Annotated in this window: 62 protein-coding genes (1 of these 62 running past the window's edge); all 62 read right to left on the bottom strand. The window is 35.9% G+C overall.

From position 1 onward, the window contains the following. On the bottom strand, positions 1-563 hold the 5' end (the start) of the coding sequence (rimO, locus tag JT739_RS04075) for a 30S ribosomal protein S12 methylthiotransferase RimO (RefSeq protein WP_237659817.1). It extends 760 nt beyond the left edge of the window; 563 of the gene's 1,323 nt are visible here — the first part of the coding sequence; its start codon is at positions 561-563; the stop codon falls past the left edge of the window. An 84-nt stretch (positions 564-647) separates the two neighbouring features. Next, positions 648-1,526 (bottom strand): RodZ domain-containing protein, encoded by an 879-nt coding sequence (locus JT739_RS04070; RefSeq protein WP_237659816.1) that lies wholly within the window; start codon positions 1,524-1,526, stop codon positions 648-650. 59 nt (positions 1,527-1,585) lie between these two features. Beyond that, positions 1,586-3,751, bottom strand: coding sequence for a DNA translocase FtsK (locus JT739_RS12795; RefSeq protein ID WP_304650963.1), 2,166 nt, complete (start codon positions 3,749-3,751; stop codon positions 1,586-1,588). Positions 3,752-3,827: 76 nt separating this feature from the next. Further along, on the bottom strand, positions 3,828-4,043 hold the full coding sequence (locus JT739_RS04055) for a YlzJ-like family protein (protein ID WP_237659815.1): 216 nt from the start codon (positions 4,041-4,043) through the stop codon (positions 3,828-3,830). A gap of 10 nt (positions 4,044-4,053) precedes the next feature. Then, a complete protein-coding gene (locus JT739_RS04050; RefSeq protein ID WP_370642573.1) occupies positions 4,054-4,704 on the bottom strand; it encodes a ClpP family protease in 651 nt (216 codons plus the stop codon). Between the two features lie 117 nt (positions 4,705-4,821). Beyond that, entirely contained in the window at positions 4,822-6,492 is a 1,671-nt protein-coding gene (locus JT739_RS04045; protein ID WP_255688326.1) for a ribonuclease J, read from the bottom strand. Between the two features lie 21 nt (positions 6,493-6,513). Beyond that, the gene (locus JT739_RS04040) at positions 6,514-6,801 is read right to left on the bottom strand and encodes a YlmC/YmxH family sporulation protein (protein WP_237659813.1); all 288 of its coding nucleotides are present in this window, start codon (positions 6,799-6,801) and stop codon (positions 6,514-6,516) included. A 53-nt stretch (positions 6,802-6,854) separates the two neighbouring features. Continuing rightward, on the bottom strand, positions 6,855-7,307 hold the full coding sequence (gene dut / locus JT739_RS04035) for a dUTP diphosphatase (RefSeq protein ID WP_237659812.1): 453 nt from the start codon (positions 7,305-7,307) through the stop codon (positions 6,855-6,857). Next, positions 7,300-8,505 carry an alanine racemase gene (alr, locus tag JT739_RS04030; RefSeq protein WP_237659811.1) on the bottom strand — a complete coding sequence of 402 codons (1,206 nt, stop codon included), beginning with the start codon at positions 8,503-8,505 and terminating at the stop codon, positions 7,300-7,302. Before alr ends, dut begins: the two co-directional genes overlap by 8 nt. Before the next feature lie 68 nt (positions 8,506-8,573). Then, a complete protein-coding gene (locus JT739_RS04025; protein WP_237659810.1) occupies positions 8,574-9,284 on the bottom strand; it encodes a polysaccharide deacetylase family protein in 711 nt (236 codons plus the stop codon). An 87-nt stretch (positions 9,285-9,371) separates the two neighbouring features. Beyond that, positions 9,372-11,474, bottom strand: a complete 2,103-nt coding sequence (locus tag JT739_RS04020; protein WP_237659809.1) for a polyribonucleotide nucleotidyltransferase — start codon at positions 11,472-11,474, stop codon at positions 9,372-9,374. A 114-nt stretch (positions 11,475-11,588) separates the two neighbouring features. Further along, entirely contained in the window at positions 11,589-11,852 is a 264-nt protein-coding gene (gene rpsO / locus JT739_RS04015; RefSeq protein ID WP_255688335.1) for a 30S ribosomal protein S15, read from the bottom strand. Positions 11,853-11,982: 130 nt separating this feature from the next. Beyond that, positions 11,983-12,909 carry a bifunctional riboflavin kinase/FAD synthetase gene (locus tag JT739_RS04010; RefSeq protein WP_237659807.1) on the bottom strand — a complete coding sequence of 309 codons (927 nt, stop codon included), beginning with the start codon at positions 12,907-12,909 and terminating at the stop codon, positions 11,983-11,985. 16 nt (positions 12,910-12,925) lie between these two features. Next, positions 12,926-13,813, bottom strand: a complete 888-nt coding sequence (truB, locus tag JT739_RS04005; protein WP_237659806.1) for a tRNA pseudouridine(55) synthase TruB — start codon at positions 13,811-13,813, stop codon at positions 12,926-12,928. After that, complete coding sequence (locus JT739_RS04000) at positions 13,797-14,771, bottom strand: bifunctional oligoribonuclease/PAP phosphatase NrnA (RefSeq protein ID WP_237659805.1); 975 nt, start codon at positions 14,769-14,771, stop codon at positions 13,797-13,799. The genes truB and JT739_RS04000 overlap by 17 nt, the downstream gene beginning before the upstream one ends. A 1-nt stretch (position 14,772) precedes the next feature. Beyond that, on the bottom strand, positions 14,773-15,138 hold the full coding sequence (gene rbfA, locus JT739_RS03995) for a 30S ribosome-binding factor RbfA (protein WP_237659804.1): 366 nt from the start codon (positions 15,136-15,138) through the stop codon (positions 14,773-14,775). Positions 15,139-15,160: 22 nt separating this feature from the next. Continuing rightward, positions 15,161-17,158 (bottom strand): translation initiation factor IF-2, encoded by a 1,998-nt coding sequence (gene infB, locus JT739_RS03990; protein ID WP_237659803.1) that lies wholly within the window; start codon positions 17,156-17,158, stop codon positions 15,161-15,163. After that, positions 17,136-17,480 (bottom strand): ribosomal L7Ae/L30e/S12e/Gadd45 family protein, encoded by a 345-nt coding sequence (locus JT739_RS03985; RefSeq protein WP_237659802.1) that lies wholly within the window; start codon positions 17,478-17,480, stop codon positions 17,136-17,138. Before JT739_RS03985 ends, infB begins: the two co-directional genes overlap by 23 nt. Beyond that, complete coding sequence (rnpM, locus tag JT739_RS03980) at positions 17,477-17,743, bottom strand: RNase P modulator RnpM (protein ID WP_370642572.1); 267 nt, start codon at positions 17,741-17,743, stop codon at positions 17,477-17,479. Before rnpM ends, JT739_RS03985 begins: the two co-directional genes overlap by 4 nt. Further along, positions 17,733-18,809: a transcription termination factor NusA gene (nusA, locus tag JT739_RS03975; protein WP_237659800.1), complete on the bottom strand. Its 1,077-nt coding sequence runs from the start codon at positions 18,807-18,809 to the stop codon at positions 17,733-17,735. The genes rnpM and nusA overlap by 11 nt, the downstream gene beginning before the upstream one ends. Further along, positions 18,806-19,279, bottom strand: coding sequence for a ribosome maturation factor RimP (gene rimP, locus JT739_RS03970; RefSeq protein ID WP_237659799.1), 474 nt, complete (start codon positions 19,277-19,279; stop codon positions 18,806-18,808). The genes nusA and rimP overlap by 4 nt, the downstream gene beginning before the upstream one ends. Before the next feature lie 140 nt (positions 19,280-19,419). Next, positions 19,420-23,676, bottom strand: a complete 4,257-nt coding sequence (locus tag JT739_RS03965; protein ID WP_237659798.1) for a PolC-type DNA polymerase III — start codon at positions 23,674-23,676, stop codon at positions 19,420-19,422. Between the two features lie 23 nt (positions 23,677-23,699). Further along, positions 23,700-24,362: a glycosyltransferase gene (locus JT739_RS03960; RefSeq protein WP_237659797.1), complete on the bottom strand. Its 663-nt coding sequence runs from the start codon at positions 24,360-24,362 to the stop codon at positions 23,700-23,702. Positions 24,363-24,446: 84 nt separating this feature from the next. After that, the gene (gene proS, locus JT739_RS03955; RefSeq protein ID WP_237659796.1) at positions 24,447-25,883 is read right to left on the bottom strand and encodes a proline--tRNA ligase; all 1,437 of its coding nucleotides are present in this window, start codon (positions 25,881-25,883) and stop codon (positions 24,447-24,449) included. Positions 25,884-25,913: 30 nt separating this feature from the next. Beyond that, complete coding sequence (gene ispG, locus JT739_RS03950) at positions 25,914-26,990, bottom strand: flavodoxin-dependent (E)-4-hydroxy-3-methylbut-2-enyl-diphosphate synthase (RefSeq protein ID WP_237659795.1); 1,077 nt, start codon at positions 26,988-26,990, stop codon at positions 25,914-25,916. Between the two features lie 41 nt (positions 26,991-27,031). Continuing rightward, complete coding sequence (rseP, locus tag JT739_RS03945; protein ID WP_237659794.1) at positions 27,032-28,033, bottom strand: RIP metalloprotease RseP; 1,002 nt, start codon at positions 28,031-28,033, stop codon at positions 27,032-27,034. A 20-nt stretch (positions 28,034-28,053) separates the two neighbouring features. Beyond that, positions 28,054-29,133, bottom strand: a complete 1,080-nt coding sequence (gene ytvI, locus JT739_RS03940) for a sporulation integral membrane protein YtvI (protein ID WP_237659793.1) — start codon at positions 29,131-29,133, stop codon at positions 28,054-28,056. Next, entirely contained in the window at positions 29,130-29,942 is an 813-nt protein-coding gene (locus tag JT739_RS03935; RefSeq protein ID WP_237659792.1) for a phosphatidate cytidylyltransferase, read from the bottom strand. The genes ytvI and JT739_RS03935 overlap by 4 nt, the downstream gene beginning before the upstream one ends. Positions 29,943-29,954: 12 nt before the next feature. Further along, a complete protein-coding gene (locus JT739_RS03930; protein ID WP_237659791.1) occupies positions 29,955-30,701 on the bottom strand; it encodes an isoprenyl transferase in 747 nt (248 codons plus the stop codon). A 315-nt stretch (positions 30,702-31,016) separates the two neighbouring features. Next, positions 31,017-31,538 carry a ribosome recycling factor gene (frr, locus tag JT739_RS03925; RefSeq protein ID WP_370642571.1) on the bottom strand — a complete coding sequence of 174 codons (522 nt, stop codon included), beginning with the start codon at positions 31,536-31,538 and terminating at the stop codon, positions 31,017-31,019. Between the two features lie 41 nt (positions 31,539-31,579). Then, a complete protein-coding gene (gene pyrH / locus JT739_RS03920) occupies positions 31,580-32,293 on the bottom strand; it encodes a UMP kinase (protein ID WP_237659789.1) in 714 nt (237 codons plus the stop codon). 106 nt (positions 32,294-32,399) lie between these two features. Then, positions 32,400-32,993 carry a translation elongation factor Ts gene (gene tsf / locus JT739_RS03915; protein ID WP_237659788.1) on the bottom strand — a complete coding sequence of 198 codons (594 nt, stop codon included), beginning with the start codon at positions 32,991-32,993 and terminating at the stop codon, positions 32,400-32,402. 64 nt (positions 32,994-33,057) lie between these two features. Next, a complete protein-coding gene (gene rpsB / locus JT739_RS03910; RefSeq protein ID WP_237659787.1) occupies positions 33,058-33,759 on the bottom strand; it encodes a 30S ribosomal protein S2 in 702 nt (233 codons plus the stop codon). A 150-nt stretch (positions 33,760-33,909) separates the two neighbouring features. Next, positions 33,910-34,899, bottom strand: a complete 990-nt coding sequence (locus tag JT739_RS03905; RefSeq protein ID WP_255688323.1) for an AI-2E family transporter — start codon at positions 34,897-34,899, stop codon at positions 33,910-33,912. Between the two features lie 58 nt (positions 34,900-34,957). Then, entirely contained in the window at positions 34,958-35,143 is a 186-nt protein-coding gene (locus JT739_RS03900; protein WP_370642570.1) for a hypothetical protein, read from the bottom strand. 73 nt (positions 35,144-35,216) lie between these two features. After that, entirely contained in the window at positions 35,217-36,323 is a 1,107-nt protein-coding gene (mnmA, locus tag JT739_RS03895; protein WP_370642569.1) for a tRNA 2-thiouridine(34) synthase MnmA, read from the bottom strand. Then, positions 36,316-36,696 (bottom strand): Fe-S cluster assembly scaffold protein NifU, encoded by a 381-nt coding sequence (gene nifU / locus JT739_RS03890; RefSeq protein ID WP_237659784.1) that lies wholly within the window; start codon positions 36,694-36,696, stop codon positions 36,316-36,318. The genes mnmA and nifU overlap by 8 nt, the downstream gene beginning before the upstream one ends. Next, positions 36,689-37,864, bottom strand: a complete 1,176-nt coding sequence (gene nifS / locus JT739_RS03885) for a cysteine desulfurase NifS (protein WP_255688332.1) — start codon at positions 37,862-37,864, stop codon at positions 36,689-36,691. The genes nifU and nifS overlap by 8 nt, the downstream gene beginning before the upstream one ends. Positions 37,865-37,912: 48 nt before the next feature. Beyond that, positions 37,913-38,362, bottom strand: coding sequence for an Rrf2 family transcriptional regulator (locus JT739_RS03880; RefSeq protein WP_237659782.1), 450 nt, complete (start codon positions 38,360-38,362; stop codon positions 37,913-37,915). 106 nt (positions 38,363-38,468) lie between these two features. Then, positions 38,469-38,783, bottom strand: coding sequence for a hypothetical protein (locus JT739_RS03875; RefSeq protein WP_237659781.1), 315 nt, complete (start codon positions 38,781-38,783; stop codon positions 38,469-38,471). An 8-nt stretch (positions 38,784-38,791) separates the two neighbouring features. After that, on the bottom strand, positions 38,792-40,279 hold the full coding sequence (locus JT739_RS03870) for a FapA family protein (protein WP_237659780.1): 1,488 nt from the start codon (positions 40,277-40,279) through the stop codon (positions 38,792-38,794). A gap of 15 nt (positions 40,280-40,294) precedes the next feature. Next, entirely contained in the window at positions 40,295-41,032 is a 738-nt protein-coding gene (locus JT739_RS03865) for a FliA/WhiG family RNA polymerase sigma factor (protein WP_237659779.1), read from the bottom strand. Between the two features lie 11 nt (positions 41,033-41,043). Continuing rightward, positions 41,044-41,535, bottom strand: a complete 492-nt coding sequence (locus JT739_RS03860; RefSeq protein WP_237659778.1) for a chemotaxis protein CheD — start codon at positions 41,533-41,535, stop codon at positions 41,044-41,046. After that, positions 41,498-42,136 (bottom strand): chemotaxis protein CheC, encoded by a 639-nt coding sequence (locus JT739_RS03855; RefSeq protein WP_237659777.1) that lies wholly within the window; start codon positions 42,134-42,136, stop codon positions 41,498-41,500. Before JT739_RS03855 ends, JT739_RS03860 begins: the two co-directional genes overlap by 38 nt. A 13-nt stretch (positions 42,137-42,149) precedes the next feature. Beyond that, on the bottom strand, positions 42,150-42,605 hold the full coding sequence (locus JT739_RS03850) for a chemotaxis protein CheW (protein ID WP_237659776.1): 456 nt from the start codon (positions 42,603-42,605) through the stop codon (positions 42,150-42,152). Positions 42,606-42,619: 14 nt separating this feature from the next. Then, entirely contained in the window at positions 42,620-44,620 is a 2,001-nt protein-coding gene (locus tag JT739_RS03845) for a chemotaxis protein CheA (protein WP_237659775.1), read from the bottom strand. Positions 44,621-44,637: 17 nt separating this feature from the next. Continuing rightward, positions 44,638-45,285 carry a flagellar brake protein gene (locus tag JT739_RS03840; RefSeq protein ID WP_237659774.1) on the bottom strand — a complete coding sequence of 216 codons (648 nt, stop codon included), beginning with the start codon at positions 45,283-45,285 and terminating at the stop codon, positions 44,638-44,640. Further along, positions 45,286-46,173 carry a MinD/ParA family protein gene (locus tag JT739_RS03835; RefSeq protein WP_237659773.1) on the bottom strand — a complete coding sequence of 296 codons (888 nt, stop codon included), beginning with the start codon at positions 46,171-46,173 and terminating at the stop codon, positions 45,286-45,288. Beyond that, positions 46,166-47,314, bottom strand: coding sequence for a flagellar biosynthesis protein FlhF (gene flhF, locus JT739_RS03830; RefSeq protein WP_237659772.1), 1,149 nt, complete (start codon positions 47,312-47,314; stop codon positions 46,166-46,168). The genes JT739_RS03835 and flhF overlap by 8 nt, the downstream gene beginning before the upstream one ends. Then, positions 47,304-49,343, bottom strand: a complete 2,040-nt coding sequence (flhA, locus tag JT739_RS03825) for a flagellar biosynthesis protein FlhA (RefSeq protein ID WP_237659771.1) — start codon at positions 49,341-49,343, stop codon at positions 47,304-47,306. Before flhA ends, flhF begins: the two co-directional genes overlap by 11 nt. Position 49,344: 1 nt before the next feature. Beyond that, positions 49,345-50,421, bottom strand: a complete 1,077-nt coding sequence (gene flhB, locus JT739_RS03820; protein ID WP_237659770.1) for a flagellar biosynthesis protein FlhB — start codon at positions 50,419-50,421, stop codon at positions 49,345-49,347. Beyond that, positions 50,418-51,194, bottom strand: a complete 777-nt coding sequence (gene fliR, locus JT739_RS03815) for a flagellar biosynthetic protein FliR (RefSeq protein WP_255688317.1) — start codon at positions 51,192-51,194, stop codon at positions 50,418-50,420. Before fliR ends, flhB begins: the two co-directional genes overlap by 4 nt. Before the next feature lie 11 nt (positions 51,195-51,205). Further along, the gene (gene fliQ / locus JT739_RS03810) at positions 51,206-51,475 is read right to left on the bottom strand and encodes a flagellar biosynthesis protein FliQ (RefSeq protein ID WP_237659768.1); all 270 of its coding nucleotides are present in this window, start codon (positions 51,473-51,475) and stop codon (positions 51,206-51,208) included. A 23-nt stretch (positions 51,476-51,498) separates the two neighbouring features. Further along, positions 51,499-52,278, bottom strand: a complete 780-nt coding sequence (fliP, locus tag JT739_RS03805; RefSeq protein WP_237659767.1) for a flagellar type III secretion system pore protein FliP — start codon at positions 52,276-52,278, stop codon at positions 51,499-51,501. Continuing rightward, positions 52,275-52,805, bottom strand: coding sequence for a flagellar biosynthetic protein FliO (locus JT739_RS03800; RefSeq protein ID WP_237659766.1), 531 nt, complete (start codon positions 52,803-52,805; stop codon positions 52,275-52,277). The genes fliP and JT739_RS03800 overlap by 4 nt, the downstream gene beginning before the upstream one ends. A gap of 13 nt (positions 52,806-52,818) precedes the next feature. Further along, entirely contained in the window at positions 52,819-53,181 is a 363-nt protein-coding gene (locus JT739_RS03795; RefSeq protein ID WP_237659765.1) for a response regulator, read from the bottom strand. A 16-nt stretch (positions 53,182-53,197) separates the two neighbouring features. Further along, entirely contained in the window at positions 53,198-54,322 is a 1,125-nt protein-coding gene (gene fliY, locus JT739_RS03790) for a flagellar motor switch phosphatase FliY (RefSeq protein WP_237659764.1), read from the bottom strand. A gap of 4 nt (positions 54,323-54,326) precedes the next feature. Further along, a complete protein-coding gene (gene fliM, locus JT739_RS03785) occupies positions 54,327-55,307 on the bottom strand; it encodes a flagellar motor switch protein FliM (protein ID WP_237659763.1) in 981 nt (326 codons plus the stop codon). Between the two features lie 19 nt (positions 55,308-55,326). Continuing rightward, positions 55,327-55,776 carry a flagellar basal body-associated protein FliL gene (fliL, locus tag JT739_RS03780; protein WP_237659762.1) on the bottom strand — a complete coding sequence of 150 codons (450 nt, stop codon included), beginning with the start codon at positions 55,774-55,776 and terminating at the stop codon, positions 55,327-55,329. A 13-nt stretch (positions 55,777-55,789) separates the two neighbouring features. Next, positions 55,790-56,545, bottom strand: a complete 756-nt coding sequence (locus JT739_RS03775) for an OmpA family protein (RefSeq protein WP_237659838.1) — start codon at positions 56,543-56,545, stop codon at positions 55,790-55,792. Then, positions 56,505-57,338: a MotA/TolQ/ExbB proton channel family protein gene (locus JT739_RS12880; RefSeq protein WP_237659761.1), complete on the bottom strand. Its 834-nt coding sequence runs from the start codon at positions 57,336-57,338 to the stop codon at positions 56,505-56,507. Before JT739_RS12880 ends, JT739_RS03775 begins: the two co-directional genes overlap by 41 nt. A 16-nt stretch (positions 57,339-57,354) precedes the next feature. After that, entirely contained in the window at positions 57,355-57,555 is a 201-nt protein-coding gene (locus JT739_RS03765) for a flagellar FlbD family protein (RefSeq protein ID WP_237659760.1), read from the bottom strand. Positions 57,556-57,671 lie beyond the last annotated feature (116 nt).

Genomic DNA, 57,671 nt, shown 5'->3' with positions numbered 1-57,671 from the left:
TCAGTAACGAGAAGCTCAACTTCCCGTTTTATTTCTGAAATTTTTCTACTTTTATAAGTTCCTTTTATTTGCGGAATTGCACAGTATGAGCAGCAATTATCGCATCCTTCTGCAATTTTTACAAAAGAAATATAAGGATAGACCCTTACCCGGTTTTCAATATCATAATCTACAAAACTCTCATTATCGGTAAGATTTACTCGGTTGGAATCAAGCTGTTTTATTACTTCATGTATCTTGTTAAAATCACCAGTGCCGATAACTGCGTCAAGTTCAGGTATTTCTTCAAGCAGTTCTTCTTTGTAACGTTGAGAAAGGCATCCTGTGGCAATTAGCAGTTTTAATCTGCCAGTTTTTTTAAGTTGTGCCATCTCTAAAATGGTATCTATGGACTCTTGCTTGGCATCATTTATAAACCCACATGTGTTGATTATGATTATATCTGCCTCTTCTTTATTGTTGGTAATTGTATAATTGTGCTTTTTGAGGATCCCAAGCATAAATTCCGAATCTACGAGATTTTTATCACACCCTAAAGATATAAAACCAATTGTTGCTGACAATTTGCTCCTCCGATAGCTAAATATTTTGTACCTTTTTTAGTATACCTATTTTATTTGAGTATGTAAATAAGTTGGTCACAAATTTTAAAAACTAGAGGCTCTTCGTTTAAAAATAAAATCTCTAGCTATTCCACCAGGCTTGCCTAAGTCCTCGCCATTTACTACTAAATTTATAACAGCCGGATTGCCTATTCTTATATTAATACTATCGTTTGCCTTCCAGGTTTTTGAGTCGCCCGAATTTAATATCCCTTCGAATTCCCATTCGCCGTCCTTAAGGACCTGAATCCAGCATCGGTCCGTAACATTGCTCATGGTAACTTCAATGTATTCAGCATCGATTGCATAAATGGTATTTTGACTGGTATCTTCAACTAACTCTACCATTACTTCTTTATTTTTTTGTGTTATAAGATCTGGTTCATTTTTCGGTTCTTCTACTTTTTTTTCTGCCTCATTCTGAATCTGAGTTTGTATTGTCGGAACTTTAGGCGGTGGCGCTTGATTTTCCGAAATGTTTTTTCCTACAAAAACTTTTAGTGATATTCCCAGCACTATGACAAAAGATGTAGCTATAATAGTAACACCAATTTTTCTGTAGTTTTGCCTTACAAAACTACTTACATTATTTAAAATAACATCTAATTGAGATATTGTCTCTTCTGTAGGCTTTACTGGGCTTTCTTCTTCTTTTGTATCACCTCTCAACTTTTTGTATAATTCTATAATAGAAGAAGGTTCCAAGCCAACGCACTTAGCATAGTTTTTCAAAAAGCCTTTTACGTAAACATCGCCCCCGGGTATTGAAGAAAAATCACCGTTTTCCATAGCAGCTAAATATTTCGTGCGGATTTTAGTCTCCTTATGTATTTGCTCAATAGAAATATGTTGTTGTTCTCTGGAATTCTTTAGATACTGGCCAAACTGAGCAAAATTCTTTATGTCCTCAATGTCAAAGCTCAATATTCCCACCCCCTGTCCTTATATTTCCAAATTAACTTCAAAATATTACCGTAAGTCTTTCATTCACCCAAATTTTTAAAGTATTTTTCATAGTGTTCTTTAGTAATCAGTACTTCTCTAGGTTTAGTACCTTCATAACTGCCAACGATACCCCGTTGCTCCATTTCATCTATAAGCCTTGCCGCTCTAGCATATCCTATTCTCAGCCGCCGCTGAAGCATAGAAATGGAAGCTTGGCCGCTGTCCAATACTATTTTTACTGCTTCATCAAACAATTCATCCGTCTCTTCATTGGCATTGTCCACTACAACTTCTTCAAAGTCCGAAAGGTTCTTTTCGTATACAGGTTGGCTTTGTTTTTTACAGTAATCCACAAGCTTTTCCACTTCTTCTTCAGATATATATGCTCCTTGAATTCGAATAGGTTTCGAAGCTCCTACGGGGAAGAAAAGCATATCCCCTTTGCCCAGTAGTTTTTCAGCACCAGACATATCCAAAATGGTTCTAGAATCTACTTGAGATGAAACAGCAAAAGAAATTCTAGAGGGAATATTGGCTTTTATAAGACCTGTTATGACATCTACTGAAGGCCTTTGTGTGGCCACTACTAAGTGTATGCCTGCAGCTCGTGCCATCTGGGCAAGTCTGCATATGCTGTCCTCAATTTCCCTGGGAGAAACCATCATTAAATCCGCCAATTCATCTATTATAACTAATATTTTGGGCATGGGGTTATCTGAATTTACTTCATTATACCTGGTTATATCCCGAACGCCTTCCTCTGCAAATGTTTGATACCTTCTCTCCATTTCAGCAACCATCCAATTTAAAGCTGCAGCAGCTTTTTTGGCATCGGTGACTACAGGTGTTATCAGATGGGGAATACCATCATATACAGCAAGTTCCACAACTTTTGGGTCTATCATCATTAACTTTACTTCATTCGGCTGTGCTTTGTACAAAATACTTGAAATAATAGTATTTATACAAACACTTTTTCCCGATCCTGTGGCACCAGCAATTAAAAGATGTGGCATTTCTGAAAGATCAGCAACCATCGGTTTTCCACTAATATCCTTACCCAAAGCTACAGTCAACTTAGATGATGATTTGCTAAACTCTGCTGATTCCAATACTTCCCTCAGGACCACCAAAGACTTGGTTTTGTTAGGCACTTCAATACCTACTGCAGATTTGCCGGGAATTGGAGCTTCAATTCTTATATCAGTCGTGGCCAAACTAAGGGCAATATCATCTGCTAAGTTAACAATTCTGCTTACCTTAATTCCAGGTGATGGCTGTATTTCAAACCTGGTAATGGTTGGACCGCAATTTACCTGAATAACTTTTGCCTGTAAACCAAAACTTTTCAAAGTATTTTCAAGAACACGGGCGCTATTTAATAACTCTTTTTCACTAAAACTGTTTTCTTTAACCGGATTTTTTCGAAGTAAAGATATAGGCGGAAACTTATATTCTTTTTCATCAACTTGATTATTGATAATAATTACATCATCGTCTTTTGCTTCTTTAACGTGCTCTGTCTTTTGTATCTCTTCTTTTTCTGACGAACTTACAGCGCTTTTTGTTATTATTTCATTATCTGAAGAGGAACTGTCTATAGAGATGTTGTTTACAACTTTGATCTTCTCGTTCGCTTTTGGTGAATTTATTGTAATATTTTTGTCCTTAGCAGGTAATTTAATTTTTTTTAGTATGGTTGTTATTGATTTGCCAGTAGATAGGATTAAGCCAATAATGAAAAAAGTACTTATCATTATAGTAGAACCAGTAGTGCCGAAAATACTGATTAAAAGCGACAAACCGACTTCACCAAAAATTCCACCGCCATGTCCTTGGGCACCTAAGTCGGCACTTTTTCTTAATCTATCTATAAAGCTCATATCAAGTAAAGTAGAATGCGTATGTAAATGAAATAAAAATACAATTACTGTGAAAGTAATTATGACACCTGCCATTCTCGCAGAAAAAGTTGGCTTTCTTTTGTAATAGAGACAGTATATGCCGAGCACAATTATTACTATCGGTATTAATACCGCCGCTTGTCCCGAAAAACCTTTTAAATTTCGGCTTATAAATTTCCCTATTACTCCTACTGCATTTGTATAAATAGAAAATATTCCAATGATACCAAAGCTAATAGCGAGAAGACCTCTAATTTCCCAGCTGATATCGTTTTTTATGCTGTCATTTGATTTTCCCATTTCCTACACCTCAATAAATTTATTCTCCATATATTGTTAAAATCCTTTAATAACCAATAAAAAAAGGCCTTAAGGCCTAATTTGCAGAAAAATTTATTATTTTACCCGGTGAAAAATTTGGGTTCAAAAAATCTTGAGGATTGGTGCTTAGAAGCTTAACTATCTTCCCTTGGTTTATACCTATAGGTTCGATAATTAGTTTTACTCCTTCAATTTCTACTTCCTTAAATTCATATTTCCTATCTATTCCTTCCATTACCAATTCTATTGGCATTGATGTGTATAGTACCAATAAAATCACCTTATCTGTTGTTTATCAATTCTTCTAGTTTCTTTACGGCTTGTCCTATTCCACCAACTTCATCAATTAAGCCACATGCCACTGCATCTTTCCCAACCAACACAGTTCCTATATCTCTTGCAAGGTTGCCGGTGCTAAACATTAATTCTCTAAAAGTTCTTTCGTCAATGTTGGAATGTTTTATGACAAAATTAATAACTCTATCTTGCATTTTATCCAGATATTCATACGTCTGTGGCACACCTATTACAAGACCTGTAAGTCTAATAGGGTGAATAGTCATTGTTGCTGTTTCAGCAATAAACGAATAGTCGCTAGCTACAGCTATGGGAACCCCTATACTGTGACCTCCTCCCAATATTAGGGATACAGTAGGCTTTGTCATGCTAACAATCATTTCAGCAATGGCAAGACCAGCTTCCACATCACCTCCTACAGTATTTAATATGATTAGTAATCCTTTAATATTGGGGTTTTGCTCTATAGCTACTAATTGTGGAATAATATGTTCGTATTTGGTAGTTTTATTTTGCGGCGGTAATACTAAATGGCCTTCGATTTGCCCAACTATAGTAATTGAATGAAAATTACTTTCTGCTTTGGGCAAATCTAGCTGGCCCAATTGCTGTAGCGTAGATGTAGTCATATCCATTTGTGTTTGAATATTCTGCCCTTCGTTTTGTGTCATTAGATCATCCTTCCATAGGGTTTATTTTTATTCTTTGATGTTTTTTGATAAATATTCAAGAAAAAAAGTATGACAATAATGTCATACTTCCATAATGATTGGTAATATCATAGGCCTTCTATGGGTCAGTTCAAATAGATACTTACCTAAATGCTCTCTCACCTGGGATTTTATAGCTGACCATTCTCTTATATCCTCTTGTTGGCATTTACTTAGTGCCTGTTTTACTTTTTCGCGGGCCCGTTCCATCAGCTCTTCAGATTCCCTTACATACACAAAACCTCTTGAGATTATATCAGGTCCTGCTACAACTTCAGTAGTTTCCTTATCTATTGTTACCACAACAATTAGAATGCCATCTTGCGAAAGTTGTTTACGGTCACGGAGAACTATATTACCTACATCACCTACACCCAAGCCGTCAACAAGCACTTTTCCTGCAGTAACCTTTCCGGTCATTCTGCCGGAATTTTTAGTAAACTCCAAGATTCTTCCGTTTTCCGCAATGAAGATGTTTTCTTCCGGAATACCTACTTCCATTGCTAGCTGTGAGTGGTGTATAAGATGTCTGTACTCTCCATGGACTGGAATAAAAAATTTCGGCCTTACGAGATTGAGCATGAGCTTTAATTCCTCTTGGCTGGCATGACCAGAAACGTGAACACCAGAAATGGCCTCGTAGATGACATTGGCTCCTCGTTTAAACAAATGATCTATAGTTCTTGCTACAAATTTTTCATTGCCAGGGATGGGGCTTGCAGAAATCAACACCGTGTCTCCCGGCATAATCTCCACTTTTTTATGTTCAGACATAGCCATTCGAGTCAAGGCAGACATAGGCTCGCCCTGACTGCCAGTAGTAATTATCACTACTTTTTCCTTGGGCAAGCGGTTTATCTCATCTGGATCCACTAGCAAAGATTTTGGTATGGTTAAATAACCTAGTTCGAGAGCAATATTGACAACATTAACCATGCTCCTCCCTATTACCGTAACCTTTCTGCCATTTCTATTGGCAGCATCAAATATTTGCTGGATGCGGTGTATATTTGATGCAAAAGTAGCTACTATAATACGACCCGTAATGGATTTAAAAATATCTTCAATAGTTTTTCCAACTACCTTTTCAGACATTGTATAACCTTCACGCTCTGCATTAGTGCTATCAGATAATAGCACAAGAACACCTTTCGACCCTAATTCTGCAAATTTGTGAAGGTCAGCTTTTTCACCGTTAACAGGAGTCTGATCCAATTTAAAGTCTCCTGTATGACATACTATGCCAACAGGTGTATGAATTGCAAAGCCTACTGAATCAGGTATGCTGTGGTTTACTCTAATAAAATCAACGGTAAAGCTCCCGATATTAACAGTAGCAGGTGGTTTTATTACATTCATGGGTATGTTCTTTTTTAGCTTGGCTTCTCTTAACTTAACTTCTACTAGACCTAAAGTTAATTTAGTACCATATAGTGGAGCATTTATCTGCTGAAGTACATATGGAAGTGCTCCGATATGATCTTCGTGGCCATGAGTTAAAAGGATCCCTTTTATATTTTCCTTATTTTCTATAAGGTATGTTATATCCGGAATCACCACATCTATTCCCAACATATCTTCCTCAGGAAACATCAAACCTGAGTCAATAAGCAGTATTTCTTTTCCGTACTGAATAACCGTCATATTTTTGCCTATTTCACCCATTCCACCCAATGGAATGATGAGCAATTTATTTTGTCCGTTTTTCGACAATAAAAAAACACCTCCGACATCTCAAGTAAAATTTTTGCCCCTTATAAAGTCATTATGTTTTTTGTGACTATAATCTTCCATATCTATAATAATAATATCCGGCCCGATTTTCTTTATAGCACTCCAAGCAACTTCAGCTTTAGCTCTTTCACCGAAAACAAAAAAAGGAGTTCTTTTTTTTGGTATTAACAAAGATATAATCTTTCCAGAAGACTCATCAAAAATTAAATCAGAATTGCTAATTACGCCGAGTCTCTCTCCATTAAAAAGATTTATTATTTCTTTTCCGCACAATTCACTTAATCGCATATTTTTACCTCCCATATATTTTATGACTTAGGAGGCAAAAAAATGCAACGATATTAAACTCCCGTGTGACCAAAACCGCCTTCTCCTCTAGTGGTTTTACCCAAATGACTATTTTGGACTATTTCTACCTGTTCAACTTTAGAAATTACCAGCTGAGCTATTCTGTCACCTCTCTTTATCTCAAATTTTTCCTTGCCATGATTAATTAAGATAACCTTAATTTCCCCTCTATAGTCAGAGTCGATAGTTCCGGGACTATTAAGGACTGTAACGCCATACTTTGACGCAAGACCACTTCTTGGCCTAACTTGGGCTTCAAAGCCCCTGGGAAGTTCAAGTTGAATGCCACAAGGTATTACTTTAAATTCTCCGGGTTCTAGGTAAATATTCTCTGCTATATTAGCAGCTAAATCCATTCCTGAAGCTCCTTCAGTCATATACTGAGGGAGCGGAATATCTTCAGCACCACTTACTTTAGATACAAAAATTTTAATACACCTATCCAATTGATGTTTCTCTCCTTCGACCTGGTTCAGGCGATAAATCAAAACTATTTTCAGCAAAAATAATATCATTTTCTAAGAATACCTGACCAGCCCTATGATAAATTCTGGCAATACTATTAGACAAATTCACACGTCTAGCATTGAGTTCTGCAATATCTCCGACAAATATGTTATCTTTTATGTCTGTAACATCCACAATACAATTCTGCATGCTGATTTTGCCTAATATATTACATGTTACGCCATTTATTTTAACCTTCCTACCTAAACCATTTACCCCTATATTTGCTAAGAGCTGTTTAATAAAGTTTTTAAGAGCATCCAAAATACCATTGGGTTGAGATACATAAACTTCAAGGCCGTCATAATACCCAAAAGGAACTATAGCTATGGTAGTAGGCCGCTTTGTTTTATATTTGTTGCCATAACCAACATAATGACCTTTAGGAAGGTTTTTTACAAAGATTACTCTTGAACATACCTTTGAAGGATTACTTATTTTTAGGTCTTTTGATGGCACTAGACCATAGATCAGATTGCCAATTCGAACCATATCCAAGTGCATATCCGGGTAATTTAAAGCAGCTATGCTGTTGCAAACATGCTTTAAAGGGATTTCATAGCCCTGTTCTTTAAGTGTTTTTATAAGAGATGAAAATATATTAAACTGATGACGAGTAATCTTTTCATTGCCCGCCATAGAAAAATGTGTGTATAGACCTTCTATATAAAGATTTTTAAAGTTTAAATTAATAACCCGAATCATTTCAAAAGCATGTTCAGGTAACACTCCAAACCTGCCAAAACCTGTATCAACTTTTACATGAACTATAGCCTTTTTGTTCTGTCTTGCAGCAGCCTCCTCTAAAGCTTGTACAACATCAAAGGAACAAACAGTGGCTGTAAGATCGTAATTTAATACATCATCTGCTTGTTCAGGCAATATTGTATTAAAAACCAATATCGGTTGGCTTATCCCTTTTTGCCGCAAAAAAATACCTTCTTCTAAAGAGGCAACCCCTAAATAATCAGCTCCACTTTCAACGGCAGAACAAGCTACAGGATACAATCCGTGTCCGTAAGCATTTGCTTTGACAACTGCCAATAACTTAGTAGAGCCTAAATATTTTTTTATGTTTTTTATATTATCCGATATTATATCTAAATCTACATCAAGCCAGCAAGTATGATTTATCATAATCAATTACCCTTCTATTTTTTGCTTAAATAAAGTATACATGAAAGATAGTTTGTTTTCAACTTTTTTCATTCTGCCAGCAATTCACCGACCGTTGTTATCTTAAATCCCTCACGATGCAAATTGTCTATAATAGTTGGCATAGCTTTGACCGTATCTTCTGTAGGGTGCATGAGTACAATTTTCCCATTACCTTTATTGTCTAAAACTTTATTAACAATATAATCTACACCGGGTTTTTTCCAATCAATTGTATCTATAGTCCACATAATAAGGCGATAATTCATGGAATTAGCAGCTTTGACAGTTTGTTCTGAAAATTCACCATATGGAGGTGCAAAAAGGGTTGTTTTTACTCCTAAGATGTCTTCAATTACTTGTTCGGCTTTTTTGATCTCATTTAAATTTTGTTCATAGGAAAGCTGTGCGTGATGGGCATGGCTATACCCGTGGTTTCCTATTTCGTGCCCGTTGTCATAAATCAGCTTTAATAAATCAGGATATTTTTCTGCCCATCTGCCTTCAATAAAGAACGTGGCTTTTACATTCTTTTCTTTAAAAATCTCTAAAAGCGGCGGTATGTATTCGTTACCCCATGCTACATTGCATGTAAAAGCCATTATTTTTTTATCCTTGCTGCCTTCGTAAATAGGTTTATACTGTCCAAAAACTTGAACATCGTAATTTGACGGTGTTAAGAAAACCCACGTCACTACGATAACTAAGAATAGAGCTAAACTTACAATTTTTTTAGATACTTTAAAAGTATAAAATGCCATAAAATATCCCTTCCTTTTTTGTTCTTTAATAAATATATTAGTGAAGAAATATTTTATGACAATAAAAAACATAAACCGATATCCGGTTTATGCCTGTACGTGTTTTTTCACTTCTACATCGCCAATGGCATCTTTGTGAGATAAATTGATCCTGCCTTGTTTATCTATGTCAGTTACTTTGACAAGTATTTCATCACCGACTTTAACCACATCTTCTACCCTTTTTACCTTCTCTTTAGACAGCTTTGAAATGTGAATTAAGCCTTCCTTTCCCGGCAGTATTTCAGCAAAAGCACCAAAATTAGTGGTTCTAGATATTTTTCCAAGATATATTTGCCCAACTTCCACATCTTGAGTAAGTTTTTGTATTATTTCCATAGCCTTTTTGCCTAATTTCTCATCTGGAGCCGCTATATAAATTTTTCCATCGTCTTCAATATCAATCTTTGTATTAGTTTCTGCAATTATCTTGTTTATAGTTTTGCCTCCGGGCCCTATTATATCGCGAATTTTATCTGGATCTACAGTTACAGTAAAGATTCTTGGTGCATACGGGGATAATTCTTTTCGAGGTTCGGAAATCACAGCCAACATCTTGTCTAATATAAACAATCGAGCTTCTCTTGCGCGCTGCAGAGCATTTCTTAATATTTCTTCATCTATACCCTTTATTTTTATATCCATTTGAATCGCAGTAATACCTTTCGCAGTTCCTGCTACTTTAAAGTCCATATCTCCTAAAAAGTCTTCCATTCCCTGTATGTCAGTTAATATTGTGACCTTATCATCTTGTTTTATCAATCCCATAGCTACACCGGAGACAGGAGCTTTTATGGGAACACCTGCGTCCATTAAAGCTAAAGTTGAACCACATACACTGGCCATAGAAGTAGATCCATTAGAACTTAAGACTTCTGAAACCAACCTTATGGTATAAGGAAATTCTTCCTCTGGTGGTATCATAGGTTCAAGAGCCCTTTCCGCTAACGCTCCATGACCAATTTCCCTTCTTCCAGGCCCGCGAATAACTTTGGTTTCACCTGTACTATAAGGTGGAAAATTATAATGGTGCATATACCTCTTGGACTCTTCAATACCCAGGCCGTCCAAAATCTGAACATCTCCAAGTGCTCCAAGGGTTGCAACTGTAAGAACCTGAGTCTGACCTCGGGTAAATAAACCAGAACCATGTGTTCTCGGCAAAACGCCAACCTCACAGGAAATTGGCCGTATCTCCTCATGGGTTCTGCCGTCAGGTCTGATACCTTCATAAGTGATCATTTTTCTAACTTCTTCTTTTAAGATATTATACAAAATATCTGATATCTCTTTTTCGCTTTCTGGATATAATTCCTGAAAATGTTCTATGGTGGATTTATTTATTTCATCGATTAAAGCCTCTCGTTCTTGTTTTTCATAAACTTTGATTGCCTGTAAAATTTTATCGGTAGCATATTCTCTAACAGCTTTTTCAAGTTCTGGATTAACCTCTTCTGTCGGCACTTCCATTTTAACCTTGCCAACTTGTTTTACTATTTCCTCCTGAAACTCTACAATCTTTTTAATCTCCTCATGACCATAGAGTATAGCTTTTAACATTTCTTCTTCAGTTACTTCATCGGCACCTGCTTCAACCATGAGCACTGCCTCTTTCGTACCGGCCACAATCAGGTGTAAACGACTTTTCTCTGCTTGAGCTACTGTCGGATTTATAACATATTCTCCCTCAATCAAACCAACTGACACTGCCCCTACTGGCCCTTCAAAAGGTATATCTGATATACATAATGCACAAGAGGCTCCGTTGATAGCAACCACATCAGGTGTGTTATCTTGGTCTACAGATAGTACAGTAGCTACAACCTGTACATCATTTCGGAAACCTTTTGGAAATAGAGGTCTTAAAGGCCTGTCTATAACCCTTGCCGATAGAATAGCTTTTTCACTAGGCTTTCCTTCTCTTTTAATAAAACCACCTGGAATCTTGCCTACTGCATATAACCTTTCTTCATAATCAACGGTTAAGGGTAAAAAATCAACACCTTCACGGGGCTCTTTCGATGCAGTAGCTGTAACCAGCAAGACAGTATCTTCGTACCTAATTACAACAGAACCGTTAGCTTGCTGAGCAACTTTGCCCGTTTCTATAATCAATTTGCGACCAGCTATTTCTGTTTTAAATTCTAACAAGAAACAATCCTCCTTCTTATAGTTGATTTAATTTAATCAGGCATGTCGTTTACAAAATCAACTATATCTAAATATAATAAAAAAGTTATAAAATTTAAGCGGGGAACCCCCGCTCTATTTCCTTAATTCCAGTTTTTCGATGAGATCTTTGTATCGATCTAAATTTTTTTCTTTTAAGTAGTTCAATAACGCACGTCTTTTACCAACCATCTTAAGCAGTCCCCTGCGAGAATGATAGTCTTTTTTATGCTGTTTCAAATGCTCCGTTAGTTGGTTTATCTTTTCTGTAAGTATAGCAATTTGGACCTCAGGAGAACCTGTATCATTCTCGTGGAGTTTATATTCATTTATGATTGACTGTTTAACTTCTTTTGCCAATGCCACTTCATTCACCTCCTTGACTTAACTAAATCACCAGTTGCCCAGTAAATCGTCGGAGCTTCGAGTAACCGAGCAATTGGTTCATTTATCAAAATTAATTTTATCACAACAAAATAAAATTGTAAATTTATATTGCTTTTAAAATTTCTTTAGCATTAAGCAGATCCATTTGAACTTGCTTTACTAAGTCTTCAGGCTTATCAAATTTAATTTCTGAACGCAGGTTCTGAATAAAAGATACTTCTAGTTTTTGACCATATAAATTACCGCTAAAGTCAAATAAATGTATCTCCAGCACAATATCATTACCGTTAAAAGTAGGTTTAGTGCCTAAATTAGCCACGCCTTTATAAATCTTATTATTGAAGGTTACTAATACTGCATAGACACCCTTTGCGGGCAATACCAGATCGGTATCGGGATAGATATTTGCAGTGGGAAAACCTAAACTTTTACCTAAGTGTTTGCCTTGCTCTACACAGCCTTCAACAGTAAAATAGCGTCCAATATATTTTGCAGCATTTCTAACATCGCCTTTTTCCAAAAGACTTCGAATAAATGTGCTACTTACTATGTTGCCTTTGTGGGTTACAGGAGGAATTATTATGGTATCAATTCCAGCTTCACTACACAATTGCTTCAAACTTTCTGCTGTCCCAAGGCCTTTATATCCGAATTTATAATTAAATCCGATAACAACAACTTTTGCACGACATTTTTCAATTAATATTTTATGTACAAAATCTTTATAATCCATTTTCGAAAATTCTTGAGTAAAAGGCGCTAAGACAAAATGATCTATGCCATAGGATTCAATTATTTTCCTCTTCTTGTCTTGTGTCATAATAAGTTTGACACCATTATTGGGGAATAAAACTTTTGAAGGATGGGGATCAAATGTAAAAATCAAAGAGTCTAAATTTTTCGATTGCGAACATTCCAGCAGTGTTTTAATTAATTTTTGATGACCCAGGTGAACGCCGTCAAAATTTCCTATACCACAGGCAGTATCATTTGGTATTATTATAGACGATAAATCACGGTAAATTTTCATACTTTCATCAATCCTATTATTTTAAAGATTTCAATACCTGTAGCAAGATACTATCTTTGTCTTTTACTACCTTAGCAATCCCTAAAAACTCTTTATTGTTATAAACTCTAACTAGTGTATCAATATCATTTAAAAACTGAAAATCGCCATTTATCATTTTTCCTTTTGAAAAAAAACCTTCTTTATCAACTGCAAGATTTACTTTAGGCATTTTCTCTAAAAACCTATCTACAGGCAATAATACATCATCTAATTTACCATTTAAAACAGCATCTTGGATTTCCTCTAAAGTAAATGAGTTTTCTATTTTAAAAGGACCTGAACTTGTCCTAACTAAACAAGAAAGACATGCCCCACAGCCAAGCATGTTGCCAATATCTTCACATAAAGTTCTTATATATGTACCCTTTGAGCAGGCAACTTTAACAATAGCAGTATCGTGGCTATAGTCGATTAAATCTAACGAGTAGATTTTAACATTTCTCGGCTTTCGTTCAACGACAATACCTTTCCTGGCCAATTCGTACAGTTTTTTTCCTTTATAGCGCACCGCCGAGTACATTGGGGTCACTTGTGAAATTTCTCCTGTGAATTGCTTTAGTATTTCTTCCAAATGAGATTTGGTAATATTGACTTTGCTAATATTTGTAACGTTTCCATCTAAATCGCCGGTATCTGTAGTAACCCCAAATCTCATTTCGGCAATATATTCTTTATCATCATCCATGAAAAATTCTATTGCTTTTGCGGCTTTTCCTATAAAAACCGGTAAAACTCCTGCTGCTGCTGGATCCAATGTGCCGCTGTGACCAATCTTTTTTATTTGAAAAAGCCTTCTTAAAAAATTTACTACGTCATGTGACGTCATTCCCGGAGGTTTTAATACATTAATTACACCTTTCACCAGTATCCTCCAAAATAGCAAGTTTCACTGCATTTAAAACAATCTCCTTGGTTTCTTCCAGTGGAAGTTTGATCTGGCATCCAGCAGCCCTCGGATGACCGCCGCCGTTAAACTCGGCTGCCAGCATGCTGACATCTACCCATTCATTTGACCTAAAACCTACTTTAGTCAGCCCATCTTCATATTCTTTGAAAAGTACAGCTACTTCAACACCTTCTATTTCACGGGCGTAATTGATTATCCCATCAGCGTCTTCCTCATCAGCATCTGCAGCTTTCAGCATATCTTTAGTAATGAAAAGGCTGGCAATTTTGCCATCAGCTGAAAACTCGAGAGTATTTAAAACAGATTTTAGCAGTAATATAGAGGCCAGACTCCGTCTTTCAAACACTTGGCGACTAACATAATCTGGCCTTACACCTTTGTCCACTAGTTTAGCCAAAATCTTTAAAGATGCAGGTGTTGTATTAGAATATCTTATGGAACCAGTATCTGTAATTATAGACGTAAAAATATTAAGCGCAATGTCAAAATCAATTTCTACTTTGCCATCTAATAATCGATATATTATCTCTCCTACAGAAGATGCACTGCTATCCACTAAATTCAAATCGCCAAAATAAATGTTGCTTTTATGATGGTCAATGTTGACAACTATTGTACCGTATTCCTTTAGTGGCCTATTAAAGCCCAATCTCTCAATATCTCCGCAATCTAGAGCTATAAGCACATCATATTTTTCCGAAGTTTCTTTGATAATGAAGTTGCTTCCAGGCAAGAATCTGTATTTTTTTGGTATATTATCATTGATTACCGGGACTGCCTTTTTACCAAGTTTAAGCAGTGCCAAAGTCAGTGCAAGGACCGAACCAATACTATCCCCATCTGGAGCTACATGTGAAGCAATCATAAAGCTATGATTTTTTTCTACCAATTCATAAAAAGCGGCAATATCCATATTAATAACCTTCTTCTTCCTGATTCAGCTTAAGTTCCTCTAAAAGCTTATTTATGCGGATGCCATACTCAATAGAATCATCTAATTTAAATGATATTTCTGGGATAAATTTGATTCTAAGTCTATTTGCTAGTTCGTACCTTATGAAACCTTTAGCATTTTGTATAACTTTATAGGTAGTCTCTTTTTTTGCTTTGTCGCCATAGAAATTTATAAATATTGTGGCATGGCGAAGATCTTTTGTAACGTCAACTTTAGTAACAGTTACTAAGCCTTCAATGCGCGGGTCTTTTAAATCATTGTTGATTATTTCGCTGGCAACTCTCTTTATTTCTTCAGCAACTCTTTCATTTCTAGAAAACTCCACTTGTACTCACCTCAAGACAAGATTACCTTTGAACTGGTTGATTTATGAAGGCTTCCAACACATCCTGTTCCTTTATATCGTTGAATTTTTCAATTCCAATACCGCATTCATACCCGCTCATAACTTCTTTAACATCATCTTTAAAGCGTTTCAAGGAAGATATTCTTCCTTCATAAACAACAATGCCTTGACGTATTACGCGAATATTAGAATTTCTGGTTATTTTACCTTCCGTTACAAAACATCCAGCTACAACACCAACATTAGGAACTTTAAACAGGGCTCTTACTTCAGCTCGGCCTAGAACCACTTCTTCATACTCTGGCTCAAGCATTCCTATTATAGCTGATTTTACGTCATCTACAACCTCGTAAATTACCCTGTATGTTCTAATATCTATTTGCTCTTTTTCAGCTAATTTTTTTGCATTGGAATCTGGTCTGACATTAAAGCCGACGATTATGGCATTTGAAGCTGAAGCAAGCATTACATCACTTTCAGAAATTGCACCAACACCACCATGAATTATCCTTACCTCAATTTCATTGGTAGAGCATTTTTCTAATGATTGTTTGAGCGCTTCAACAGAACCCTGAACATCTGCTTTTATAATTACATTTAGCTCCTTCATCTCTCCTTTTTGAAGTTTTTCATATAGTTGATTTAACGATATTTTCTTAGGCGTTGCAAATTCAGCTTCTTTTTGTCGATTTATTTGCTCTTCCGCAATAGCTTTAGCTTCTCTTTCACTCGAAACTGCCCTTAATATATCACCTGCAATAGGTACTTCAGACAAACCGATTACTTCTACTGGAATAGAAGGCCCTGCTTCTTTTATCTTTTTTCCACGAGAGTTAAAAAGTGCCCTTACTCTCCCATAAGCAACACCAGCAACTATATCATCGCCAACTTTTAAAGTTCCACGCTGAACTAAAACAGTAGCAACAGGACCGCGGCCCTTGTCCAGCTTTGCTTCTATAATAACACCGCTGGCTTTACAATTATAGTTTGCCTTTAATTCAGCCATTTCAGCAACTAAAATAATCATTTCTAAAAGTTGATCTATTCCAGCCCCTGTTTTTGCTGACACATTGACAAAAATTGTATCTCCGCCCCATTCCTCAGGGATCAAATCATACTCCGCCAATTGCTGTTTTACTCGTTCAGGGTTAGCTGTAGGTTTGTCAATTTTGTTTACCGCTACAATTATTGGAACTCCTGCTGCTTTAGCGTGGTTTAAAGCTTCTACAGTCTGAGGCATTACACCATCATCTGCCGCTACCACTAATATGGCTATATCAGTTACTTTTGCACCTCTAGCGCGCAATGTAGTAAAAGCCTCATGACCTGGTGTATCTAAAAATACAATTTTCTTTCCGTTAATTTCAACTTCAGACGCACCTATATGTTGAGTTATCCCACCGGCTTCTCGTGTAGTAATATTGGTTTTCCTTATAGCATCAAGCAAAGAAGTCTTGCCGTGATCTACGTGACCCATTACTGTAACTACCGGGGGACGGGACTTCATGTCTTCTGGATTATCATTCTCTTCTTCAATTAATACATTCTTTTGATCATCAGTTTTTTCTTTCAGTACCTCAAATCCAAATTCGCCAGCGATTTTTTTCGCCAATTCAAAATCAATTTCTGCATTAATATTGACCATTAGACCATAATCGATAAGTTTTTTAATTATTCGGACAGGCTCAATTTCCATATAATTACCCAGATCCCTGACACTAATTTTGTCAGGAAGCGTTATTGTCTTTTGTTGTTTCTCTATAGTTTTTTCGGGCTTCTTTTCGATTTTTTCCTTTTCTTTTTCATGAACTTTCTCGCGTTTCTTTTTGCTCTTGCCAGTTTCTTCCTCAATAAGGTCCATGACAAGTTTTGCAGTGTCATCATCAATGGTACTCATGTGATTTTTTATTTTGATATCCAAATCGTCCAAAATAGAAATAAGTTTTTTACTTGATATTCCTGCTTGCTTAGCTAATTCATACACGCGTAGTCTCGTCAATATCCCCCACCCCCGTTAAAAGATTAATGCATCTTTGAATTTTTTTTGCAATGCCTTTATCAGTTATTCCAATAACCTTTCTTTGCTCCTTACCTATAGCTTTGCCCAATTCGTCAGATTGGGCCCAGTAATATATAGGAATATTTGTTTTGATACTCAGACTTTCCATTTTTTTCTTAGTGTTTTGTGACGCATCATTAGAAACGATAATCAGAAAAACTTTTTTGGCCATAGCTGCCCTTTCGACACTGTCTTGGCCTGAAATTAACTTTCCGGCCCTCTGACTAATGCCTAACAAACAAAGGACATCATTAGATTTCATAAATTTAATAACTCCTCTTGTAGCTTTTGAGCCATTTCCTTTGTCACTTGAAAATCCAAGGCTTTTGAAAGTCTGTTTTCATTAATTGATGTTTTGATGCACTGCTCGTTCTTGCAAATATATGCTCCTCTGCCAGATTTTTTTCCAGTCGGATCTATTACAATGTTTCCTTCAGTAGTACGAACTATCCTGGTCAATTCCTTTTTGGGTTTCATTTCTTTACAACCAATGCACATGCGCATGGGTATTTTTTTACGTCGCACTTTCATCCCCTCTCGCATCCTCATCAAAATCAGAATCGCTCTGTTTTTGACTTTTTATATCAATCTTCCATCCGGTTAATCTAGCAGCAAGTCTAGCATTTTGACCTTCTTTCCCTATCGCCAGTGACAACTGCTGTTCTGATACAGTTACTCTTGCTATCTTAGTATCCTCTTCCAAAGTAACATTTAATACTTTGGCCGGACTTAACGAATTTGAGATAAACTCAGCTGGATTTTTATCCCATTTTATTATATCAATTTTCTCTCCATGCAGTTCATCGACAATAGCTTGTACTCTGGACCCCTTTGGTCCCACACAAGCACCTACCGGGTCTATATTTTCATCATTGGAATGTACTGCAATTTTTGTTCTGGAACCTGCTTCTCTTGAAATTCCCTTAATCTCCACAAGACCTTCATAAATTTCCGGCACTTCCAGCTCAAACAGCCTTTTAACAAGGCCCGGATGTGAACGCGATACGGTTATCTGCGGACCTTTGGTTGTTTTTTTGACTTCGAGAATATATACTTTTATTCTAGCTCCTTGAACATATTCTTCTGACGGAATTTGTTCACTGACCGGAAGAATAACTTCAGTCCTGCCTAAATCAATTATAACATTTTTTTTGTCAAACCTCTGAACTATACCAGTTACAATATCAGTCTCTCTGCCAGAAAACTCTTCATATATTAAATTTCGTTCTGCCTCTCTTATTCGCTGCATTACAACTTGTTTTGCTGTTTGAGCAGCTATTCTGCCAAATTTTTTTGGAGTAACTTCAATAGTGACAATATCGCCAATTTTAGCAGTTGGATTTATTTTAGATGCCTCATTAATATCAATCTCTAGAAGTGAGTCTTTCACTTCATCTGTAACTACTTTTTTGGAAAATACCTTTACTTCACCTGTATCCCTATCTATATTTACAGATACATTTTGAGAAGAACCGTAATTCTTTTTATAGGCTGATATTAATGATGCTTCTAGAGCTTCTAACAAAATTTCTTTTGAAATACCTTTCTCTTTTTCTAATTGTGTTAAGGCTTCAACTAATTCAATATTCATCTTTGCTCCCCGTCCCATTTATATTTTAACTTTGCAGATGATATCTTCTCTCTGGGAATTGAATAACTCTGGCCATCATTTATTGTAACAACACCGTCCGAATAATCTTCTAAGGTTCCGGTAAAAACCTTTTTGCCTTCTATTTTTTCAAAGGTTTTAATTTCTACAAGAGAGCCGATAAATCGTAAAAAATCCTTGTCATGTTTAAGGGGCCTCTCAATTCCAGGTGAAGATACTTCCAAAATATAACTATGAGGTATTGGATCTGTTTCATCTAAGATTTTCTCAATTTCCATACTTACCAGTTGACAATCGTCTAGGGTTATCCCGCCTGGTTTGTCAATGTAATACCTTAAATAATGATTGCCCATTTCTTTTACAAATTCCACATCAACCAATTCGAATCCTTTTGACTTCACTACTTTCTCACCTATATCCCATAAGTTGGCCAAAAGGTCTTTTTTTGACACTTGCTTATCACTCCCACAGAAAGCATAATTTCAAATACATCATAATATTAAAGAGTGGGAATTTCCCACTCTATATCTGTCAAGCCCCACAAATATCTACTATTACATTAAATTATAGCATAGCCATATATTGATTGCAACTAAAAAAGACTTATTTGATCGGTTTCTTGAAGGTCATTTAATATGCCGTTTTGCTTTAATATTTGAACCACATTTTTTGTAATCTTGGTTCTGCGCTTTAAATCTTCAATTGAAGTAAATCTACCTTTATTTCTCTCGCTTATTATATTTTGAGCAGCTGTAATTCCTAGACCTTGTAATGATGATATAGGTGGTAAAATGCCATCACGTGTTAATTTAAACCTTTTTACATCTGATTTATATAAATCAATAGGCACAAATTGAATACCCCTCAAGTACATTTCATTTGCTACTTCTAATATAGTTAGAAGGTTTTTTTCTTTAACAGAAGCTTCCTTGTCTTTTTTTTCAAATTCACTTATGGCTTCTTTTATTACTTTGGGCCCCTGTAAAATTAACTCGGCATCAAAATCATCTGCTCTCACAGTAAAATAAGTAGCATAAAAAGCTTCCGGATAATGTACTTTAAAATATGCAATTCGAAATGCCATCACCACATAAGCTACTGCGTGTGCTTTTGGAAAGAGGTATTTTATCTTCTTGCAGGATTCGATAAACCATGAGTCAATATTATTATTTTCACTAAGCAGTTTTTCATATTCGGGCTTAAGACCTTTTCCTTTTCTTACGTCTTCCATTATGCTAAATGCAGTTTTATGATTTATTCCCTTTTCTATTAGATATATCATTATGTCATCTCTAGTTGCAATAACTTCTGACAAAGTGGCAATATTGTTCTTTATTAAATCCTGCGCATTGTTTAACCATACATCAGTGCCGTGAGATAAACCGCTTATTCTAACCAGCTGTGAAAACGTGGTAGGCCGCGTATCCTCTAACATTTGCCTTACAAATCTTGTTCCAAACTCGGGCACTCCCAATGTTCCAACTGTAGTTCCCAAAGCATCTGGATCTAATTCTAGAGGTTCAAGGGAAGAGAATATTCCCATAGTCCTAGCATCGTCTAAAGGTATTTCTCTCGCATTTATACCCGTTTCTTCCTCCAGCATTTTGATTACTGTCGGATCGTCGTGACCTAACAAGTCTAACTTTAACAATTGATTATCTATGGAGTGGTACTCAAAATGCGTAGTGATTACGCCTGTGGTTTTATCATCGGCAGGGTGTTGAATGGGCGTAAAATCATATACCTCTTTATCCTTGGGGACTACTATAAGACCTCCGGGGTGTTGTCCCGTTGTCCTTTTGACCCCTGTAATACCTTTAGAAAGCCGAGTTACTTCAATATTAGGTACATGTAGACCTCTTTCCTCTAGATATGATTTAACAAATCCAATTGCTGTCTTTTCAGCTACTGTAGATATGGTTCCTGCTCTAAACACATGATGTTTTCCGAATAGCTCTTCCGTATATTTGTGAGCTGTGGCCTGATATTCACCAGAAAAATTTAAATCTATATCAGGAACTTTATCCCCCTCAAAGCCCATGAATACTTCAAAAGGAATATTAAACCCCTCTTTGCTCATAGGGCTGTTACAATTGGGACAATTTTTATCCGGTAAATCAGGCCCTACAATATCTTCGACATCTTTTTCAAATATTGAAGTTTTGCATTTGCGGCATAAATAGTGAGCTGGCAGGGGATTTACCTCCGTTATACCACACATTGTCGCAACCAGCGAAGAACCTACTGAACCTCTGGAGCCAACTAAATAACCATCTTCTAATGACTTTGCTACCAGTTTGTGAGCTATAAGGTATATTACAGCAAAGCCGTTGTTGACTATAGCATCTAACTCACGCTTTAGTCTGGACTCCACAATATCTGGCAGATTGTCACCATAAAGCTCTTTAGCTTTTTTATAGGCCATTTCCACAATTGTCTGCTCGGCCCCCTGGATTTTCGGAGGATGCAAGTCATCAGGAAAAGGCTTGATATCCTCTTTTATCTGATCAGCTATCATATTGGGGTATTTTATAACAACTTCTTCTGCTATGTCAGAACCTAAGTACTGACATTCTTTTAGCATTTCATCAGTAGTTCGTAAATACAGTTTTGATTCTTTATCAGCATCTTTAAAACCCTGTGCATTCAAAAGTATTTTTCTGTATATTTCATCCTCTGGGTTTACAAAATGCACATCTCCTGTCATGACTACAGGTTTGTTTACCCTTTTACCTAAATTATATATTTCTAGATTTAATTCCTTTAGCCTTTTCCATCCGCTTACATTTTCATCATCTATTAGGAATGCATTGTTTTGCAAGGGCTGTATCTCCAAAAAATCGTAAAACTCTAATAAATTATCAATCCGTTCCTGACTGCTGTAGTGAAGTAAGCTTTGAAATAGCTCACCCGCCTGGCAACCACTTCCAATTAGCAGCCCTTCTCGGTTTGCGCTAAGTAAAGACTTAGGTATTCTCGGATGCCGATAAAAGTGATCTAAATGGGCAATAGAGACTAGTTTATACAAATTTCTCATACCTATATCGTCTTTTACAAGAACAGTTGCATGATAGGAACTTAAATTTGCACCTTTTTGCAACTTATATACTTCATTTATCTTGGAAAGATTGTCAATACCTAATTCACAAACCCTGATTAAAAGTTCCTTTAAAATAAGAGCAGCAGTATTAGCATCATCAACTGCCCTGTGGTGAGAGCCCATTTTTATATTTAGTTTTTTAGCCAAAGTATCTAAGCGGTGATTTTTTAATTCGGAAAAAATTATCCTTGATAAGGCCAGTGTATCTAAAACCTTATTGTTAAATTGAAGTTGTTGCTTTAACGCTTCCCTTCGAATAAATCCAGAATCGAATTGAGCATTGTGAGCTACAAATATACCATCCCCTAAAAACTCCATAAACGATACAAGGGCTTCTTCAATAGGCGGAGCCGATTTTACCATATCATTAGTTATGCCTGTCAAACTTATAATATTTGCAGGTACAGGTTTAGTTGGTTTGACAAAAGTATTAAATCTATCCACTATCTTGTTATTGACCATTTTTACAGCGCCAATTTCTATAATCTCATCCGCATCAAAACAAAGGCCTGTTGTCTCAATGTCAACAACTACAAATGTTGCCTCTTCTATAGGTATGTCAGGTGGTGATATCATTACGGGATTTTCATCATCAAAAATATAAGCTTCGAGACCATAAATTGGCTTTATACCTATTTTCCTGGAAACTTGATAGACTTCAGGAAAGGCTTGCAGCACTCCGTGATCAGTAAATGCGACAGCCTTGTGGCCCCATTTTTTCGCCATATTTAGCACATCAGAAGGTGAGCAAAGAGCATCCATTGAACTGTAGCGCGTATGTAAGTGTAATTCTACCCTTTTCTCAGTGCTTGTATCCAACCTATCAGGTTTTTTCTCTATATTAATGTCAAAGGGTATCAATTCGTATTCATTAGTAAACTTACTAAGCTCTATTTTCCCTCGAACTTTTAGCCACATACCCTCTTTAATCTTGTCTTCCAGCGATTTTTTTTCTCCTGAAAGAAAAATTTTAACTTCTATTGAACCAGTATAATCTGTCAGACCAAAAGTGAGCATTACTGTTTTGTTTTTTAATTCACGCTTTTCAATTTGAAAGACCTCGCCAGAATAAATTATCTCATTAGTCTCTTGAATATTGTGTCCTATAGGAACTGGGCTTTCGGAAATTGTTTTTCCTATAATAATGGTTGTATCAGATTTATTTGTATCAGTATCAATGTTTTTTTGTTCGTTTTCTTCAAGTATAGATTTGATAATTTCTCGCTCCTCTTCATAAATATCATAAGGCTCTTCTTCGAGCTTTTCCTGGAAAACGACTTTAAAGGTGCAACCAAAGGTTTTAAAATAATTTTCTATCAGCAAATGATTTTTGCGTTTCTCCAGGAATTCTTTTCCGCTTGAGTCCACAAAAATGTTTAAATGTTGTCCATTTAGTTCCCAATAGCTGTTTTGCAACCAAATTCTGCACGCTGGAACCTGAGAAAAAAGACATTTTAAAAGGCCATCCCAGGCTTTTTTTATAAGCCCTTGGCCTTTATCTTCACCATCTAAGTTTTCACATTGAATTGAGATACGAGTATTCCCAGGTAAATAAGAAGATATTATGTCCTTTAGTTTACTTAAAATCTGCTCTGACAGTACATGTTGTGATAACAAGTAAACGTCAATTTGCCTCGACTTAAGTGATACTTTGCTGGTTTCCAATATGACTTTTGATAGCTTTTTTATTTCTTCTTGGCTGAATTTCTCCAAATCCTTTTTATTAATTATCTCTGTGATATTCGTCATATTATCCCCTGCACTTAGAATAATTATTTAAAGCCAAATCTCAACTTTAATTTTATAATACCAAATATAACCAATATATCCCAGTACATCTTCATTCTTGATATGAAGCCTACAAAAAATCCCCTTTTTTCTTCTTTCATTAAATGGGTAAGATTTGGCAAATAGACTGTTTGAGCTCTTATTTTTTCTTTTTCAGCCATTAAAGTAAGGGCCATTTCTATACCGTAATTTGTAATCTTATATTTTTCCACTTTTTCAAAAAAGGATCTGCAAATGGCTCTTTGACCGGACAAGAAAGGAGCAATTCTTTGAGCAATATCAGTAGCACCTCTCCCAGAATTAAATACACCGACCGTCATATCGGCTTTATTTTCTATCACGGGCTGCAATAAACTTATAACATGTTCTTTTTTTAAGCCGATCAAGTCAGCATCTAACATTAGAATTATATCTGCATCGGTATTTTTTACACCGGTCATTACAGCATTTGTTTTGCCTTGGTTATTGCCAAACTCAATAACACGGGCATTGTAAGACCTGGCAATATTTGCGGTTCTATCATGGGAACCGTCACTTATTACTATAATTTCATCGATGATGCTAATTGTTGATAATGCCTTTAATACATTGCCTATAGTTTTTTCTTCATCATAAGCGGGTATTACCGCACAAATTTTTGGGGGCATATTCTCACCCTTTATATTTAAAATAGCTAATTTAAATTTAACATAGCCATACCCCAATTTCAACAATACTCTTTATTCGAGGAATTAATAGGACTTTGCAAAGTAAACAACCGTATCAGTTTCTTTATTGCACACAATGCATTTTCCATAAGTAGTTTCATTAGAAAATGGAATACATCTTAAGGTAGCACCGGTTTCTTCCTTTATTTTCTGTTCACATTCTCCATTTTTACACCAATGTGCTTTAATAAATCCTCTCTTTTCATTGATTATTTGTTTAAACTCATCAAAATTTTTTACTTCTCGAATGTTTTCATTCAAAAATTCCTTAGCTTGATTGAACATGTTTATCTGTATATCTGCAAGCAAGCTCTTTAAACGAGGAAGCAGTTCGGATTCACTGACAACAGTTTTTTCACCGGTATCTCTTCGCACCAGGACAACTTGCTGATTTTTTATATCTCTTGGTCCTATTTCGATTCGGACAGGAACCCCTTTCATTTCCCACTCGTTAAACTTCCAGCCGGGTGTGTATTCGTTTCTATCATCTAATTCTATCAGTATTTCATTTTTTAGAATAGAATATATTTCTTGGGCTTTATTAAGTACAGTTTCCGACTCTTTACCCATAATAGGTACAATAACTGCTTGAATAGGAGCAATCTTTGGAGGAAGTTTAAGCCCTCTGTCATCTCCATGGACCATTATAATAGCACCGATTAAACGTGTTGTAACACCCCAGGAAGTCTGCCAGACATATTTTAGTTTTCCATCCTTGTCAAGATATGTAATATCATAAGCTTTTGCAAAGTGCTGACCTAAATTATGTGAAGTACCTGCTTGAAGCGCTCTGCCATCACCCATTAGAGTTTCTATTGTATATGTTTTAAGAGCACCTGCAAATTTCTCATTTTCGGATTTTACGCCTTTTATAACAGGAATCGATAAATCAGTTTCCACAAAGTCTCTGTATACTTCTAGCATTCTTAGAGTTTCCTCTTCTGCTTCTTCAAAAGAACTATGAGCTGTATGGCCTTCTTGCCACAAAAACTCGGCTGTGCGCAGGAAGGGTTTTGTACTCTTTTCCCAACGAACCACATTGCACCACTGATTTAAAAGAACAGGTAAATCCCGCCAGGATTTTATCCATTTGGAATACATGTGGCATATAATAGTTTCTGAGGTAGGTCTTACTGCCAGGCGCTCAGCCAACTCTTCTTTACCTCCGTGGGTTACCCATGCAACTTCTGGAGCAAAACCTTCCACGTGTTCCGCTTCTTTTTGAAGAAGTGATTCCGGAATAAAAATAGGGAAATACGCATTTTTATGACCTGTAGCTTTAAATCTGGCATCGAGCAGCTGTTGCATTTTTTCCCATATGCTATAGCCGTAAGGTTTTATAACCATACAACCTCTAACTGGTGAATAATCTGCCAGCTCTGCTTTAAGAATAACATCTACATACCACTGGGAAAAATCTTGGGTTTTAGGTGTTATTTCTTTTACAAAATCTTTATCCATAAGTAAAGCTCCTTTCCAACACTTAACTTACTAGTCATTTATCATTTTTTTAATTTCATTAAGTAATTCTGAAACAGCATTTTCTTCAGGCACGGTTTTTATTATCTCGCCTTTTTTAAATATGGCAACTCGTTTATTCCCACCGGCAATTCCAATATCAGCTTCTCTGGCCTCGCCGGGGCCATTTACTACACAACCCATCACAGCAACTTTTAGGGGTTTTTTTATGTAAGATAACTTTTCTTGTACCTCTTCGGCGATATTAATTAAGTTAATTTGTGTTCTCCCACATGTTGGACATGAAATTAAATTTATGCCATGCTCTCTCAAATTTAAACTCTTTAATATTTCAATACCAACCTTAACCTCATCTATAGGTTCACCAGTCAATGATACTCTTATAGTGTCACCAATTCCTTCATACAATAAAATCCCTAAACCTACTGAAGACTTTATAGTTCCTGTCAGCAATGTACCAGCTTCTGTTATGCCTAAGTGTAAAGGGTAGTCAACTTTTTCAGCAATTAATTTATAGGCATGTATACAAGATAGGACATCTGAAGACTTTAATGAAATTACTATTTGATCGAAACTCATGTTCTCTAAAATTTCCACATGCCTTAATGCACTTTCCACCAAGGCTTCTGGTGTGGGGCCACCGTATTTTTTAAGCAAATCCTTTTCCAAAGAACCGGAATTGACACCAATTCTTATGGGCACTTGATACGATTTGGCCATTTCGACAACCTTTCGAACTCTGTCTACATTACCAATATTTCCGGGGTTAATCCTTAGCCCATCCGCACCTTGCTTTATAGATTCAATAGCTAAGCGATAATCAAAGTGCACATCTGCAACCAGTGGAATGCGGATTTGTTTTTTTATCTCGGAAATGGCAACAGCACTGGCCATATCAGGAACTGCAACTCTTATAATGTCACATCCCGCCTCTTCCAAAGCGCGGATTTGCTTTACAGTACTTTCTACATCGTGGGTTTTTGTATTTGTCATGGACTGGACAGTAATGGGACTGTCTCCACCGACAGCTATATCTTTAATCTTTACTTTTTTTGATTTGCGCCGAATTTTCGTATATAATTCTAGCATGGCTCCTCCTTTAAACTGATCACAAAGCTAAAAATGTAATCTTATATCCACAGTTCTCTCAAATCCTTAAACAAAACAATTATCATCAAAAACATTAATAAAGCAAATCCGATAAAATGTATTAAACCTTCTTTTTCCGGCTCAACAGGCTTGCCTCTGAGCATTTCTACCATCAGAAAAATTCCTCTACCACCATCTAAAGCTGGAACAGGAAACAGATTAAACATGCCTAAATTTGCACTTATTATGGCAGCAATATACAGCAATTGGTACACACCCGTTTTTGCCGCTTCACCAACTATATGAACCATGCCCACAGGACCCACTATTTCGGCTTTGACCTTGCCAGTTAGCATCTGAAAGATTCCCAATAATATCATTTTTAAAATCCAGAAGGTCTTTTCAAAGCCGTATTTGATACTCTCTATGATAGAGTGTTTTTGTATCACTGTTTTAATACCGATAATTCCTCGCTGTGTACCCGGCTCTACTTTTGTCTTTACACTATAATCTATATACTTTCCGTCTCTAATTACAGTCACAGTAATTTCTTGATTTGGTTTGCTGCTTATTATTTCAACAACTTCTTCCCAGCTATTAACTCTGTAGTTATCTATTGCATATATTTTATCATAATTTTGTATTCCTGAAAGTTCGGCAGGATCTCCCGGAGTTACTGTTACTTGTGTCGAAGTAACTCCTGAAAAAAAACCTATAATTGCAAGCAGCAATATGGCTAAAACAAAATTCATCAATGGACCTGCGAGTATTACTCCCAAGCGCGTAAGGGGGCTTTTGTTATTAAAAGCTCTAGGATCATTTGTCTGGGAATCTTCGCCTTCCATTTTAACATAACCGCCAAAAGGCAGGATTCGAATGGAATAATGGGTTTCCTTTGATTTTATCCCGATTATTTGTGGCCCAAAACCCAGGCTAAATTCATTGACCTTTATATCTGATAATTTGGCAACAATAAAATGCCCCAATTCATGAAAAAAAACCAGCATTCCAAAAACGAAAATTGAAGATACCAGAGTTTGCAATGCTTTTCACCTTCCACAACTCAAACTTTTTTGGCCGATTTGTTTATTGGAGGTATTATCCCTGAATGTATAAGAGCCCTTACAATAACAACAACCAAAGGTCCTATAAATAATCCTTTCCACCCAAACAGATTAATACCTAAATAGATGGAAAGTAAAGTTAACAGTGGGTCTATGCCGAGATTTCGACCTACAATCTTAGCTTGCAAAATCTGCCTGCTTCCAAGAACTATAATATATAATACTAATAAACCTATAGCAAGGTTTATTTTGCCCACCATCAATAAAAAAGTAATCCAGGGTATAAATATTAAACTGGGACCAAATAAAGGCATTATATCCAATAGACCGCAAATTATGCCTAAAGTTAATGCATACTCAACCCTTAAAATGTAAAAACCCAAAACGGTAATAGCAGTAGAAATCAAAACCAAAATTATCTGCGCTTTTATTAATCTAAAAAAAGAAAATACCAGCTCAAGCTGCACGGACTTAACTTTGGCGTGTAATTGTTCAGGAAATAAGCTTTTGACAACCCGTATAATTTTATCCTTATCCTTTGTCAAAAAATAGCTAAACAAAAAGACAAATATTATTATTACCAACATATTCACAAATAAATTTGGAACCATGCCTACTTTATTGCCCAGGAAAGAAGACAAATTTGTTAAAGATCCGGTTATAGTATATAATATTTGATTTAAATTTGCCTTTAAATAGGCGATGATATCCTCCGGTATCTTTGCAAAAAAGTTTAGAAAATACGGATATACATTATCTATAAGTGCATTAAAATGTCTCATTTGGGTAGGTAAAAAATGGACAAAACGTGTAAGCTCAAAAGTAAAACGTGCAACTACTAATATAGAAATATACCCTATTAAACAAAATATTGTAGCTAGTACTACCGCCGTAATTACTCCTCTGTCAAAGTCTAGTTTTCGTTCAAGGTAACTCACAATAGGATCTATTAAAATAGCTATTATTATTCCAAAAACTAATGGCAGAAAATATCTAAATGCCAGGACGATGATAGCAGATGTAATTGCAACTGCAAGCAATAAAAGGAGAAGGGGGGTATAAGCACCTTTAATCTTCATGGCAGACCACCTTTTTGAAATAAAATCACTATAATTACATAAGCTACTGGAAAGGAGAAAAGAGCACTATCTAGTCTATCCAGAATTCCACCATGACCGGGAATGATATTTGAAAAATCTTTAATATTGCAATACCGCTTTATTAATGATGCTGATAAGTCACCGACTTGTGAAACAACACTAATGCAAATACCAAACCCTATAGCGTGTAAAACGCTAATTTCGGGTAAAAAGTATATAGAATATATGGTGCTAGCAACTACACTAGATAAAATACCACCAATGCTTCCTTCTACAGTTTTATTGGGACTGATAGTTGGCGCTAGTGGTGTTTTTCCCAGTAGCAATCCACTAAAGAAAGCTCCTGTATCACATGCCCATGTGGTAATAAATACCCACCAAGTTATATGTATGCCGCCTTTTAAATTCCTAATCAAAATCATGCTCATAAATAAAAATGTAGTGTATACAAAAGAAAAAATGCTAAAAACTATGTCCTTTATGTGATCGGGTTTTTTATTAATTATTATAATATAAATAAATTCACACATGAGTAATAAAATTATAAAAAGATAAGTCATAACAAAATCAAATCTATTAAATCTCGCAAAATATAAGAGCATAACTGCAAAGATAGCACTAATAAAAAAACTTATACGGATATTTTTTTTTGCAAAAGCATTGTCCAGCTCGTATAGGGCACATATATTTAATAAGGATATGACAGCATAGAAAACCCAGCCACCAATATTTATAGTATATCCTAATAGTATTATACCGACAACAGCACTAATAATTCTCTTAAGCATAACCCACCTGCTTTATTTTTTTAGGCCTCCAAACCTGCGCTCACGTTTCTGAAAATCACGTATAGCTTCCATTAAATTTTCAGGTTTAAACTCAGGCCAATAAATATTTGTAAACCACAATTCAGTATAGGCAATCTGCCACAGCAAAAAATTGCTGATTCTAATTTCACCACTAGGTCTTATCAGCAAATCTGGATCAGGCAAGTTTTGGGTATATAGATAATTTTTAAAAATTTCTTCACTAATATCATCCTGGCTAATTTTTCCTTCTAACACATCTGCACATATTTTTTTGCAAGCTGACAATATTTCTTGACGCCCACCATAGTTTAATACAATATTTAAAACAAGACCAGTGTTATTTTTCGTTTGTTTTAAGCTATATTTAATTTGTTCCACAATTCTCTGTGGCAATTCTTCCCAAGCACCTAACACGTTAATCTTTACATTGTTCTCATGAAGCAAGTCCACTTCCTTTTTTAAATAATACAGCAATAGGTTCATAATAGCATTTACTTCCTGAGCCGGCCTTTTCCAATTTTCCGATGAAAACGCAAAGACACTGAGGACTTGAATATTTAGATCACAACACGTTCTCACAATATCCCTTAAAGCTTCAGCTCCTGCCCAGTGGCCTGCAATTCTGGGGAGACCCTTTTTCTTAGCCCAACGTCCGTTCCCGTCCATGATTATAGCTATATGTTTTGGCAAGTTTTGTGCATTGATTTCGCTTGCTATTGTTACTTTTTTGTATTCCACAGGATTTTCCTCCTATATAATAGGTATACAATATATAAACTTTCTAATGATTTAAAACCCCCTTCAATGAGGGGGTTTTAACTTTAAGATATCATTCCCCAACTGGACTCTTAAAATTTCTTTCTGGAAAAAAAGCAGCCACTAAAGTAACTGAATTTTCACTCGTAAAATTATACCGCACTACTCTGGCTAAAGTATAATCGTCAATGGATTTTTTTACAGGTTTTGTATATATAATTTTAGTTTGAATTCCGCCTTTTGAAAGTCCCTCAACAGCTTTTTCTAACGGAAAGCCAATCAGTTCTAGTTTGATGTTTATACCTCCATAATCTCCTTTTCTTTGCTTGCTAAAATTTCATCAGCTTTATCTATGTATTTATCTGTTATTTTTTGAATTTCTTCCTGAGAGCGCTTCAAATCATCTTCCGAGATTTCTTTATTCTTTTCCATCTTCTTTAAGATGTCATTATATTCTCTTCTAAGGTTTCTTATTGCTACTTTGGCATCTTCAGCTTTTTTCTTGGCAAATTTGACTAGTTCTTGTCGTCTCTCAAATGTCAGTTCAGGCAGTATTAACCTGATAACTTTGCCATCATTGTTAGGTGTAAGCCCAAGGTCTGACTTCAAAATGGCTTTTTCTATAACCTGTAACATTTTTGACTCCCAGGGCTGTATTAAAATCATTTTAGGTTCCGGAACACTTATAGAGGCGACTTGATTTACCGGAGTTGGTGCACCGTAATAATCTACAAATATTTTATCAAGTAATGCTGTTGAAGCTCTTCCTGTTCTAATAGTAGCAAACTCAGATTTCAGATTAGTTAATACCCCATTCATTCGGTTCTCAAGCTCGGTAAAAATTTTCTTGTCCAATCCAATCAACTCCCCCTTACTACTGTCCCAATATTTTCACCTAAAATTACCCTTTTTATATTGCCGGGTGTAGAAATGCCGAAAACTATAATTGGAATGCTGTTGTCCATGCACAAGGACGTTGCTGTAGAATCCATTACCCCTAAACCTTTATTTATTACATCTATATAATCTATAGACTCAAATTTTTGCGCCGATGAATTCAAAGCTGGATCAGAATCATAAACACCATCTACTTTCTTTGCAAGCAGGATAACTTCAGCCTCTATTTCTGCAGCTCTCAAGGCTGCTGTTGTATCTGTGGAAAAAAATGGGTTACCAGTGCCTGCTGCAAAAATAACAGCTCGGCCTTTTTCTAAATGCCTTATAGCTTTTCTTCTAATATAGGGCTCTGCTATTTCTTTCATTTCAATAGCTGTCTGAACTCTCGTATCTAAACCCTTGTTTTCCAAAGCATCCTGCAAAGCAAGAGCGTTTATTACAGTAGCAAGCATCCCCATATAGTCAGCTGTTGCCCTATCCATATGTTTTGAATTCCTACCTCGCCATATATTCCCACCACCTACCACAATGGCTACTTGCACACCAAGTTTGTGGACTTCACTTATTTGTTCGGCTATGGAATTTAAAATATCTGAATCTATGCCAAAACCTTTATCTCCAGCTAATGCTTCGCCACTGATTTTTAAAACAACTCTTTTATAAACTGGTTTTTCCATCCACGGCCCTCTTTCCTAAAGAAATTCGATATTTTGTCATAAAATCCTCTTTTTTAAAAAAGAGACACTTAAATGGTGTCTCTTTTTCGGTATGTCTTAATAATCACTATACTTGTCCACGCTCAAATCGAACAAATCGGCTTACAGTAATATTCTCGCCTATAACTGCAATTTTTTCCATTATAAGCTCGGAAACTTTCTTATCAGGATCTTTAATAAAAGGCTGTTCTAAAAGGCAATTTTCTTCATAAAATTTTTCAATTCGCCCTTCTACAATTTTATCAACTATTTTTTCAGGTTTACCTTCATTCAAAGCTTGTGCTCTTAAAATTTCTTTTTCTTTCTCAAGGACTTCAGGGGGAACATCATCACGAGATAAATATTTAGGATTTGAAGCAGCTACTTGCATTGCAATATCTTTAGCTAAGCTTTTAAATTCTTCATTGCGTGCTACAAAATCAGTTTCGCAATTGACTTCAACCAAAACGCCAATACGACCATTTCCATGTACATATGATTCAATTATACCCTCAGATACAGCACGGCTTTGTTTTGTAGCTGCCTTTGCCAATCCCTTTTCTCTTAGTATGATTATGGCCTTTTCCATATCACCATTTGTTTCTACCAAGGCCTTTTTACAATCCATTATACCTGCACCGGTTTTTTCTCTGAGTTCCTTAACCTGCTCTGGAGAAATCATAAAACAACCTCCCTGTTTTAAATAAAAGGTAAGGGTTAAACAGCCCCCCTTACCTTAATCTTTGCTATTCAGCATCCATTTGTTCGCCTTGTCTACCTTCAATGACTGCATCTGCAATCTTCTCAGTCAATAATTTTACTGCTCTGATAGCGTCATCATTGCCAGGTATTACGTAATCTACTTCGTCAGGATCACAGTTAGTATCGACAATTGCAACTATTGGAATTTGTAATTTACGAGCTTCCGAAACAGCAATTCTTTCTTTTCTCGGATCCACGATAAAGACTGCCTGTGGAAGCTCAGACATATCTTTAATGCCACCCAGGTTTTTCTCTAAGCGTTCCTTCTCATGCTGTAAGTTTAGAACTTCTTTTTTCGGCAAAACCTCAAAAAGTCCTTCTTCCTCCATCTTTTCAAGCTCATTAAGCCTGTCAATTCTTTTCCTTATAGTTTTGAAGTTCGTAAGCATGCCGCCCAGCCAACGCTGATTGACATAATACATGCCACATCTTTGAGCTTCTTCCTGGATAGACTCCTGGGCCTGCTTTTTGGTCCCGACAAAAAGTATTTTACCGCCTTCAGCTGCAAGGTTTTTTACAAAATCATAAGCCTCTTCAATTTTCTTGACGGTCTTTTGAAGGTCAATGATGTAAATCCCATTTCTTTCTGTGAAAATATACTCCTTCATTTTGGGATTCCATCTTCTTGTCTGATGACCAAAATGCACTCCAGCTTCTAATAATTGCTTCATTGAAACTATTGACATTTTTTCACCTCCTAATGTTATAACCTCCGCTGATTTCATTAATCAAAGAGACCTAACGGCACCCTCTTTAAAACTTCCATCAGCGTGTGTATTTTTGCCGTTTGTTAGTATACCACAAAAACCACGTTAGTGCAAGAACTTCCAACAAATTTATGATTTTTTGCTCACAATGATTAATTTTATCAAAGCTGCTATTGGAACTGCTAGGATAAGCCCTACCAATCCAAAAAAAGTTCCGCCAATTAAAAGCGCAAAGATAACAGTAATTGGATGAAGGCCCACATGTTCTCCTACAATGTAAGGAGAAATTATTCCACTTTCTAATTGATGTATTATTATCATCGAAATAATTATCCATGGTATCTTATCAGGATATCGAAGCATAGCTATAGCTATAGCAGGCATTATCCCAATTAACGGCCCAAAATAAGGTATTATATTTGTAAAACCTGCTACTATACCTATGAGAAAGGCAAAATCTACACCTATGATAACCATGGATAGTGTCGTCAAAATGCCGATTATTAGACTTACCAACAATTGACTTCTCAAATACCTGCCTAATGTGTTGCCAAATTTTTCAAACCATTGTATTACTATTTTTCTATAAGAAGAAGGTATATAAAATATGGCGTTATGCTTTATTTTATCTAAATCCTTTAAAAAGTAAAAGCTCAGTATAGGAACTAATATGATACTGAGAATGCTCGAAAAGATGCCAATTATTGCATCTGCTACCTTTTGCAGCAAGTCAAGCAACAGTTCTTCCATTCTATTGATGTTTCTATCAACAACTTCTTGAAGGCTTATAGGCAAAGATGCAAGGTAAGTTGTCTTTATATTTGCAAAAATTCTCTGAACTTCACTTGTATAAAACGGCAGTGTATCTATTAGCTTGTTCAATTCTAAAATTATAATTGGTACTATGAATACAAGCGCAACAATAATTGAACCTATTAATATAAAATATATTAAAGCTACAGCAGCTGTCCTGTTCATTTTCTTTTCGGTTAGCATTTCAACAAGTGGATTTAATATATATGTAATAATTATAGCGAAGATAAATGGCAAAACGACTGCATACACCTTTTCCCTATTGATAAAGACATAAATTATAACCAATAATATTACAATAAACAAAAAAAGCCGGTATAAAAAAGTCCGGTTCGATAATATATTAATAGTCTTTTCACCCCTTTCAATTCCCCATAGTCAATTGCTCGCTTTTACTACCATATGGCAATAATGTGCCATCATCACAAACTTCATATACGGTAGTTTTGTTTTTTTGAATTGTAAATTCCACAAAGCACTCCCAACAATAATATTGATTAGTGCCGACTTTGCCTACTGTTTTTTTGTTACACAAAGGGCACACCACCAATGCTATCACCTCTATTTATCCATGGAATATTTTTACTGTTAATATTTTCCCCCAAAATGAAAAAAATACGCAATTAAAGCGTATTTTTTTCAAAATCACATCTTTGTTTTATAATGCCTCCACCGATTACAATGTCATCTTGATAAAAAACTACTGCTTGTCCAGGGGTTATGGCCTTTTGAGGTTCATTAAAAACTACTTTCACCATTTCGTCGCCGAAAGGCATTATTTCAGCAGGCTTTTCCTCAAAATTATATCTTATTTTTGCATTTACATTGAGTTTTCCATTAAGCTTTTCTATTGCCACCCAATTGATATTATTAGCCAAAAACTCTTTTGCATATAAGTCTTTTTCTTCCCCTAAAATTACTGCGTTATTTTCAACATCTATGTCTACGACATACAAGGGTTTTCCTGCTGAAATTCCTAGCCCCCTCCTTTGACCTATAGTATAAAAAGGTATACCCTTATGCTTGCCTAATATATTTCCTTTTGTATCAACAAAAGGTCCTTCTTCTATCTTCCCTGGAGCATTTTCACTAATAAAATCCCGATAATTAGTATTTACAAAACAAATTTCTTGGCTGTCAGGTTTATCTGCTACTGCTAAACCAATTTCATCAGCTATCTGTCTAATTTCCTTTTTTGTATAATACCCTAACGGAAAAAGAGTATGTTCTAATTGAAACTGGTTGAGATTATAGAGTGCATATGATTGGTCTTTGTCACGATCCACAGATTTTTTAAGCACATATCGTTTCGAAGCACCATCATATTCCACTTTAGCATAATGACCTGTCGCCAAGTAAAAGGCGTCAATTTCTAATGCTTTTTTCAGCAAATCTTCAAATTTAAGAAATTTATTACAGGCAATGCAGGGGTTTGGGGTTTTTCCACACAAATATTCTTTGATAAAATACTTTATGACTTTTTCATTAAAGGACTCTTTTAAATTGATTACATAATACGGAATTCCTATCTTGTCTGCTACGCGCCGCGCATCATAAACCGCTCCGATCGAACAACAGCCGCCTTCTCTAAGTTGAGTTTCATAAGGCATATCCTGCCAAATCTGCATAGTCATTCCAACTACGTCATATCCCTGCTGTTTAAGCAGATAAGCACAAACTGAACTGTCTACGCCCCCGCTCATTGCCACGACGACCTTTTTTTTATTCAACATTAACCCCTACTTTTTTCTTATAATCTTTTATTGCCTCATGCAGTGCATCTGCTGCTAGATTTGAACAGTGCATTTTTATTGGAGGTAGTCCTCCAAGAGCCTCTGCAACCTGCTTGTTGTTTATCTTTAAAGCTTCATCGATAGATTTGCCTTTGACCATTTCTGTAACCATACTGCTTGTAGCTATTGCAGCTCCACAGCCGAAAGTTTTAAATTTTATATCTTCAATTATATTGTCTTTTACTTTTATATAAATTTTCATTATATCTCCACAAACTGGATTGCCGACAGTTCCAACTCCATCAGCATCCGGGATTTCCCCCACATTTCGCGGATTTGAAAAATGATCCATAACCTTCTCATTATACATTTTTCGGTTGCTCCTTTCGTTCTGCAAATAAAGGTGACATTTCCCTTAATTTATTAACTATACCAGGAAGTACTTCCAGGACGTAATCCACATCTTCTTCGGTATTATCTCTGCCAAGTGTCAAGCGCAATGACCCATGGGCTATTTCATGAGGCAAACCTATAGCAAGCAAAACGTGTGAAGGATCCAGGGAACCGGATGTGCAGGCGGAGCCACTTGAAGCGCAAATACCTTTCATATCTAAATTCAGCAGCATCGACTCACCTTCAATAAATTCAAAAGAAAAATTGACATTATGAGGTAATCTAAGGGTTGGGTGACCGTTTAAGCGAGTATAAGGTATAGTTTCCATTATACCATTTATTAATTTATCACGCAGTTTAATAAGTTTATCGTATTGCTCTTGAAGCTCTGATTTGGCAAGTTCAGCTGCTTTTCCAAATCCAACAATTCCTGGAATATTTTCAGTTCCTGCCCTGCGTTTGCTCTCTTGAGCACCGCCTGTCATGAATGGCGAAATTTTAGTGCCTTTTCTTATATACAGTGCACCAATACCTTTTGGCCCATAAATTTTATGGGAAGACATGCTTAATAGGTCTACACCTAAGTCGTTAACATCTACGGGAATTTTACCCACTGTTTGAACGGCATCAGTATGAAAAATAATATCGGGTTTTTTCTGTTTTATTGCTTCGCCAATTGCTTTTATAGGTTCAATGGTGCCTATTTCATTGTTAGCATGCATGATTGATACCATTATAGTTTTGTCTGTAATGGCATCAACTACATGCTTAACATCAACTAAACCATATTCATCAACCGGCAAAAACGTTATTTTAAAGCCCTGTCTTTCTAAGTCTTCGCAAGTGTGCAAAACTGCATGGTGTTCAATGGCCGAAGTTATAATATGATTGCCCCTTTTTATATTAGCAGCTGCAACTCCCCTTAAAGCCCAGTTATCAGCTTCAGTCCCTCCAGAAGTGAAGTAAATTTCTTTTGCATCTGCACCTATTAGCTGAGCCACTTTCTCTCTACTGTCCTCGAGAGCTTTCTTGGCTTCTCTTCCATAAGAATAAATTGTAGAAGCATTCCCGAAGTTTTCTGTAAAATATGGCAGCATAGCTTCTACAACTTCTGGCCTGACTGGGGTAGTTCCCGCATGATCCATATATATTCTTTTCACAAAATGCCATCTCCTTTATAAATAAAGTTTATTTTACGAATAATTTCTAAAGGTCTCAGCTCTTAATTTTTTTCTTGCTTCGTTGCACATGTCTAAAAGCGTAATTGAATCAATTGTTTTAATTATGCTGTCTCTTATTTTTTCCCATACTATCCTTGATATGCAATTTTCATATTTGAGGCATTTAATTGCATCTTGCTCCAACACACAATCAACAATGCCTATTGGACCTTCTAAAGCTCTCAATACATCACCTACGGTGATTTCAGAAGGGTCACGAGTCAGCATATAACCACCATAAGCGCCTCTAACGCTTCGCACTAAACCGGCTTTTCTTAAAATAGCCATAAGTTGTTCCAAATAATATTCAGAGATCTCCTGCCTTTCAGCAATACTCTTTAGCGAAATAGGTTCATTTCCATAGTTAAGAGCTAAGTCATACATAGCTTTTAAGCCATATTGACCTTTAGTTGATAACTTCAATATACTTCTCCCCTAATTCCTATCGGATTACTCGGATTTATGGTTATAATATACTTTATGTGTTAGAAAATGTCAAGTGCTAAATAAAAAATTTATAAAGTATAGGCTATATCTTTATATCAATATAATGGCCAGACTTTTTTATAGATGTTCGTTGTTCTTTTGGATCTTGGTTTTTGCTTTGTTTTTTAGATTTTCTGTCACTGTCTCCCTTTGGTTTTTCCTGTTCTTCATTTATAATAATCCCCTCAGGTCTTGCGCGTTTGTTAACTTTTTGCCTGGAAGTTTCAAGCTGCATCTGAAATCCTGAAGCAAGTATGGCCTTTTGTGCTTCTTGATTTTCTTTTTGTAAATGTTGAATTTTTGATACCTCTGTAGATTTTGGCATCAAGGTCTGAAGGTCGACAGGTCTTACAGTCATAACAACACCTAGTCTTCATATGGCCCAAATCTTATTTGGCCTTCATAATTGTAAAAAGTAACATGATTAACCTTATCCCTGACTTTTAAACTAGCATTGCCAATTACTAAACTAACACCGGAATAACAGATATTTGAAGCTGAAATCTTTGCTCTGCCTGAATGGGACATAACCGAATCAAGACGTTCCTTTTCTTCTTTTAATTCTAGTTGCTGATTTTTTAAAGCCTCTCTGGTCAGTACAAGCTTGTCGAATAACACTTGTTTTTCCTGTGTCAACAAATTTTTTTCCTTTAATCGCTGTAATACATTTAAAGCCTGATCTATTTTAAGCAAATCTTTCTCTATATCTGCAAGCTTACTGCAAATATTTTGATAGTTGATTTTTAGTGTAGGATTAATTCCAACTTCTATTTCTGTATAAGTTGACATTGGAGAACCAATAGTTTTTGCAATAAGTTTCTCACCGGCTTTCGCAGTGCCACCCACAATTAACCCTTTTTTGCCTTCAAGTCTTATATCTCTTCCAGCAATAAGATGACTGTGCATGGCAGCTTCAAAAATAACGATATTATTTCCAGCAATTACTGTAGCATTTTCAATGTATCTTGCCGTAAAATCCTGCCCTGCTTCAAGGAATCCTTTGCCTTGCCCCTGAACTCCTCTTTTAATTACAATATTGCCTCCAACTTCAATTTGAGCCGCTTCAACAATGCCGTAAACTTCCAGATCTTGGCTGGCTTTGATTGTAAACCCGCTCTTTACATTGCCCAACACAATGACACTGCCTAGAAAGTCAATATTCCCTGTAGCTGGTCCTACATCGCCTTTGATTTCTAAAACAGGCAAAACACTTAGTTTGTTGTTATAAAAAACCGGTTGACCGTCAATATCTGCAAGCAGCTTGCTACCATCTTCTGAAACTATCACATTTTTGCCAGCATGAATTATTGGCCTTTTGCCGTCTTTAGCTTTTACAGTTTTTCCTGTAACGGTCATGCCAGGTGTGCCATTGGTAGGTGGAATAATTTCCGCTAGTAGCTGTCCTTTTTGTACGTTAATTACTAATCCTAAATTGTGGTAGTCAACAGTTCCGTCTTCAAGTAACTTAGGCTTAAGATTTCGATTGGTGTCAAAGTAAAACTGTATTTTTCCATCTTCACCATCTACTGGCGGTGTTCCAGAAGCTATGACGATTGATGTGTTAAAAATGTTATTATTTACAATTTCTCTTATTTTATTTTCATCAATACCGTACTTTATACCTTTGGCCGAAAGCTCCTCCATTATTTTTTCAAATGTAACCATTATTCCGCCTTTAGGCGGGACTACAAAAAGTGCTGCAGTCATTTTGTTATCACTTATCTCGATTTCTATTTTAGCATCTCTAATATCTGATTCATTCAGTTTATCTTCTTTTTTTTCGGTTTTGCCAATTTCAATACTTGTTCGCTCGATTGCCCAGTTCATTAAATCCTCAATTTTCTTATTATCCACCTTCTCACCTCTTTTCTATAAAATGGCTTTTTTTCTGCTTAAATGCCCTCTCAACCGTAAAATAGCTTTTGTATGAAGCTGTGAAACTCGACCCTGAGAAACATCCAAAACTTTGGCTATTTCTTTAAAATTTAAGCCCTCATAATAGTATAAAGTTATGACCAATCTTTCTTGTTGCTGAAGTTTATTAATAGCATTACCAAGGATTTTCTTGAGTTCTTGCTTTTCAGCTTGAACCTCCGGTTGATTACTGGCTTGTCCCGATTCATACCCTATTAAATCATCAAAAGCTAATACATTATAAAAAGTCGAAACTTCGGAATATAGTTGGTACAGCTCTTCCATTGTTATATTTAGGTGGTTGCAAATATCTTCATCACTGACTGAACGGCCTAAAAGCTGCTCTAATTCAGCAAAGGCATTTTGAAGTAACTTAGCCTTTTTCCTTACTCCTTGGGGGACAAAATCTATCTTTCTAAGTTCATCGATAATTGACCCCTTAATTCGTGAGTAAGCATATGTTTCAAATTGAACTCCCTTGTTTGCATCATATCTTTCTATAGCCTGCAAAAGCCCAAAAACACCGAAACTTATCAGATCTTCATATTCCAGATATGGTGGTAGGTTTATGTTCAACCGGTTTACTATATGTTTAATTAGAGGTATGTAATTTTCGATAATCTTTTCTTTGATGGAACTATCTTTAGAATTATAATAGCTCTTCCATAACTTTTCAGAATTAGCAGTTTGCATAGTACACCTCATTATAAAATCCTAACACCATGTCCAATTGTTTTAATAGTAAGCTCTCCGGTTTCGCAAAAAAACTCAATAGTCCTTCCATAATTCCCTTCTACATCTTCCGCAACAATCTTTATGTCTAACTCATTAAGCTTAGCTTTAACTGCCTCCACATTTCGTTTACCTATTTGCATAACGCTGCTCTCTGCTTTCATTTTAAACATTTGAGCGCCTCCGGCGATTTTACTTATGATATCGCTTTTTCGATTTGCACCGAGTTTAAGCATATCTTGTAACAAGGCATCAATAGCAGTATCAGCAAATTTACCCGGATTAAAATCTTTTTGACTGCTAAGTCTGCTGTCAGGAAGCATAACATGAGCTAAACCACCTATTTTTTTTACTCTATCATATAATACCACACCCACACATGAACCTAAACCTAAAGTTACTAATGTAGCCGGAGACCTGGCTGCTTTATATTCCGCCATTCCTACGCGAATTATCAGACTCAAAAGTGCTCACTCCAATAGCCTTTAAAAGTTGCTTTAACGATTTATCATCTGGAATCATAAGATAATGCAGCTTAATACCAGCTAAGCCTTCAACAAACTCTGTCTCAATCAAAAATGCTGTATCACCTAAGTATCCGTATAAACTGAGCGGAAAGCTTACGATTGCCCCTGCCATATCAAAGGCTATACTGGGAACTGAAATTTTTAGGTAGAGTTTAGTAAGCTCTGAAAGCGCTGTAACATATGAGCTTCCGATAATATTGCCTAATTCAGCTAATGCAGACTCTTCCATTTCAGAAAAATCGCGATTTATATCTCTATTATTATTTAGCAATGTTTTAGCTAATGCATATGCGTCCTCTTCTGAAATCACAATCAAAATGTTTCCGTCAATATCTCCGCTAATTCGCAAAAATATGCCTACTACCAGTTTTTCTGGCCCGCCTAATAATTCTGATACATCATTAAAACTAATTATTTTAACTTGGGGAACTTTTATGGTTATTTTTTTTGAAAGCATCATGGACAGTGCCGTAGCGGCATTGCCAGCTCCTATATTTCCTATCTCTCTTAGTGCATCAAGTTCTAAGTCAGAATACATCACAAATCCACCCTTATATTTGAGCCAATTCTTCTATTTCTTGAGGCTTTAAAAGCTTTGCTACATTAAGCAGTATCAGTAATTTTCCTTCCAGTTTGCCTACTCCGTCAAGATAGTCGGAATCAATGCTGCTGGTAATTGGCGGTGCTGGTTCAATGTCTTCCTGGGCAAGTTGCACAACCTCCGTAGCAGAATCCACAATCATACCAACTGTGATTTCATCTACAGAAACTATGATAATTCTAGTGTTTTCTGTTGTTTCGGCAGGAGGCAAGTCAAATCTTTTTCTTAAATCTATAACTGGAACTATTTCTCCCCTTAAATTAATAACCCCTTCTACAAACTTCGGAGCTTTCGGCACCCTTGTAATCGGCATCATTCTCTCTATTGTTTTAACCTGTAAAATATCTACACCATATTCCTCTTGGCCTATTTTAAATTCAACAAACTGACGAATCTTATCTGCCATTTTTAAGACCTCCCTCATATCAATTTATTTATATCAAGTATTAAGGCTACTTCACCATTGCCTAATATTGTAGCTCCTGCGATAAATTTAATATCTTTTAAGAAACTGCCAAGACTTTTTATTACTATTTCCTGTTGGCCTATAAGGTCATCCACAGCTAATCCTACATCTTTTTCACCCTTTTTTACTATTACTAAGGTTAAATTTTCTGTATTCTGATCTTGTCTGTGCGTATCTAGAACCTCGTTAAGCCTTGCTATAGGAATTACATTTCCTCTAAGTAAAATTACTTCACGCTTTTGAACTGTTTTTATTTGGTCCCTTGTTACTGTAACTGTCTCTTTTATGGAACTTAGAGGAATAGCATATTTTTCTCCACCTACCAACACCATTAGAGCCTGAATAATGGCAAGTGTTAGAGGAAGTCTAATTTGGAAGGTTGTCCCTTTATCTTTTATAAAATTAATCTCAATGGAACCGCCTAGAGATTCTATCTTAGTTTTAACTACGTCAAGGCCAACTCCTCTTCCTGAAATATCAGTAACTTTGCCTGCCGTACTAAATCCCGGCTTAAACAAGAATGATGTTATTTCATAATCCTTTAAGTTTTTTGATTGTTCTTCAGTTACGAGGCCTGCATTTACAGCTTTTTTTAGAACTTTGCTTAAGTCAATTCCTCTGCCATCGTCAGATACTTCTATAACTACATTATTTCCGTCCTGATAAGCTTTAAGATTTATAGTGCCTTGTTCAGGTTTGCCTTTGCTGATTCTTTCTTGGGGATCCTCTATACCATGGTCAGCAGCATTGCGAATAAGATGTATCAAAGGGTCTCCGATTTCATCTATTACCGTCCTGTCTAACTCTGTTTCGGCACCTTCTATAACTAAATTAATCTTTTTCGAAAGCTCTCGAGACAAATCGTGAACAACCCTGGGAAACCTATTGAAAACATTTTCTATCGGCACCATCCTAGCTTTCATTACCGCATCATGAAGGCTTGACGTAATTCGCTCCAGATATTCTATTGTTTCACGCTGGGCTTGATAGTTATTGTCTTTGATATCTTCCAATCTGGTTTTTATTATGATTAATTCGCTCACTAAATTCATCAAATTATCTAAACGTTCAATATCAACCCTAAGGGTTTTAGTAGTCTTTTTTAAATTTTTCTGTCCATTAGATGGCTTTTGCGTTGTTAAAAATGGCTTTGTCGTTTCAGCAGTATCTTTAGAATCAGCATCGTCTTCTAAATTTGCCTTTTGAACCTCAATCGAATCTTGATCTATCCTCATTACGTCTACAGTTTTAAGCTCAGATACAGAACTTAATGCCCGCAAAATATACTCTTTGTCTTTCGATGTGACCAAATATAGCGTAAACTCATTTTCAAATTTTTCATCTTCAATATCCTGAACCGATGGTTCAGTCTTTATTATATCACCAAATGCTTCCAATGTCTTAAAAACCAAGAATGCCCTGGCAGATTTTAATAGGCACTCATCAATAAGTGTTACATTTATTTTCCATATGTAAAGTCCTTGATCTATTGCTTTGCGTATTAGTCTGTCTTCATATTCATTAAAATTGAAGACGTGCTTTTTTGTATTTTCAATAGTGGTTTTTGTTTTGTTTAGATAAACATCATTTTTGCCCTTGAGCCTTTGTATAACCGTAGAAATATCCCTGTGTTGCTCTTGACCCTGTTCTTCTATATCGTTAATTAGTTCTTCTAAAATATCTACACAATTTAAAAGTGTATCAATGATTTGTTCGTTAACATTAATTTTCTGATTCCTTATTTCTTGTAAAAGATTTTCCATCTCGTGTGTTAATTCAGAAAGTTGAGTAAATCCCATGGTGCCTGACATGCCTTTTAGGGTATGAGCCGAGCGGAAAATTTCATCCACAGTCTCCTTAGTTGGATTATTTTCTAATTCCAGGAGATATCGGTTTAGATTTTCAATATGCTCTTTAGCTTCTTCTAAAAACACATCCAAATACTGATTGTTCATCTTATTCACCTCTGTACTTAATTAGAGTCATTTAATCCTTTTTGCCTCAATTCTCTTTGCTTTGCAAGGATAAATTTTATAATCTTGTCCTGCGAACGCTCATCGATATCTACAAACTTTACGGCAATATCATACTTGTTTACTTCCCTGATATCATCTCTTTCCGTTCTAACTACGGAGGCTTTTATGGCCTTTTCACCTAAAATATCAGGAATTTTAACTTCTAAATCTGCTCCTTTTTCTATCGTCTTCGAATGAGCAAATTTGATTCCACCTGCACTTAAATCACGGGTATATCTTAAAAACGTTTCCTCCGTACCAAATAATTTTATATGTATAGGCAAAGAAACTTTTAACCTAAAGTAATTCCGTTTTTGTTTTTTATACGGCAAACCCAAAGGATGCATTTTGATAACCGGTATGGGTTCATATTTTTTATCTTCAACTATACCCTCAATGCAATAATATGAATCCTTTCTTGAAAAGTAAATATTAATCTTTTCATTGATACCAATAAAAAACGTCCGACCGCCTTTCATTGGCATGCTCAAAAGAATACTGTTGGGGTAAATGTCTTCTATTTTAGAAGGGAAAAATAATTCACCATTTTCCCTTTTTATTTCTATTATTACTTTCATACCTATTTCTAAAAAATTATCAAACAATTACATAGCCCCCACGTTTGTTTTTATAAATGAAATAAGCTTTTTAAACCAACCATCAACAGTAACTCTATTTTCAATAGATGATTGCTGGCCATATACAAGTTTTGAGGTTATGTTTATCAAGCATTTGGAAGCTAACCCCTCTGGGTACTTGATAAAAAAAGGAATTTGTTCCATATTTGCCTTATGAATAGACTTGTCCTCCAGTATAAATCCTAAGTAATTAATATCTATATTTAAAAACTTTTTTGCCGCCTTTGTCAGCTTTTCCATAGTAAATTGAGCTTCTTTATAATTTTCAGTTTTGTTTACAATTAAATTTATTTTATCACAGTGTTTATGGGCTACTTTAATAAGAGCATAGGCATCCGTTACTGAACTAGGTTCCGGAGTTGTCACTACAATTACTTCATCAGCAGACTGAATAAAACCTATTACATTTTTTGAGATGCCAGCACTGGTATCTATAATAATTATATCAAAATCTCCTGAAATGCTCTTAAAACTTTCAATTAATATTTCTAATTGAGCATTTGTAATGTTGGCCAATTCATATAGACCCGATGCTCCTGGAAGTACTGAAATCCCCTTTGGCCCATCAACTATTATATCTTGAATTGATTTACCTATAGATAAAACATGAGAAAGATTATACTTGGGATAAAGGCCTGTCACTACATCAATGTTGGCAAGACCTAAATCCGCATCAATCAACAGCACTTTTTTCCCTAGGTTTTGAAGTGCCAAACCTAAATTAACTGACAAGTTAGTTTTGCCAACACCACCTTTACCGCTTGCAACACAGTAAACCCATAGATTTTTGTTTGGCTTTGAGGAAGATTTTTTTTGCTCCATGATCTTCCTAAGCTTAAGAGCCTGTTCATACATCTTCCTTGGCCCCCAAAATCATTTCAGCTATCTTGTCGGCTGAGGCAATTTCAATATCATCGGGAACATTTTGACCCATAGTAAAATAAGATAGTTTACACCCGGTCATTTTCAATGCATTCAATATCATTCCATAGGATTTTGTTTCGTCAAGCTTAGTTATTAAAATTTTTTTATATCCAAGTTCTTTATAATTATTTAAAATATCTACCATATCCCTATTTTTGGTTGCAGCGCTAATTACAATATGAATATCATCCGGATTTAACACATCCAGTAAATTTTTGATTTTCTTTATCTGAATGCGGTTATTGGGACTAAACCCCATAGTATCAACCAATAATAAATCATAACCTTTTAGTTCTGACAAAATCTCTTTTACTTCTTCCGGCCTGTAAACCACATGGACGGGTATTTCCAAAAGATCACCATAATGCTGTAATTGTTCAATAGCACCTACTCTAAATGTGTCTGCTGTTATCATCGCAACCTTTTTATTTTTATATAAAACATAATGGGCGGCAAGTTTTGCAATGGTTGTGGTTTTGCCTACACCAGTGGGCCCAACAAAGACAACAATATTATTCTCCTTTGACAGTGGGATTGGTTCGATTTCATCGACAAATAAGGCGATTTCTTGTTTTAAAGTTTCATATAATAAAGTTTCATTATTTAAGTCTGAATCAGTGAGTGCTTTTTTTGTATTGTCTATTAACATATTAATAATGCCAGGGTCAATTTCCATCTCATACATTCTCTCTTGGTATTTTTTTAATAGCTTGGGCATATCAATGTCTGTAGAATCATCTCGTTGTTTTTTATCCGAGTATAGTTTACTTAACAGCTTTTTGACTTCCTCAATATCCGTTTTTATGTCTTCAATTTCAGTAATAGATGCACTTTCCTTGGGTTTTAAATTGGCGTGTGGCAAGGGTGTCGGGTCTGGCATTATAGGGAAATTCACAGTTGGTTTTATATCATTAGCTGCTACGACCTCAACCATCTTTTTTGCAAAAAGGCCCATAAATCCACCTTTTTTTATATGTTTTGTTTTAAGTATTACCGCATCCTTACCTAAATCAGTTTTTACTTTATAAAATGCCTCTTGAATATTATCAGCAACATAGGTTTTAATTTTCATTTAAAGTCACCATCCCGACTGATTGCACTTCTATACCTGGTTCCAGCTCACTATAGGATAAAACCGGTAAAAAAGAAATATAATCTTCAATAACTTTTCTAAAGTACATTCTGACCATAGGACTCGTCAGTACAATGGGCGTTATGCCCCGCATGTTTAAGTTATTAATCAATTTTACAAGAGAATTTCTTATTTTTTGCACTGATGATGGCTCTATCGCTAAATAGGAACCTTGTTCATTCTGGCGAATAGAATCCAATATTAAATCTTCAACGCGGCTATCCAATGTGATTACTTTTGCGCTTTTCCCGGTTATAAACCGTTCTGTAATTACTCGTTTTAAGCGTTGCCTTACATATTCTGTTAACATCTCTGTATCTTTGGTAAGGGCAGCATAATCACCTAGTGTCTCAAGAATCGTCACCATATCTCTAATTGGCACATTTTCTTTTAACAAATTGGACAGTACCTTTTGTATTTCACCTATTGTAAGAATTTTGGGGACTGTTTCTTCCACCAATGCGGGATATTGATTTTTTAAATTGTCCAATAGATTCTTAACTTCTTGACGACCAAGGAGCTCATGGGCATAGCGCTTTATAATTTCTGTCAGGTGGGTTGCAAGCACTGAAGCTGCATCTACTATTGTATAACCTTTTAGCTCAGCCTGCTCTTTTTTATCGCTGGATATCCACCGTGCCTGTAGGCCAAAAGCAGGTTCCCTTGTTTCAATTCCATCTATGTCTATAGGACCTCCTGTGGGATTCATGACCATAAAGCAATCTGTTCTCAGTTCGCCTCTTGCTGCCTCAACACCTTTAATCTTTATTACGTATTCATTTGGATTTAATTGTATATTGTCTCTGAGCCTTATCATAGGAACTACTAAACCTAAATCCAATGCACACTGCCTTCGTATCATTACTACCCTGTCCAATAAATCCCCACCTTGATTGCTATCTGCAAGGGGAATAATATTATACCCAAATTCTACCTCAATAGGATCTACCTGCAACAGGGAATAAATATTTTCAGGTCTCCTCATCTCTTCCAGTTCTTTTTCTTTTTGCAATTGCTCTACTTCTTGATCTTTTTGTTTAGACGCTCTATCTAAAGACATACTCATATAGCCTAAGGTTCCTGCGAGCGCGATAAAAGGAAGAAATGGCAATCCCGGAATTATAGCAAAAAGGCCTAAAGCTCCAGCCGACAACATCAATAGCTTAGGATATGAAGTCAACTGCTTTACTAGGTCCTGGCCAAGGTGGCCTGAACTTGCAGCTTTTGTGACTATAATACCAGTTGCCATAGAAATTAAAAGTGCAGGAATCTGACTGACAATACCGTCACCTACTGTAAGAAGTGTGTACCTACTTAACGCTTCTGTAACTTCCAAACCATGAAAAACTATTCCTGTAATAAGACCACCAATTACATCTATTATAACTATAATAATACCTGCTATGGCGTCACCTTTGACGAATTTACTGGCACCGTCCATGGCACCGTAAAAATTAGCTTCCTTTTGAATCTCTAATCTTCTTTTCTGAGCTTCGCTTTCAGTAATAATCCCGGCATTTAAGTCTGCATCAATACTCATTTGCTTGCCAGGCATGGCATCAAGTGTAAATCTTGCAGCAACTTCTGCAACTCTCTCGGCGCCTTTGGTTATTACAATAAACTGCACAACTACAATAATGACAAATATAATGAATCCAACCAAGGGGTTCCCTTTAACAACAAAATTCCCAAAAGACTCAATGACTTTTCCAACATACCCATCAGTTAAAATTAGCCTAGTAGATGATACATTAAGTGAAAGTCTGAGCATAGTTGCTATTAACAAGAGGGAGGGAAATATGGAAAAATCAAGAGGCTTTTCTATATTCATTGAAATCAAAAGAATTACAAGAGAAAAGGTTACATTAAAGACCAATAATATATCCATTAAAGCAGCCGGTAGCGGTATTATCATCATTACAATTATTGCAATTGCCATTATAGCCATAGTTATATCGCCTAGTTCCATTTTATAACCTCCTCTCCCTCATACTGTAAACAAAGGCCAATATTTCTGCTACTGCATTATATAATGACTCCGGTATTACGTCTCCAACTTCCACGGTCTTATACAGGGTTTGAGCCAATTCCTTATTTTCGACAATGGGAATGTCCTTTTTTAAAGCAATTTCCTTTATTCTTTCAGCCAGCTTATCGACGCCTTTGGCCAGCACCACAGGTGCAAAATGTAAAGCAGAATCATATGCAAGAGCTACCGCATAATGTGTTGGATTTGTAATTATGACATCAGCTTTTTCCACATCTTTCATCATCCTGCTACGAGCCATCTGTCGTTGAATTTGCCTGATCCTTGACTTTATCTGAGGATTGCCCTCTACTTCTTTATATTCTTCTTTAATGTCTTGCTTTGACATCATAAGGCCTTTTTCGTATTCATACCATTGATAAAAGTAATCAAAAACCGCCATTATTAATAATGTGATAGCTGCTCTAATACCCATTTCAAAAGCTATGCTCAGAATCAGGCTCAATGAATCGCCTAAGCTCATATCCAACATTAAAGTAAATAAATTTTTATGTTTGTTGATAACAGTATAAACCACATAAGCTATTAGGGAAATTTTGAAAATCGATTTTAACAGCTCAAGAAGGCTTCTTCTAGAAAAAATACGCTTCAGGCCTTCTAAGGGGTTTATTCGCTCAAGCTTAGGTGAAATGGGCTCCAAACTTAATACAAATCCAACCTGCATGTAATTTACTAGCAAACTCAAACAAAAAATACCAAGTATTATGGGAAAAACTACTCTTAATATAAGTCTTAGTGTCTCGTAAAACAGTGAAATAATTCCGATTTGTGTAAAGATATCTTCTCTGTTTATTGAATCAATTAAAAAATAGTTAAAAATCTGCGTCATACTGACAGTTGAATTTCTGCCTGCAATTCTAAATATAATAAAACTTGCCAGTAGAATAAAAGCAGAGTTTAGTTCCCTGCTTGAAAAAACTTGGCCTCTTTCTCTTGCCTTCTGACGCCGCCTAGGGGTAGCTTTTTCTGTCTTTTCCTGGGCAAATAATTGTAAGTTCACGGTCTTACCAACATTTCTTTAATTGTTATTAGAATGTTTTCATAGGTGCCGTTGTAAACAGCATCTAATATTATAAAAAACATGGGGAAAACCATAATCATGCTTATCATTCCCACGGCTATTTTTACAGGAAGGCCAACCATAAACACATTCATTTGAGGAACCGTTCTCGCAATAAGTGCTAAAGCCAAATCTGTTAAAAAAATAACAGAAACTACTGGCAAGGCTATTTTTACTCCAAGCAAAAACATGTCTTTAAAACTTACGATTAATGCATTCAATAGGCCCTCTTGAAATACAGCTTCGCTGAGGGGTAGCAAATCGTAGCTTTTTATAATAGCTGAAATTAACATATGATGGCCATTAGCAGTTAAAAATAAAAGTATTGTTAAAATATAAAAATAATTTCCCATAAGAGGCACTTGTGTATTACTTTGAACATCCAATACATTTACTATTCCAAAGCCCATTTCCATATCAATTATCTCACCTGCTAGATAAAGGGAAGAAAAGAGCAAAAAAGCCCCATACCCAATTGTTATCCCAGTAATAAATTCTTTTAATGTACTTGCAGCCAAAATCCATAAATTGTCGCTAAAATTTATATCAGGAATAAAAGGGTAAACAATGATGGACAAAAGCGCTGCCAGGCCTATTTTCGCCTGTGCAGGAATTTCGCGCCTACCAAATACTGGGGTAATTAGCATATAACCTAAACATCTAAATAATATAAGTAGAAATTTTAATAAAGCTGTTTCTAAACTTATTTGCATAGTATCCTAACCTAATTTATAAATTTGGGAAGTTCATAATACAATTTTTGGGTAAAATCCGTTATAACCGTTAACATCCAAGGCCCAAATATAATAATTGCAGCTATAACTGCAATGATTTTTGGAACAAAAGTAAGGGTTTGTTCCTGTATTTGCGTTGTGGCCTGAAGAATACTGACAACAATTCCCACCAACATACCAAGACCCAAAATAGGCGCAGATACTAACAGTACCACTGATAGTGCTTCTCTAGCTAAGTAAATTACTGTTTCTTGAGTCATTATTTTATCACTTCCTTAAAAGCTCAACGGAATCCAGTGATTATAGAATTTATTACCAAATTCCAACCATCTACCATAACAAACAACAAAATCTTAAAAGGCAATGATATCATTATGGGTGGCAACATTAACATTCCCATCGACATAAGGGTACTTGACACAATCATATCTATAATTAAAAAAGGTATAAATATTACAAAACCCATTTGAAAGGCGGTTTTTAACTCACTTATTATAAAGGCAGGAATCAATACATAAGTAGGGATATCGTCAAGAGAATCTACGGGCTTTTCCAGCTTAGCATAGTGAACAAAAAGGGCTAAATCTTTTTCTCTTGTCTGCCTAAACATAAAATCGCGTAAAGGAACCTGAGCCCTTTGTAGTGCTTCAGTTGTATTGATTTCCTGATTTATGTAAGGTTGAAGTGCCTGTTCGTTTATCTGGCTCCACACCGGAGCCATTATGAATATAGTCAGAAACAAAGCAAGACCTATAAGCACCTGAGTAGGCGGAACTTGCTGGACTCCCATTCCGTTTCTGACAAAGGAAAGCACAATAATAGTTCTGGTAAAAGATGTGAGCATTATTAAAATTGAAGGTGCAAGTGATAGGATAGTAAGTAGCAATATTACTTGCAGAGTTAAACTCACATCGCCTGGAGTCTCAGCGGGTTCTATAAAAGGAAAAGATGGTATTGGAAAATCCTCAGGAGCAGCAAATGCTGTTTTATGTATATTTATCATATTAATAAGAAACAAGGTTGTATATATTGTTTTTAGCCTAAAACTTTTCTGTATAATCATTTTTTCCCACCAAATTTGTTATGTTCAGTAATTCCTTTAATTTTGCTTAAGTAATTCCCTAAATGAACTGAAAAACTATCCTCCATGAGATTTTCCTCAGCTTGCATAATCAGTTCCGCTTCTTCAGAACCTAACTTTTCCAACAAATGCACACCTTCTTTTCCAGTGCCGAGAAGCAATAAGCCCTCAGGTGATTTTACAATGTAAAGTGCATTATCTCCACTAAGTTGTAAACTATCAATTACCTCCATGTATTTGCTTTTTACCCTTATTTTCATCTGATATTTGCTTATCCAACGCGTCGTAAAATAAGCCAAAGCAGCTACTAGGACGAAAAATATAAAATATACAACAAAAGTCATAACACTTAATGGTCTTGAAATCGCTGGATTTGTAATATCGCCTGAGATATCAAAGTCATATTTTTCTAAGTCGTCTATGTTCACAGGATTTGCAAGTACTTGTGTTGTGGCAAAAAGTACTACTAATATTGTAAACAAAATAATGGAAACGGTGTTTTTGCTCATTGAAAAAACCTCATTAAGAAGCCAGCGCTTTTCTTACTGCTTCAATAACCCTTTCAGGTTGAAATGGTTTTACAACAAAATCTCTGGCACCGGCCTGTATAGCATCTATTACCATTGCCTGTTGTCCCATAGCAGAACACATGATAATTCGTGCCGAAGGGTCACTTGCTTTTATTTTTCTGACGGCCTCAATACCATCCATCTCAGGCATGGTTATATCCATAATAACCAAATCTGGTCTTAGTTCTTCATAAGTTTTTACAGCAACAGCTCCATTTTCAGCCTCTCCTGCCACAGTATATCCATTTTTGGTCAGTATGTCTTTTATCATCATTCTCATAAAAGCAGCATCATCTACTATTAATATTCCTCCCATTAACCTCAACCTCCTATTACTGTAAACTCTTAACCCTATCAATAGAGTTTAATATTTCTGTAATTCTAACGCCAAAGTTTTCATCTATGACCACAACTTCACCTTTGGCCACTAGCTTACCATTAACTAAAATATCAACTGGCTCTCCCGCCATTTTATCTAATTCTACAATGGTTCCGGGAGATATATCTAAGATCTCTTTTATGGTCTTACTTGTCCTTCCCAGTTCTACAGTCACTTCCAACGGAACATCTAATATCAAATCTAGACTTGAACCACTTGTATGCATTGGTTCTTCTTCAAAATGCTGAAATTGAACTGGTTTCACTTGAACGTTAGCCGTGGCATTATTAGCTGTTGCTTGCAAATTTTTTTCAGGTTCTTTTTTTAACATATCTTTTCGCTCCTGTGCAATTTGAACAGACTTCTGTTCTTTCTCTTCATTTAACCTTGAGCTTTCCGCCTCAAAATCAGGTTGGTCTGGTGTTGTTGACAGGGCATAGAGTTGTTGAACCAGGTTTTTTGCAAAAGGAATTTGCATCAATTGCATTATTTCAGTTTTCAAAAAGTCTCCAACTTCCATATTAAAAGATATAGTTACTATATCTTCAAATTCATCAAAATACCCTTTTAACGAATCTGTAGCCAAATTTATTTTTGTCAAACGTGGAGGTGATATGTTGATATCCTTTTTTAACATTGTTGATAAAGAAGTAGCAGCAGACCCCATCATCTGATTCATTGCTTCTCCAACAGCACTCATTCGCATGTCATCCAGTTCTACATCAGTATTACTACCATCACCTCCCATCATTAAATCAGCAATGACTTTTGCATCGTTTTCCTTAATTATCATTAAATTACTACCACTCAATCCCTTTGTATAAGAAACCTCAACACTAATAAATGGTATAGGATGAGCTTCTTTTAACTTTTGTATACTTGTAATAAATACTTTTGGGGTAGTAATTGTAACTTTATTTCGAAGCAGAGAATACAGAGTAGTAGCTGATGTTCCTATAGAAATATTGCCGATCTCCCCTAATGTGTCAATTTCTTCTTTTGTTATTTGATTTTCAGATTCTAATAAACCTTTTGTAAGTGCTCTTATCTCTTCAGAGGATAACAGCTGCTCATCCATCGAATCAGTCCTCCATTTCATAGGTTTTTTGGACTCTTACTGCCATTTTATTGCGATAAACGCCTATAGTTCCTGAATATTTCAATCTATCTTCTACGTATAAATCAATTCCATCACTTATATACTTATCCAAAGTTATTACATCTCCGACTGATAGATTGATAAACTCGCCCACAGTTACATGAGACCTGCCGAGTTCTGCTCTAATTTCTGTTTTCATATCATATACCTTATTTGTTATAACTTCCTTTACCATTTTAGGCTGTTCACTGTTTGTAGATAACCATATTCGTGTAGACAGTTTTGATATTATTGGTTCTAGAACAATATGAGGTATACAAATGTTTATCATACCTTCACTGTTGCCAACTTTTGCATTAAAAGTAATCAGGGCCACAGCTTCATTAGGTGAGACCAATTGAACAAACTGAGAATTTGTCTCTAGCTTTTCCATAGTTGCCTTTATTTCTACAACATCCTGCCATGCCTCAGTTAAAATGCTTGTCATTTTTTTAAAGACGCTACTAATAATGCTGCTTTCAATTTCAGTCGGTTCTCGGGATTTTTCGTTAAACTCTCCAGATCCTCCTAACAATCTATCTATAATTGCAAATGCAACCGTTGGGTTCATCTCAATAAGGGCAGCACCTTTTAATGGTGAAAAGTCGACAACTGCTATAAGTGAAGGATTTGCAACCGAAATAATAAATTCATTGTAGGTCATCTGCTCAACAAAGAACACATTGATTTGTACAAGGGTTCTAAGTTTGGCAGAAAGATATGTTGTAAGTAGCCTGGCAAAATTTTCGTGAATCATGCTCAACGTATGAAGCTGTTCTTTTGAAAATTTATTAGGGCGCTTAAAATCATAAGGCTTTATTTTTTTATCCGATTCTTTGTTTTTTATATCCTCAGCTTTTACCTCTCCCGTGGATAAGGCCGCTAAAAGTGCATCGATTTCATTTTGAGAAAGTATTTCAGACAATGTGTTCGCCCCCATCCACTTAATTTACAATAATGTCAGTAAAATAAACATCGACAATTCTTCCGCCATTTAATAATTGATTTAAAGCTTCTTTGATTTCCTTCCTCAGCTCTTCCATACCGTTACTGTCCTTAACTGAATCATGAGTTTTTGACCTTAGTATCGTAAATACTTTATCTCGAATTTCACTATCCTTGGATACAACTTCCTTTTCGCACTGTTTATCATTTAGCAAATAAACCATGGATAGTTTAATGTATCCCTTATCTGCTAAATTTGTGAGAAATTCCCCCGCATTATATGCCACCTGATCTCTTGAAGATTCTACATATTTTACGCTGCCACCTGCAATATTTTTGGCTACTACATATGCTACACCGGTAGTCATAATCATTAAAATAAATAGCGCCAAAACCACCAACAAAACATTTCTCAACCCACTCCTATTTTCGCTCTTTTGTGTTGCCAAGGCCTATCCTCCTTTACTTAGGTTCGCTAGCTTCTGATGTGGATTTTAGTATGATTATATCCACTCGCCTATTTAGTGATCTATTCTTGGCTGAGTCATTGGGAGCTATTGGTCTATATTCACCATATCCTGCTGCAGATAGTATATAAGGTGAAAAATTGTGTTTTTCAATCATGTATTTTACGACATTAACCGCCCTGGCAGTAGATAACTCCCAGTTTGATGGAAATTCGCGGGTATGTATAGGTAAATTGTCAGTGTGACCTTCTATTCTTATGTGTTTGTGTGTTTCTTTAAGTAATGGAGCAAGCTTATCCAAGATATCTTTAGCTTCATCTTTTATATCAGCTTTGCCAGAATCAAATAAAACTCCCTCTATTAATCTAATGACTAAGCCGCGCTCATCTAAATTTACCTGTACTCCCTTTAGGTTTTCTTCAGTAACGATTTCTTCCACTTCTTCCTGCAGCAGTTCAAACTCCTGTTGTTCCTGAGCAGAAATCAATAACTCTTCTACTTCTCCTCCTTCAATAAAATCACCTTCATGTATAACCATTCCACCGTCGATTATCCCCAAGGAACCCTGTAGAGAGAGCATTGCTGCATTAAATTTACTTTTATCTATACTAGAAAAGGAAAAAAGCAAGACAAAAAAGATGAGAATTTGTGTAATTAGGTCTGAATAGGTGGTCATCCAACCGGGAGCACTGGATATTTGCTCATCATTTTTATTGATGCGCCGTCTGATGCTGCCAGGCAAGGTCTTCACCACTTTCAACATTCTTATTTGAATTCATACCATTTCTGATGGCTGGCGCAAGAAACGCTTTTAGTTTTTCTTCAATAATTCTTGGGTTTTCGCCAGCTTGTATTGACAACATGCCTTCTATCATCACTTCTTTGATAAGAATTTCTTCGCTGCTCCTCACTTTAAGTTTTCCTGCCAGCGGTAAGAAAATAACATTAGCAAGAAATGAACCATAAAAGGTAGTAACAAGGGCCACAGCCATACCGGCTCCTATACTATCAGGGTTATCCAATTGAGTTAGCATATTTATAAGCCCGATAACAGTTCCCAGTAATCCAAAGGCAGGAGCAAATGTACCCATGGTTTGAAATATGCCCTGCCCTTCACCATGTCTTTCCTCTAAAAAGAGAAGCTCTGTTTCCATTATATTCCTCACGAGCTCTGGATCTGTCCCATCAACGATTAGTAAAATGCCCTTTTGCATAAACTCATCGTTCAATTGATAAGCAGCATCCTCAAGAGCAAGTAATCCTTCCCTACGGGCAGTTTCAGCAAGACTTATAATAGTTTTGATTACGTCACTTGGTTCTAAAGGTTTTTCTGTAAAAGCAACTTTCAAGACTTGTAATAACTGAGCTAATTTCGGGAAAGGATAATACACTATAGTTGCCGCCACAGTTCCTCCAAATGTTATCAGGAAGGAATTTAAACTTAAATATGTTCTTATAGTCCCTCCGTTATATATAGCGTAAGTTATAAGTATAACACCGCTTAAAACGCCAACTAATGTTGAGTAATCTACTCTGCGTTGCACTTCGCCGCACTTCCCTTCAAGTTTTAAGAGTTTCACCGCTGAAGATTTGTTTTTTGTATTGTATAACTTTACTTACGATTTCATCAATTTCTTCATTAACTATATACTTTTTTCCAGTAGTCAGTGTTACAACAGTATCGGGTGTTGATTCTACAGTTTCAATCAATTCAGCATTGAGAACAAATGTTTTTCCATTGAGCTTTGTAAGCTTTATCACTTTTCACAACACCTTTAAATTCCCCGGGCTTGATGAAATCAAGCCCGGTTATTGTCATTCGAATACCACGGGCTATGCCCGTGGTTCCGAAAAGCTTATAGCTATGAGTAGAAAAA

This window comes from Tepidanaerobacter sp. GT38, assembly GCF_021991635.1.
Taxonomy (GTDB): domain Bacteria; phylum Bacillota; class Thermosediminibacteria; order Thermosediminibacterales; family Tepidanaerobacteraceae; genus DTU063.
Note: the sequence above shows the minus strand (reverse complement) of the source record. Positions and strands in the feature narration are given on the sequence as shown.

Bases quoted from the DNA above. Each gene is read 5' to 3' on its own strand.
- JT739_RS12795 (WP_304650963.1), bottom strand. From the start codon at position 3,751: ATGGGAAAATCAAATGACAGCATAAAAAACGATATCAGCTGGGAAATT.
- JT739_RS04050 (WP_370642573.1), bottom strand. From the start codon at position 4,704: ATGGATATGACTACATCTACGCTACAGCAATTGGGCCAGCTAGATTTG.
- JT739_RS04040 (WP_237659813.1), bottom strand. From the start codon at position 6,801: ATGCGATTAAGTGAATTGTGCGGAAAAGAAATAATAAATCTTTTTAAT.
- alr (WP_237659811.1), bottom strand. From the start codon at position 8,505: ATGATAAATCATACTTGCTGGCTTGATGTAGATTTAGATATAATATCG.
- JT739_RS04025 (WP_237659810.1), bottom strand. From the start codon at position 9,284: ATGGCATTTTATACTTTTAAAGTATCTAAAAAAATTGTAAGTTTAGCT.
- JT739_RS04010 (WP_237659807.1), bottom strand. From the start codon at position 12,909: ATGAAAATTTACCGTGATTTATCGTCTATAATAATACCAAATGATACT.
- JT739_RS04000 (WP_237659805.1), bottom strand. From the start codon at position 14,771: ATGGATATTGCCGCTTTTTATGAATTGGTAGAAAAAAATCATAGCTTT.
- JT739_RS03985 (WP_237659802.1), bottom strand. From the start codon at position 17,480: ATGAAATCTAATGATGTCCTTTGTTTGTTAGGCATTAGTCAGAGGGCC.
- nusA (WP_237659800.1), bottom strand. From the start codon at position 18,809: ATGAATATTGAATTAGTTGAAGCCTTAACACAATTAGAAAAAGAGAAA.
- JT739_RS03965 (WP_237659798.1), bottom strand. From the start codon at position 23,676: ATGACGAATATCACAGAGATAATTAATAAAAAGGATTTGGAGAAATTC.
- JT739_RS03960 (WP_237659797.1), bottom strand. From the start codon at position 24,362: ATGCCCCCAAAAATTTGTGCGGTAATACCCGCTTATGATGAAGAAAAA.
- proS (WP_237659796.1), bottom strand. From the start codon at position 25,883: ATGGATAAAGATTTTGTAAAAGAAATAACACCTAAAACCCAAGATTTT.
- ispG (WP_237659795.1), bottom strand. From the start codon at position 26,990: ATGCTAGAATTATATACGAAAATTCGGCGCAAATCAAAAAAAGTAAAG.
- ytvI (WP_237659793.1), bottom strand. From the start codon at position 29,133: ATGAAGATTAAAGGTGCTTATACCCCCCTTCTCCTTTTATTGCTTGCA.
- JT739_RS03935 (WP_237659792.1), bottom strand. From the start codon at position 29,942: ATGCTTAAGAGAATTATTAGTGCTGTTGTCGGTATAATACTATTAGGA.
- frr (WP_370642571.1), bottom strand. From the start codon at position 31,538: ATGAATGGGGTATTAACTAATCTGAAATCTGAGTTTGCTACTATTAGA.
- pyrH (WP_237659789.1), bottom strand. From the start codon at position 32,293: ATGGAAAAACCAGTTTATAAAAGAGTTGTTTTAAAAATCAGTGGCGAA.
- tsf (WP_237659788.1), bottom strand. From the start codon at position 32,993: ATGATTTCTCCAGAGCAGGTTAAGGAACTCAGAGAAAAAACCGGTGCA.
- rpsB (WP_237659787.1), bottom strand. From the start codon at position 33,759: ATGTCAATAGTTTCAATGAAGCAATTATTAGAAGCTGGAGTGCATTTT.
- nifU (WP_237659784.1), bottom strand. From the start codon at position 36,696: ATGTATAATGAGAAGGTTATGGATCATTTTTCAAATCCGCGAAATGTG.
- nifS (WP_255688332.1), bottom strand. From the start codon at position 37,864: ATGGATCATGCGGGAACTACCCCAGTCAGGCCAGAAGTTGTAGAAGCT.
- JT739_RS03875 (WP_237659781.1), bottom strand. From the start codon at position 38,783: ATGACTGTAAGACCTGTCGACCTTCAGACCTTGATGCCAAAATCTACA.
- JT739_RS03865 (WP_237659779.1), bottom strand. From the start codon at position 41,032: ATGCAAACTGCTAATTCTGAAAAGTTATGGAAGAGCTATTATAATTCT.
- JT739_RS03855 (WP_237659777.1), bottom strand. From the start codon at position 42,136: ATGTATTCTGACTTAGAACTTGATGCACTAAGAGAGATAGGAAATATA.
- JT739_RS03850 (WP_237659776.1), bottom strand. From the start codon at position 42,605: ATGGCAGATAAGATTCGTCAGTTTGTTGAATTTAAAATAGGCCAAGAG.
- JT739_RS03845 (WP_237659775.1), bottom strand. From the start codon at position 44,620: ATGAACAATCAGTATTTGGATGTGTTTTTAGAAGAAGCTAAAGAGCAT.
- JT739_RS03835 (WP_237659773.1), bottom strand. From the start codon at position 46,173: ATGTATGAACAGGCTCTTAAGCTTAGGAAGATCATGGAGCAAAAAAAA.
- flhF (WP_237659772.1), bottom strand. From the start codon at position 47,314: ATGAAAATTAAAACCTATGTTGCTGATAATATTCAAGAGGCATTTTAT.
- flhA (WP_237659771.1), bottom strand. From the start codon at position 49,343: ATGGAACTAGGCGATATAACTATGGCTATAATGGCAATTGCAATAATT.
- fliR (WP_255688317.1), bottom strand. From the start codon at position 51,194: ATGCAAATAAGTTTAGAAACAGCTTTATTAAAATTTCTACTTATATTA.
- fliQ (WP_237659768.1), bottom strand. From the start codon at position 51,475: ATGACTCAAGAAACAGTAATTTACTTAGCTAGAGAAGCACTATCAGTG.
- fliP (WP_237659767.1), bottom strand. From the start codon at position 52,278: ATGATTATACAGAAAAGTTTTAGGCTAAAAACAATATATACAACCTTG.
- JT739_RS03800 (WP_237659766.1), bottom strand. From the start codon at position 52,805: ATGAGCAAAAACACCGTTTCCATTATTTTGTTTACAATATTAGTAGTA.
- JT739_RS03795 (WP_237659765.1), bottom strand. From the start codon at position 53,181: ATGGGAGGAATATTAATAGTAGATGATGCTGCTTTTATGAGAATGATG.
- fliY (WP_237659764.1), bottom strand. From the start codon at position 54,322: ATGGATGAGCAGCTGTTATCCTCTGAAGAGATAAGAGCACTTACAAAA.